Raw genomic sequence first — 41,505 nt, 5'->3', positions numbered from 1 at the left:
TCCGCGCTGTGGCTGGGCCTGCAACCCAGCTTCGTCGCGGTGCGGCCCCACGACCGTGACCCAGGTGTGTGGGTGCCGGCGGCGCAGCACCTGGGTCAGAGCCACCGTACTCTTGACGTTGGTGTTGAACAGCTCCATCCACTCGTTCTCGCTGAGGTCCTGAAAGTTGGAGTGCGCCCGGCGGTCGGCCAGATGCACCACGCCGTGCAGTTCTCCGTAGATGTCCAGAATCCGCCCGAGGGCGCTGATGCAGTCGAGCGGCACCGACACGTCGGCGGCCAGGGGAATGACCTGCCCGCCCTGCTGCTCGATGCCGCTGGCGATGGCGGCGAGGGTTTCGGGCGCGGTCCCCACCAGAACCACGCTGGCTCCCGCGTGGGCGAGTGCGGTGCCGATGGGGCGGCCATAGCCCTGGTCGGCGCTGGTCACGGCGATCACCTGGTTGGCAAGCGGGCCGCGCTGGGGGGGCGGGGAGGCGTCGCCAGCGGAAAACGTCATGGAACCAGCATAGCGGTGCGCCGTCACTGACGGTACTCGCGCCCCTTCCAGGTCACCTGCCGCCGCAGCGCCCGGCGATAGACCGGCAGCATCAGCAGCGGCGTGAGCGGGCCGAGCAGCCCCTCGGCGAGGTCGGCGGGCTGGCGGCGCCCGGCAATCAGGTTGGTGACGAGACGCTCGGCCACGCTCGCCAGCCGCAGCCGCCGCGCCCCCGGCACCGGCCCGAGCCAGGGCACCGTGTAGCTGGCGAGAACGAAGGCGAACGACAGCGCCAGCAGCGCACGGTGGCCGCCGTGCACCGCGAGCAGGTTCTTGCCGAAGCCCTGCACCGAGTCGGGGTAGGAGCGGTACATCCGCACGCTGATGCATTCCTGCCCCAGCGCGAGCGAGAGATTGCCCCCTGCCCGGCGCAGCCGGTGGGCAAAACGAACATCTTCCAGCACCTCGCCGCGCACCGCCGCGTGCCCGCCGAGGTGCCAGTAAGACGCCCGGCGAAAGGCCATCACCTGTCCGTTGGCGGCACTGGCGGCGGGAACGGGAAACCGCAGCAGCGGCAACGGAAACAGGGCGATCAGGGGAAGCTCGGCCAGGGGGGTGAGCAGCCGCTCTCCGGGGGTCACGTTGCGCTGACGCGGCCACACGCTCAGCAGGTCAGCCCCCGAGTGCCGAAGCTGCGCCAGGACTGCGCCCAGGGCACCGGGGTGCCAGGTCACGTCGGCGTCGGTAAAAATCAGAACGTCGCCGCTGGCCGCCTGCGCGAGTTGCTGACAGGCCCATGTCTTGCCCACCCAGCCGGGCGGCAGCGGCTCGCCCGTCAGCACCCGCGCCCCGAGTTGCCGCGCTGTCTCGGCGGTGCCGTCGCGTGAACCGTCGTCCAGCACCAGCACCTCTGCCGCGCCCTGGGCCAGCAGGCCGGGCAGGTTCCGCCGCAGGTTGGCCTCCTCGTCCCGCGCAGGAACGAGCAGCGACACGCGCACGCCGGGCGCTGCGGACTGCGGGCGCAGGCGGGGGAAGGTGGCGGCGTTGATGAGCAGCATCAGGACGCGGTAGGCCAGAAAGCCGCCGGTCAGGGTGTGGTACAGGAAGGCAAAAAGCTTCATCGGTCTCCAGTCAGCCGGGTGAGCAGCCGCGCGGGGAGTCCGGGCCGGTCATGCACGCTCGCCGCCCCGCGCACCCAGCGCAGGTACCCGGCGGGGGGAGCGTCGGGGTCGGCGGCTTGTAGGTCGGCGTCCAGCCGGGCCACCGTCTGGCCCAGGGCACCCGGCAGCTCGGCAGGAGAAGCGGCCACCCCGAACCGCACGAATCCTTCGGGCTTTTGCGCCCCGCGCACCAGCACCCGCAGACCGACGGGAACGAGGGGCACGCCTGCCTGCCGCGCCATCCACGCCGCGCCGGGGTGCAGGGGTCCGGGTGGCCCGGGCGGTTGCAGCGCTCCTTCGGGAAAAACGACGACCCAGCCGCCGCTCCGGGCATGGCGCACGGCGGCGCGGACTTCTCCGGTGCCCATGGCCCCCGCCCGCCGCAGAAAAGGAAAGCGGGCGAGTTGCCGCTCGGTCATCATCACCCGGCAGTCTTGCCCGAGTTGCCAGGCGAGTTCGGCCAGCAGGTAACCGTCCCACCACGACTGGTGGTTGGGGGCCAGCACCGCGCCGCCCGGCGGCAAAGGCCCGGTCACGAACACCCCGGCGAGGTCCGTGCGCAGGCTGCGGCGAATGCTGCCGCGCACCATGTCGCCCGCCCAGTCCTGCCTAACGGCCACGCCGCACCGCCCGCGCCAGCAGCGCCCCCAGCATCATCGCCGCGAGGGTAACCGCCGCTTCCGCCAGCCGCCCGACCAGCACCAGTCCGCCCGGCAGAAAAAAAGCCTCGGTGAAGTAGGCCAGCGAAAATGACGGGGAAAAGCCTTCTTTTCCGTGCTCCTTGCTCGCCGCGAACAGCCCCGGCGCCAGACGCTTCATGCCCCAGGCAATCGCCGTGCCCACCGCCCACCAGCCCAGAAAGTTCTGGAGGGGTGCGCCTGCCCACAGCGGCTGGGGGTCGCTCCAGCGCCAGTAGCGCTGCGCGGTCATCAGCGGCTCTAGCCCCACGTCCCAGAGCATGATGAGCAGCCCCGCCAGCCAGGGCCGCCCGCCCGAGAGCAGCAGCCCCGCCAGCGTGAAAGCGAACCAGCCCAGCGGCACGATGAGCGGCACGGTGAAGATGGTCGGCGGCGGCGACGTGGCGTAGGAATACTGCCCGAAGGGAATCCCGGTTTGACTGCCCAGCACTTCGACGCCCAGCCCGGTCAGGCAGGCGAACACCGCCATAGCCCCCGCCCGCGCCCAGCCCACCCGCCCCGCCGCGAACGTCAGGGCCGAGGCGAACAGGGCCGCCGTGCTGAGGAGGCCCAGCAGCGAAAAGCCCTCCGGCCACAGCGGAACAGGGATTTTGAGGGCCACCGACAGGGCCAGCCACCACAGCCAGGGTGCCGTGTGGGTCAACAGGGCACGCCAGCGCTTCGCCAGAGTGGCGCTAAAATCCCCGCCCAGCGCGTCTCCTGCCAGCGCCATGATGCCGGAGAGCGGCAGCCCCAGCGCAATCAGTCTCCAGCCGAAATCGCCGCCTCTCATCACCAGGAGCGCTCCCAGAAAGGCGAGGCCGAGCGCGGCAAAGGCGAGGCCCCAGCGCAGGAGTTGGGGGGGAATCAACGAAGTGCCCTTAGCGCTGTGAGGTAGCTCTGGGTGACTTCTGACAGGGCGGTGGGGAGATTGTCCAGGGGCCACCACCGCGCTTCGGCTGCGTCGTCCTGGGCCTGGGCTGTGCCTCCTGTATAGGCGGCGGTAAAGACGTGTGTCGTCCAGTCCACCACATTCCCGTCTGGGTAGGTGTGGCGATGTTCCCAGACGCCGAGGGGCCGCAGCCCACCGACACTCAGCCCCGTTTCCTCGCGCAGTTCGCGGCGGGCTGCCTGAGCGGGCGTTTCCAGAAGGTGCTTCCCCCCGCCCGGAACGTCCCATAAGCCGTTGTCGCTGCGGCGTATCAGCAGCACGTCCTCGCCGCGCAGCACCGCGACTCCGGCCCCCGTTCTCCTCACCGCCAGCCTCGCCGCGTCAGGTCTTTGACAATCACCCGCGCCGCGTTGCGCCCGCTCGCGCCCATGATGCCGCCGCCGGGGTGGGTGCTCGCGCCGGTGAGATACAGCCCCCTGATGCCCGGCCAGCGGTACTGGCTCGCCTTCATCCAGGGGCGGAAGGAAAACATCTGGTCGAAGGACATTTCCAGGTGCATCACGTTGCCCCGGTGTAGGCCGAGATGGTCGTGGAGCCACTGCGGAGTCTGCACCAGTTCGCCCACGATGGTGTCGCGGGTGCCGGGGGCATAGTGCTCGAAGGCCCGCAGAATGTTTTCCCGCGCCTCGGCGGTGCGCGTTTCCCATGAGCCGCTGGCGAGTTCGAAGGGGTAATACTGCGCCCACAGCCACAACACGTCGCCCTGCGGGGGAGCGAGAGAGTCGTCCACCGCGCTGAAACTCATGGCGACCAGCGGCGGGTCGGTGGTGGGCTGTCCGGCCAGATATTCGCCGTAGCCCTGCATAATCTGGCGTTCGTTCTTGACCAGCAGGCCGAGGCCCACGCGCGAGTCGGGTTCGGTGTGGTGGCGGTACTTGACCTTTTCACTCAGGGCCAGACGCAAAATCATGCCGAAGCCGTTGCCCACGCGCACATTTTTGGCGGCGGCGGGGACGTATTCGTCGGGCAGCGCGGCAGCCGTGGTCAGGACGTGCGTGCCCGACACGACGGCGCGGGCGGTGTACGTCTCGCCGTTCTCCAGCCGGATACCCTGCGCCTGGCCGTCCCTGACCAAAATTTCTTTGACGGGCGCGTCGGTGAAGACCTCGCCGCCCTCGGCTTCGATGGCCCGGCGCAAGGCTTTGGTCAGCCCACCGCTCCCGCCTTTGGGCCGGGCTACGCCGCCTTCGTGATACAGCGGGTGCCACAGCAAAAAAGGGGCGCTGAGCGGGTCCGAGGGCGGGGGGCCGCTCTGGGCCGCCATCCAGACCAGCGGCGCCCGCACGCGCTCGTCGGTGAAGTATTCGCGCGCCACGTCGCCGTAGGGCCGCAGGATGCGCGGGAGCTGCTCGTTCCAGTCCTTGCCCTGGCCGCTGCGCATCACCATTTTGCCCAGGTCGAGCGGCCCCGGCGCCGAGTTGAACAGGTCGGCCACGGCGCGCGCGAAGGGTGTCCAATCGTCGAGAAAGCGCCCGTAGGCGTCGCCCTGCCCCGGAAACTTTTCTTCCAACTCACGGATGGTTCGGGCGGGGTCGCGGTGAATAAACCAGGGCGTTTCGCCGTCCGAGCAGTGAAACATGGGGTCCACTTCGAGGTAATGCAGCCCGTGCCGCGTGAGTTCGAGCTCGCGCACGATGGGCGTCATCCGAATCAGGATGTGGGCGCTGCCGCCGTAGTCGAAGCGGTAACCGGGCACCAGTTCCTCGGTGCTGACCGCCCCGCCGACGAGGTGCCGCCGCTCGAACACGCCGACTTTCAGGCCCGCCCGGGCGGCGTAGGCAGCAGTCACCAGCGCGTTGTGGCCCGCGCCCATGACGATCAGGTCGTAATCCGGCATCGGGAGTCAGTGTGGCATGGCGGCGGCGGGAGGGAGGGTGGGGGGCGGTACGCTTGCCCCACCTGGCCCGGCGCCTGACCCCTGGAACGTCGGTGGCTAGAACACCGGCAGGTCCCGGCCCCACCATTGACTGAGAAAGCGAGAAATATTACAATAGGACATACCCAGGTGGACTCCGGGCGTTCCGGAGAATCGACAGGAGGTCCTATGAAGCGTTCTGCTGCTCTCGGTCTGGCTGTTCTGTTCGGCGTTCCCGCGTCCGCCCAATCCGCCCAGTCCCTCGTTACCGGCACCTCGACCACGGAACTGGTGGGGATCGCACGCGGGTTCGGGTCGGCTTCGCTCGGAACGTCGTCTGCTACCGGTTCACCCAAGATCACCGGGCGCATCGGCGGCCAGGAATACTCGGTGTACTTTTACGGCTGCGACTCCAACAAGAAAAACTGCACCAGTATCCAGTTCGCGACCTACTGGATCGGCAAACGGCTGACCGCGGCCGAGGTCAACCAGTGGAACGCCGACAAGCGCTTCGGCAAGCTGTTTATCGACAGCGATGGGGATCTCAACCTCCAGATGGATGTCAATCTGGATTTCGGGGTGACTTACAAGAACATGGAAGACACCTTCGATCTTTGGAAACTGGTCCTGGAGGACGTCCTCGACGCGATCTGATCCGGGTCTGAGAGAGAAATAGCGCCTCTGATCTCTTGTTCAGAAGCGGACGGGCAAAGCTGCGACGCACGGCGAGGGAGAGAACATCGGCTTCTCGACGACGTGGAGCCGCCATTCGGGTGCTGTGCCTGGGTGAGTGCGAGAGGGTTCGGAAGCGGATCATACGGATTCCGATTGAATCTGGTAGTTTCAGATTCAATCCGACTTGCAAAGCTGCGCAGCAGAGCGGATGCGAGTAGGAAAAAATACGGATTCCGCGATATGGATGCACAGGCGGCGCTTTCCCGACTGTGCAGGAATTAAGCGGAATCCGTATCATTCCTCCTCCGCCCACAGCGCCCGCATTTCCGCGCTCGTTTCCAGCAACTCGGCAAGCGTCCCTTCCGCCGTCACCCGCCCGCCTTCCATCACCAGAATGCGGTGGGCGCGGGTCAGGGCGGCGCGGCGGTGCGAGACGACCAGACAGGTGGCGTCCAGTTCGGAAAAGAGGCCGTCCCACAGTTCGGCTTCGGTGCGGGCGTCAAGCGCGCTGGACACGTCGTCGAACACCAGCAGGTCGGCCTGTTGCGCCAGCATTCGCGCCACCGCCGTGCGCTGCACCTGTCCGCCCGAGAGCTTGACGCCGCGTGCGCCCACTTGCGTCTGCTCGGCTTCGGGCAACTGCGCGAGGTCGGAGTCCAGCCGCGCCAGCCGCACCGCCAGCGGAAGGCGGGCCGCGTCCGCGCCGCTCAGCACGTTGTCCCGCAGCGAGTCGGAAAAGAGGTTGGGAAGCTGCGCCGTGTACGCACTGCGCGGCGGCACGAAAAAGGAAGCGGGGTCGGCCACTTCCTGCCCGTTCCAGAACACCTGCCCACCGTCACGCGGCAGCAGGCCCAGCACGGCCCGCAGCAGGGTGCTTTTGCCGCTGCCGATGCGCCCGGTGACGACCACGAATTCGCCGCGCCTGAGCGTGAAATTCACGTCGTCCACGCCGCTGCCGTCCGGGTGGTGGGCGCTGAGGTGCTGCACCTGCAATTCGCGCAGAGGTTCCGCACTGGGGCGAGTCGGCAGGGCGGGCAAGTCGCCGCGCAGGTGAATGTCACGGTGCTGCACCGCTTCGTCCTGCGGGGCGTCCACCAGCAGGCGGTGCATGCGCTCGAAACTGACCCCGGTGCGGCGGTGCCTCGCAATCGCGTCGCCGAAAAAGCCCATGCTGCCCGTCAACCTCGGCAGCAGGCCGATAAACAGCACGAAGTCCTGCACGTTCAGCGCCTCGCCGCGCACGCGCCCCGCCCCCAGCAGCAGCACCAGCCCCACCGCGATATTGACCATGTTGGTGTTCACGCCGCGAATCAGTTCGGTGAGCAGCACGTCCCGCAGCGCCGCGTCCTTGCGCGTCTCGCCCAGCGAGCGCAGGTGCGCCACCATCTGCCCCTCGCGCCCGGCGAGTTTGACGGCGCTCACCGCCCCGAACGTCTCCCCGATAAAGTCGGTCACGCGGCCCGTCGCCTCGCGCATCCGGCGGCGGTAGGTGCGGATGGTGGGCGAGAGGCGCTGCACGAAGACAATCATCAGCAGCAGCGGCGCACACACCAGCGCCGTAATCAGCGGGTCCACCCGGGCCATCAGGGTGACGGCGACCAGCGTGTAGACCAGAAAGCCCGCGCCGTCCACCCAGACCTCGGTGTAGCCCGCCACGTCGTCCACGTCGTCGCGGAAGCGGCTCACCGCCTCGGCGGGCGTGTCGGGCAGGCGGCGTGAGCCTGTGGCCGTCAGCAGGTAGCCCAGCAGGTTGCGCCTTATGAGCGCGTCGAGCGTGTACCACAGTTCTATCCAGGCCCGGAACGCCCCGTAGAACAGCCCGAAACGGCTCGCCCGCACGAACGCGAACCAGCCCAGCGCCGCCCACGCCGCCGCGACAGCGTTCGGCACGGCGTTTTCCGCGCCTTCCAGATGCCCGAACAGGCGACTCACCGCGAGCGTCACCAGCGCGGGCGAAGCGTGAACCGCGCCCCACAGCAGCAGATTGACGCCGAAGAGCGCCGGGTTATAGGCGAACAGGCGCTTGGCGAGGGCGAAGGTGGAGGAAGGGGTGGGGGCAGTGGTCATGGGGTGTTCCTTTGCGGGCAGATGGCTGAAGGCGGATGGCAGAAGGCTGATGGCTTGTCGTTAGCTCCTCCCTCCTTGTGAGGGACTCGTATGAGCTGCTTGCAGAGGCTGGGAGGGGGGGCCACCCCGTCCTGTAACAGGAACTTCCTCACGCCAGCACCGCTTCCGCCTCCCGGCCTGCCCGCAAGAGCTGCGCGTACTCGCTGCGCGGGTCGCGGGCGAGGTCGGCGCGTGCGCCTTCTTCCAGCATCTTTCCCGCGCCCAGCACCAGAATCCGGTCGGCGCGGGCCACGGTGTCGAGTCGGTGCGCGATGACGATGGCGGTGCGGCCCGCGAGCAGCCGGGTCATGGCGGCGGTGAGCTGCGCTTCGGTGGCGGGGTCCAGGCGGCTGCTCGGTTCGTCGAGGATGATGACGGCGGGGTCTTGCAGCATCACCCGCGCAAAGGCCAGCAGTTGAGCCTGCCCCGCGCTCAGGCTTCCGGCAGGCAGCGGCGTACGGACGCCCTCGGGCAGGCGCGAAAGCCACTCGCTCAGGCCGACTTCGGCCAGGGCCGCCTCCACCTGCCCGTCGGTCACGCGGTCGTCGAAAAAGCTGAGGTTGTCGCGCACGCTCGCCTGAAACAGCTGCACGTCCTGCGTCACCACCGCCACCCGCGAGCGCAGGCTGGCCAGGGTCACGTCCCGCGTGTCCACGCCGCCCAGCCGCACCGCGCCCGTCGTGGGGTCGTAGAGGCGCGAAATCAGGCGGGTCAGCGTCGTCTTGCCGCTGCCGGTGCGCCCCAGCAGCCCCAGCGTCTGCCCGGCGGGGACGTGGAAACCGATGTCTTGCAGCACGGGCGCAGCCTCCGCGCCGCCGTAGCTGAAGCCCACCCCTTCAAAGCGCAGGTCGAGCGGGCCGGGGGGCAGTTCGCGCTTACCTTCCGGCAGCGCCGTCTGGAGAGAGAGCAGTTCCCCGATGCGCACCAGACTCGCGCCCGCCTTTTGCAGGTCCTGCAACTGGTTGGTGAGCTGGTCAATCGGTTCTTCCACCATCGTCATGTACTGGTAGAGGGCAAACGCCGTGCCCAGCGTAATCAGCCCCGCCGCGTACAGGCCCACCGCCGAGGCGAGCAGCGCCACGTAGCCCACGGCAAAGAGCGCCATGCTGAGTTGCCACACCCGCGCCCGCCGCCGCCACGACAGCACCGACTTGTGGAAAAAGTCGCGCTGCACCGCCAGAAACCCGCGCAGGTGGTACGGCCCCGCGCCCAGCGAGCGCACGTCGTCCAGTCCGGCGAGGCGCTCCTCCACGTACCCGAACAGCCGCGCACTCGCCTCGCGTTCGTGTTGCGTGGGTTCCACGCCGCCCTTGCGGACCCGGTTCATCGCCCACAGGGTCAGCGCCACGAAGACGGTCACGCCCGCCCCCACCCGCCAGTCGGTGCGCCAGAACATCACCACCGCGCCGGTCAGCAGCAGCGCGGCCCCGAACACCCTCACGGCGAACTGCGAGAAGAAGTTGCTCAGGGCCGTCACGTCCCCGTCGATGCGCTCGATCATTTCGCCGGGCGTGCGTTCCTTGTGTTCCTGCATGTCCAGCGACAGCAGGTGCGCCATCAGGTCGGCGCGCAGCCGGTTGGTGGCCTGCCAGCCCACCTGCGCCCCCAGGTAGGTGGCGGCGGCGCTGAGCAATTGCACGCCCACCGCCAGCAGGATGTAACTGACGGCCAGCCGCACCAGCAGTCCCACATCCGCCCCGGCACCAAGTTTGGCGCTGTCCACGAAGCGCGAAAGGAGTTGCGGCAGCAGCAGGTTCAGGCCGGTGCCGACGATGAGCAGCGCGGCGAGGGTCGCCACCGCCCCTTTCAGCGGCCCCAGGTAGGTGCGCAATACGGTCAAGGTGGGAGAAGGGGCGGCCATTCCTTCAGGCTAAGCCTCTTCTCGGCCCCGAGCATCGGCCAAGTGGCGGAGGCTGAGGGCAGATAGCGGAAGGCAAGAGTGGGACGCAGGCGGGTGCTTCCCCACCTACCATCTGCCGGGCGATTCTGGTAAGCTTCCCAATTGCGCTGTCCGGCGAAGGTTCTTTTTGCCGTGAAACCGCGAACAGTCCCTTTTTCAAGGAGGTGAAACATGAACCAGTACGACCTCAACCTGATCCTGAACCCCAACATCAGCGCCGAACAGGTGCAGATCGAGAAGGATTACATCGAGAACGCCGTGCGCGGCGCGGGCGCTGAAATCAGCAACCTCGACGACCTCGGCAACCGCCGCCTGGCCTACCAGGTGGGCAAGGACCGCGAAGGCTACTACCTGATGTACACCATCAAGGCCTCGGGCAACCCCGAAACCGCCATCGCGAGCAGCCTTAGGTTGCGCGACAACGTCCGCCGCGTCCTGGTGGTCAAGGACCGCCCGGAGTGGAAGACCAAGAAGGCCTGAGCCTTTTATGTCATTGACATAATAGTCTCTGCTTGTTACTCTGTGGTGAACCCGCAAGGGCCGTCCGCCAGCAATGTCAAGTTCTAGTTATTTCGCCAGCTACCAAGGAGAATTGTTATGGCCCGAGGCATGAACCACGTTTTTCTGATCGGCGCACTCGCCCGTGATCCCGAACTTCGTTACACCGGCAGCGGAATGGCCGTTTTTGAAGCCACCGTCGCAGGCGAAGACCGGATCGTCGGCAACGATGGCCGTGAACGCAACCTGCCCTGGTATCACCGCGTGTCTATCCTGGGCAAGCCCGCCGAATGGCAGGCCGAGCGCAACCTGAAGGGCGGCGACGCCGTGATGGTTGAAGGCACCCTGGAATTTCGCCAGTGGGAAGCCCCCGAAGGCGGCAAGCGCAGCGCCGTGAACGTCAAGGCCCTCCGTATGGAACAGCTCGGCACCCAGCCCGAACTGGTTCAGGATGCGGGTGGTGGCGTGCGCATGAGCGGCGCGATGAACGAAGTCATGGTGATCGGCAACGTCACCCGTGACCCGGAAATCCGTTACACCCCCGCAGGCGACGCCGTGCTGAGCCTGAGCGTGGCGGTGAACGAGCAGTACCAGGACCGTCAGGGACAGCGTCAGGAAAAGGTCCACTACATCGACGCCACCCTCTGGCGCGACCTCGCCGAGAACATGAAGGAGCTTCGCCGCGGCGATCCCGTCATGATCATGGGCAGGCTGGTCAACGAGGGCTGGACCGACAAGGACGGCAACAAGCGCAACAGCACAAGAGTAGAGGCGACGCGAGTCGAAGCACTTTCCCGAGGCGCGGGCCAGGCCAATGCCTCCGGTTCCGCTGCCACCCCTGCCGCACCTCGCACGCAGACCGCGAGCAGTGCTGCACGCCCGCAAGCTGGCGGCTACGGCAACAGCCAGGGCCAACCCAGCCGCGCGGCGAACACGGGGAGCCGTTCGGGGGGCCTAGATATTGATCAAGGTCTCGACGATTTTCCGCCGGAAGACGACGACCTGCCCTTTTAATACAGGTCTGGGGGCCTAGCGCCCCCGGCTTCCGGCTGCACCAAGGACACCCAACATGACCCAGCAAGGAAACAGCGGCGAACGCAAGCCGCGCGGCAAGGGCCCCAAGCGCCCCCGCAAGCCGAAGGTCGATCCGTTCTCCATCGGGGAACTGGAAATCACCGATTACAAAGACGTGAAGATGCTGCGCCGCTTCGTGAGCGATACCGGCAAGATTCTTCCCCGCCGCCGCACTGGCCTCTCGGCCAAGCACCAGCGCCGCATCGCGCAGACCATCAAGGTCGCGCGTCAGCTCGCGCTGCTGCCCTACACCGAGAAACTGGTCCGGAAATAAGGAGTCCTTGACATGCAAGTGATTCTTCTCGAACCCAGCCGCCTGGGCAAGACCGGCGAAGTGGTCAGCGTCAAGGACGGGTACGCCCGCAACTGGCTGATTCCCCAGGGCCTCGCCGTGTCGGCGACCCGCACCAACATGAAGACCCTCGAAGCGCAGCTGCGCTCCATCGAAAAGCGCCAGGCGCAGGAAAAGGCCGTGGCCGAAGACCTCGCCAGCCGCCTGAACGGTGTGGCCGTGGAACTGAGCGTCCGCGCGGGCGAAGGCAAGATTTACGGCGCCGTCACCCACCAGGACGTGGCCGACAGCCTCGACCAGCTCGGTTTCGACGTGGACCGCCGCAAGATCGACATGCCCAGGACCGTCAAGGAAATCGGCGAGTACGACATTGCCTACCGCGCCCACCCCGAAGTCACCATCCCCATGAAGCTCGTGGTGCACGCGCAGAAGTAAGCCGGGATATAAAAAGCCCCCGCCCGTCGTGGTGGGGGCTTTTTGTGTGTTGTTTGGCAAAAGGTCCAACCGTCTGATACGGATTCCGATTGAATCTGGTAGTTTCAGATTCAATCCGACTTGCAAAGCTGCGCAGCAGAGCGGATGCGAGTAGGAAAAAATACGGGTTACGCGATATGGATGCACAGGCGGCGCTTTCCCGACTGTGCAGGAATTAAGCGGAATCCGTATGACCGCAACGGAGAGCGGTCAACCCTCCCCACCCATTCAACCCCACCTCTTCAACCCCACCTCTTCAACAAAGGCGCCTTGGCTCACCTTTCATCGGCCCCGCTTCGGCGCGGCGCAGGCTGGGGCCATGAGCGACAAGAAGAACATGCTGGAAAACATTGCCGACGCCGCCAAAGCCGGAGTGGACAGCCTCGCTGACCGTGCCCGCGCCGCAGGCCACGACATCGCCGCGCGTGTGGGCGACGAAGCCGACAACGCCAAAGACCGCGCCGAGGCCGAAGCCGCCCGCGCCCGCGCCGCGCAGCACGGGGCCGAGTACCGCCGCGAGATGGACGACGCCAACACCGACCTCGTGGGTGGCCTGGGGCACGCCAAGGCCAAAGCGGAGCAGACCGCCGCCGACGTGAAAGACACCGCCCACGAAGCCGTGCAGGACGTGAAGGCCGACGTGCGCGAAGTCGAGCGCCGCGCCGACGACAAGCTCTGAGCCGCCCTTTCCGTCTTGAGCAGGAGCCGCCCGCCCCGGGCCGGTTCCTGTTTTTTGCGGTCTTGCCGGACACAGGCGTTACCCTGTACCCCATGACGCGGGAGCGGGGCTGATGCCCGGAACGGGCGGCGGAGAAGGAGCGGTCAGGGAAGGCAAACTGACCGAGGTGAGCTATTCGGGCAACCAGGCCAACGCGCTGATTCACCTTTACCGCGCCGAGGTCGGCAAGATGACCGCCTACCGCCAGCGGCTCGACATGACCACCAACTGGTCGGTGGTCACGACGGCGGGCCTGGCCAGTTTTGCCCTCGGGGACGTGAACAACAGCCACGCGACCTTTCTGTTCGCCATGTTCATGAACTATTTTTTCCTGCGGCTGGAAGCCCGGCGCTTTCGCACCTTCGAGATTGCCCACCACCGGGTCAGGATCATGGAGCGCTTCTTTTACCCTGCCATGCTGGGCGACAAGGTGGACGCCGGCTGGCACCAGCTGCTGCTGGCCGAACTTGCCAAGCCGCGTAGCCCCATGACCCGCAACGACGCGCTGGGCTGGCGGCTCAACCGCAACTACCTGTGGATCTACGCCGCCGTGCTGCTCGCGTGGTTCGCCAAACTCGACCTCAGCGTGCCCAAGGGCTTCCTGCTGGAGTTCCCCGAAGCCTTCGCGCTGGCCGACATCGGCAATTTTCCGGGGTGGATGGTGTTTCTGGGGGTGGGGGTCTTTTACCTGTACCTGATCGGGCTGGCGCTGCGGGCGGCGCGGACCTATCCGCTGGAAGAAGGCTGACCCCGGGGGGCTGACTGGGGGCGGGCCGGGCAGAACCCCGGTAGACACAAACATGCGAAGATGGCGGGCCTGCCATGACGACCCTGCCCCCACCCACCGTCTCCACCACCGCCGAACTGCGGGCGCTGCTCAAACTGGCCGGTCCGGTGGTCGCGTCGCAGTTCGCGTCCAACGCCCTGGCCCTGATCGCCACCGCCGTGATCGGGCGGCTGGGGGCACGCGAACTGGCCGCCGCCGCGTATGCCAACGCCAGCTACTACCTGATGTTCATCATGGTGGTGGGGGTGATGCTCTCGGTGGCGCCCAGAGTCGCGCAGGCGCACGGTGCGGGCGACGGGGCCGGGGTGGTGCGGGCGCTGCGCGGCGGACTGAGGTTGGCGGCGCTGCTCACGGCCCTCGTGCTGCCGCTGATGTGGGCGCTGTCCTTCATCCTGCCGAACTTCGCGCCCGCCGGAGTGGACCGCGAACTGGTCGCCACGTATCTGCGGGTGTACTCGCTGGGGATGCTGCCGAACCTCGTGTTTATCGCCCTGCGCGGCACGCTGGAAGGCACCGGCAAGCCCGGCCCGGTGACGCTGGTGGCCCTCGCCGGGGTGGGGTGGGCGGCGCTGGTTGCCCCGGCGCTCGCCTTCGGTTGGGGGCCGCTGCCCCGGCTGGGGCTGGCGGGCGCGGCGGGCGCGAGTGCGTCGGCGGCGTGGGTCATGGCCGCGTTGCTGTGGCCGCTGGCCTGGCGCCGGGTGGGGCCTGCGCGTCAGACAGTCCCAGTTGGGGAAGGGCCAGTTGGGGACGAGGTCCGGGCGCTGTTCCGGCTGGGCTGGCCCATCGGCCTGACGCTGGGGGCCGAGGGCGGCATGTTCAGCGTGACGACCCTGCTGATTGCCCGCTTCGGTCCCGAGGTGCTGGCCGCGCAGAACGTGACCATGCAGGCGATCACCGCGCTGTTCATGGTGCCGCTGGGCATCGCCTCGGCCACCGGGGTGCGGGTGGGCAACGAAGCCGGGGCGGGCCGCGTCGCCCAGGCCCGCCGCGCCGGACTGGTGGGCATGGGCCTGTCCGCTGGCGTCATGCTGGCTTTTGCCGCGCTGGAACTGCTCTCGCCCCGCACCGTGTTCAGCGTGTTCGTCAACGTGAACGACCCGGCCAACGCCAATCTGCTCGCCGTTGCCACTGGATTTCTGGGCATCGCCGCCCTGTTTCAACTGATGGACGGCCTGCAGGTCACCGCCAACGGAGCGCTGCGCGGCCTGCAGGACACCCGCATGCCGCTGCTGGTGTCGCTGGTGGCGTACTGGGTGGTGGGCCTGGGCCTCGGTTCGTGGCTGGCCTTCGGCGCCGGGCTGGGGGCGCGGGGGCTGTGGTTCGGGCTGACGGCGGGGCTGACCTTCGCCGGGCTGGCGCTGGTCGGGCGCTTTCTGTGGCGCACGCGGGCGGGCCGTTCCTGAGCCGCGTCAGTGCTCCAGCTTGATGTGCGGCAGCCGCCGGTCCAGCCAGCCCGGGAGCCACCAGTTCCAGCGCCCGGCCAGTTTGAGAAAGGCCGGGACCAGCACCAGCCGCACCAGGGTGGCGTCCAGCACGACGGCGACGGCGAGACCCAGGCCCACGCTCTTGGTGGCGACCACGCGCCCGAACATGAAGGCGGTAAAGACGATGAACATGATGACGGCGGCGCTGGTGATGATGCGGGCGGTGTGCCCCACGGCGCGGACCACCGCCTCGTCGTTGCTGGCCCCGGCAAGGTGCTCTTCCTGCACGCGGGAAAGCAGAAAAATCTCGTAGTCCATGCTCAGGCCGAACATCACCGCGAACAGCAGCAGCGGCAGCGAGGAGTCCAGCACGCCCGCGCTCGCCGGAATCCCGAGCAGCCCGGCGAAGTGGCCTTCCTGCACCACCCACGTCACCACCCCCGCCGCCGCGCCCACCGTCAGCGCGTTCATCAGGATGCTCTTGAGCGGAATCAGCAGCGAGCGGAAGGCGAGCAGCAGCAGCACGAACGTTCCGGCAAACACCGACAGAATGACCGTCGGGAGCGTGTCCGTAATCGCCTCGCCGAATTCGCGCCCGCCCACCGGAGCGCCGCCGAGCAGGAAGCGGTAACCGCTGCGTTCGAGCGTGGCCCGCAGACGCCCCTCGAACGCCGGAGCGAGGTCGGCCCGCAGCGTGTCGTCCGGCACCACCGTCACCCGCAGGAAGGTGCGGTCACGGCTAAAAGACCGCTGGGTGAGCAGACTCAGCGCCCCCAGCGTGTCGCTGCTGCCTGCGCCCGTCGCCTGAAGGTCGGCGGGGGTCAGAAAGGGACTCAGCACCGCCCGGACCCCAGGCAGCGCCCGCAGGTCGCCCACCACCGCCTGAAACTTGGCGCTCTGGTCGGGACTGTAACGCTGGCCCTGCAGGTCGAGCAGCACCTCGTACTGACTGAGCAGGCCGCCGGCCCCCATATCGCGCACGTCCTGGAGGGCGTCGCGGCTTTCCACGCCCGGCACCAGCCCCCAGGCCCCGGCGTACCCGGTCTTCATGCGGGCGGCGGGCACGGCGAGCAGCAGCAAAAAGGCGGTGCTCAGCAGCACGGCGGCGAGGGGCCGGGCCGTGACCCGGCGGGCGAACGCCGTCCACGCCGCCGACGCCCCCGCCGACTGCGCCCAGGTGGAACGCAGCAGGCGCGGCGCGTTGACCCGTTCGCCCAGCAGCGTCAGCAGGGCGGGCAGCGCGGTCAGGCTCGCCAGCACCGTCAGCACCACCGCCAGCACGCCCCCGATGCCGATGGACCGCACGAACGACAGCGGCGGCAGCAGCAGCCCCGCCATCGCAATCGCCACTGTGGCCCCGCTGAACAGCACGCTGCGCCCCGCCGTTTCCACCGTGCGGGCGGCGGCCTCGGCAGAGCTGCCCCGCCGCCCCAGTTCCTCGCGGAAACGGTTGACCATCAGCAGGGCGTAGTCGATGCCCGCGCCCAGCCCCAGCATCGTCACCACACTCTGCGCGAAGGTGCTCACCTCCATCACGGTGGTCAGGAAGTACAGGCCCGCCATCGCCACGCTGATGCTCAGCACGCCCACCACCAGCGGCAATCCTGTCGCCACCAGCGCCCCGAACACCAGCAGCAGCAGCACGGCAATCAATGGCAGCGCCACGAATTCGCTGCGCTTGGTGTCGGCCTCGGCGAACTCGGTAAAGTCGTCGGCAATCGCCTGCCCGCCGGTCACCCGGATGTCCAGCGCGGGCGAGTCCACCTCGCGCACGTAGGCCCGGATGCGGGCCAGCGTCTCCTTGCCCCCGTCTTGCAGCGGAATCTGCGCGACGGTCAGGGCGCGTGTCCCCGCCGCGTCCCGGCTGGTCAGGCTGCCGCTCTGGGCGGGCAGAACGCGGGTCACGCCCTCGACCTCGCGCAGCCCGTCCACAAAGCGCTGGTAGGTCGCCCGACCCTGCTCGGTGTCCAGGCCCGGCGCGCTGCGGGTCACCAGCAGGGCGGTGTTGGTGTCGGTCTCGCCGAACTTGTCGCGCAGCAGCTCCGACACGCGGGCGCTTTCCGAATTCGTCAGCGTGCCGGGACTGGCGCTCAGCGCGGCGGGGGCGCGGGCGGCGAACGGCAGGCTGAGCAGGGCCAGCAGCGCCCAGACGAGCAGCACGGCCCAGGGACGACGGGAAACGAACAGGGCGAGTCGGCGCACGTTCAGCAGTAGAACACGCGGCCTCGCTGCCGAAAGGTCAGAAAAGGTGGGGCACCTGCGGGCGCACGCCTCGCGGCCCGTGCCCGGAGAGGCCCTCTGAAGGCCACCCCCTCTACAATGCCCTCTATGACTGCTTCTTCTTCTCAAACCGATTCGTCTCAGGCCGGGCGCGGCGACATCGGACGGGACGACCTGGTGCGCTGGCTCGGGGACTACCTCCAGCTTGGGGCGTACCCCGACCCGTCGCTCAACGGCCTTCAGATTCAGGGCGCCGAAAGGGTGCGCCGCATCGCCGCGAGCGTGGACACCAGCCTCCAGACCCTTCAGGCCGCCGCCGAGTCGGGCGCCGACCTGCTGCTGGTGCATCATGGGCTGTTCTGGGGCAAGCCCCTGGCGATTACCGGGCCGCACTACGAGCGGGTGCGCACGGCGATTGGGGCGGGCCTCAACCTCTACGCCGCGCACATTCCGCTCGACGCCCACCCAGAAGTCGGCAACAACGCCATGATCGCCCGCGCCCTGAGCCTGACCGACCTGCAACCCTTCGGGGACTGGCAGGGCCACAAGATCGGCGTGGCGGGGCGGCTGCCGCGTGAGCTGGGCCTGCAGGACTTTGCCGACCGGATTCAGAAGCTGACCGGCGAAATCTGTCTGGTTCACGGTGGCGGCTCGCCCAACGTGCACCGCGTCGGCGTGACTTCCGGCAGCGGGGCAGGCGCGATTGCCGAGGCCGCCGCGCTGGGGCTGGACACCCTGCTGACCGGCGAACCCGAGCACAAGCACTTCCACGATTCGTTCGAGTACGGCGTGAACGTGATTTTCGCCGGGCACTACGAAACCGAGGTCTTCGGCGTGCGGGCGCTGGCGGCCAAAATCGAAGACGAATTCGGCATTCCCTGGCAGTTCCTCAACTTCCCGACTGGCCTGTGAGCCGGGGCTTTTTCGTCACCCTGGAAGGGCCGGAGGGTGCTGGCAAGACGACGCAGCTCGCCCGGCTGGAAGCGCGGCTGCGGGCGGCGGGGCGGGCCGTGACCGTCACCCGCGAGCCGGGAGGCACGCCGCTGGGCACGCGGGTGCGCGAGGTGGTGCTCGACCCGGCGGTGGACATCGAACCGCTGGGCGAATTTCTGCTGTACTCGGCCAGCCGCGCCCAGCTCGTGCGCGAGGTGTTGCGCCCGGCGCTGGAGCGCAGCGAAACCGTGCTGTGTGACCGCTACGCCGACTCCTCGCTCGCCTATCAGGGCGCGGGCCGGGGGCTGAGGCTGCCGCTGCTGCGCCAGATCACCGACGAGGTGACGGGCGGCCTCTCGCCGGACCTGACCGTGCTGCTCGACCTCGACCCGGCTCTGGGGCTGGAACGGGCGGCGCGGCGCGGACAGCCGGACCGTCTGGAACGCGCCGACCTCGACTTTCACCGCCGGGTGCGCCAGGGCTTTCTGGATCTCGCCCGCGCCGAGCCGCAGCGGTTTCTGGTGCTGGACGCGACCCGCAGCGCCGACGACCTGGAAGCGGAAATCTGGGCGGCGGTTTCCGGCAAGCTGGCCGGAGGGTCCTCGCCCGCCGCTCCGTAACTCCGCCGGAAAAACGGCTGCCCTTCAGTTCTTCGTGCCTTCCACCTTCAGGCCCAGTCCCGGCACCTTGACCTCGAACACGGTCGGCCAGCGCTTGCCGGTCAGCAGCAGCGTGCCGCGCTCGGGCACGAAGGCGATGCCGTTGGGCACGTCGTCGAACGACAGCGCCTGGCCCTGCTTGGTCGCCGCCGCGCTGACCTCGCGGGTCAGGGCCGACACGTCGATCCAGTTCAGCACCCGGCCCGTCTGCGGGTGAATCCGGGCGATGCGGTCAGTCAGCCAGACGTTGGCGTAGACCGACCCCTGCACGTATTCCAGTTCGTTGAGGTTGCGCACCGGCTGGCCCTGGTCGGTGACCTGCACGCTGCGCTGCACCTCGAACGTCTTGGGGTCGCGCCAGACCAGGCTCGCGCTGCCGTTGCTCATGATCAGGCTTTTGCCGTCGTGGGTCAGTCCCCAGCCCTCGCCCGAGTAACGGTGGCGCCCCGTTTCCTTGAGGGTGCGGGCGTCGTAGGTGAGTGCCACGCCGTCTTGCCAGGTGAGCTGGTAGACGGTGCCGGCAAGCTGCGCCGCGCCTTCGCCGAACGCCTGCGGCAGCGCGGGCGCAAGCGGCGTGCGCCACAGCACCTTCGCCCCGCGCAACTCGCTGACGCGCACGTCGGACTCGCCCACCTGCCCGGTGCTTTCCAGGTAGTGCCCGCCGCCGAGGTATTGCAGCCCCTGGGTAAAGGCGGTGCGGTCATGGGCGTACCGCGCCGTCACCACGGGCCGCAGCACCGGCGGGCGGGCGCTGGCCGGTCTGCTCACCGGTGCGCGAACCGGCGCCGCCGACCCGGAGGCCAGCGCAGACGGCAGGCCGGAGAACAGGGCGGGCGACAGGGCGAGGGGCAACGCGGCCAGGGCCAGCAGGGGGAGGGAACGGCGCATAGTGCCCCCATGCTAGGTCGGCCAGGTGACCTGCTCCTTGGCAGCTTCATTAGAAAGCCATGTGCCGCCCGGACGGGGCAGGCACGCCGCCGCCCGTTCGCGCAAACCCAGCGATAATCCCAGCGACAATAAAAAACCCGCTCACTCGGAGCGGTCATGACAAAAACTATACCCCGGTATGCAGGCGCTGTCAATTCCTTGCATTCGCGCCGAACTTCCTGTGCTGGAAGATGGTTGTAAGCAGCTGCAGGTGCCCTCACCATCCCTCGATTTGCCGCCCGGCTTCGAAGGCCGCCACCCCCGCCGCCACACTGAGGTTCAGGCTGCGGCCCCCGCCGGGTTGCGGCAATTTCAACCTGGGCAGGGCGTCGCGCAGCCAGGTGGGCAGCCCGCGCGATTCGGGGCCGAACAGCAGGTAGTCGCCGCGCCGAAAGCCTGCGCGGGTGTGGTACTCGGTGGCGTGGGCAGAAAAGGCGAAGACGCGGGCGGTGTCGGGCAGCCGCGCCTGAAAGTCGCTCCAGCCCGCGTACTCGTGCAGCGTGACGCCTGAGAGATAATCCATGACGGCCCGGCGAAACTCGCGGTCGTGCAGGTGAAACCCGAACGGGCGAATCAGATGCAGCTCGGCCCCCAGCACCGAGCAGGTGCGGGCGACGTTGCCGACATTCCCGGCCTTTTCCGGCTCGAAGAGGACGACGTGCAGCAGCGGCCCGGTGCTCTGGGGGTCAGACATCCATGCGCCCCAGCAGCACCGTCACGCGGGTCTGGACGTGCTCCGGTGCCAGTCCCTCGGAGGTCTTGAAGCTCACGCCCACCTCGGTCACGGCCAGCCCCAGCAACTCGGCCACCGACGCGGCGATGTCTGCCCGCAGCGCCCCCAGTTTGGGCCGGTCCAGGGTGACCACCAGCGCGACGTTCAGCGGGCGGTAGCCGCGCCCTGTGACCAGTTCCAGCGCCTTTGCCAGAATCCGGCGCGAGTCCATGCCCTGCCACTCGGCGGCGGTGTCGGGGAAATACTGCCCGATGTCGCCCAGCGCGAGGCCCGAAAGCAGTGCGTCGGCCACGGCATGAAGCGCCGCGTCACCGTCGGAATGGGCCACAGCGCCCAGTTCGGCGTGGGGAATGGGGACGCCGCCCAGGACCAGCGGTCGCCCGGCGGCCAGGCGGTGGGCGTCCTCGCCGTAGCCGATGCGAAAAGGAAGTGCAGCGGATGACATGCGCTCAGGATACGGGGCCGCCCCCATGCGCCCGAGGTTCTCGCGGCGCGTCGGCCTGAGACGGATTCCGATTGAATCTGGTCGTTTCAGATTCAATCCGAGCGGATCAATGGTTCGTGCAGTTTTGAGGTCACAAAGAAAGACCCACCGAAAATGGGGCTGTGAACACACCGCTTCCAATGGGTCTAATGGCCATCCTACAGTACGTTCTCAGCGCGGTCCCGCTGCGCAAGACGCAGCGGAATTTTCTGACCGTGCTGCTTAGCGTATTTCTCGCTGTTCCTGGACGGCTGAACGTCCTGAACCTCTCCCGATATGCGGCCTGCTCGGAGAGTACGATCCGTCGTTGGCTGCACCGAAGTGACCCCGGGGCCATTCCCTGGGGCGCAGTACACCGGGCGACTGTGAGCACGGCGATTGAGAGTGGGCTGATCAGCCCACTGTGCGTTCTGGCCATCGACGCCTCTTTTCACCGCAAATCTGGTCAGCACACCGCACACCTCGGCTCGTTCTGGAATGGCTGTGCTGCACGAACCGAACGTGGGATCGAGCAATCCTGCTGTGCCCTGATTGATGTCCAGCACCGACAGGCGTTCACGGTTGATGTTCGTCAGACCCGGACCGGGTCTGAGGCCCCGAGTCGTCTGGAACAGGCCGCTGACCAGCTGGATGACGTGTTGCTCGATCTCCGGACTGTTCCACGGCTTGATCTGGCCGCTGTGGTTGCGGATGGGAACTATGCGAAAGAATCCATGGTGGAGACCGTGACCGGTCACGGTCTCCCATTCATCTCCAGATTTCCTCGCAACGCCAACCTCAAGTATCTCTATACCGGCGAGCATCCCAGACGACGCGGACGGCCAAAAAAGTTCGACGGCAAGGTGGATTTCAGCGACTTGCAGCGCTTTGACCTCGTTTCTGAAACGTCGACCGAGCGGGTGTGGACTCAGGTGGTCTGGAGCGTGCAGTGGGCGCGAGAAGTGCGTGCAGTCGTCATCCAGCAGGTCGGTAAAAAGGGTCAAGTGACGGGTTACGCGGTGCTGTTCAGCACCGCTGTGACGATGCCCGCTCATGAGATCATGGCGCTGTACCGGAGCCGTTTCGAGATTGAACTGATCTTCCGGGATGCCAAGCAGTTCCTGGGGAGCCAGGATGTGCAACTGCGCTCACAGCAGGGCATTGAAGCGCATTGGAATGTGGTGCTGCTGACCCTGAATCTTTGTCGGCTGGAGGTCCTGCGGGCGGCCGGTGGCGGGCAGGATCTGGTGTTCAGTCTCGAAGACATGAAACGCAGAGCGTATAACGCCCTGCTGGCCCAGGTGATTTTGTCCAACTTGGACCTCTCGGCCCGCTTTGCAGAATTAGAGCATTTGCCGTTCAGTCCGCTAAATTTTGGCCTCAAAGCCGCCTAAAACTGCACGAACCATTGGCGGATGCGAGTAGGAAAAAATACGGATTCCGCGATATGGATGCACAGGCGGCGCTTTCCCGACTGTGCAGGAATTAAGCGGAATCCGTATTACGAACAGGTCGTCAATCCACGCAACATCTTCTGATACAGCTTTGAAAAATAGTTTGGGTATCCAAACTGTTTTTCCGAACGGACTTGCAAAGCTGCGCAGCAGAGTGAGTAAAAGACAGGGCGGAACTGAACGGCGCGGAAGAGATGGCGGCGCTTTTCCGACATCTCTGAAGAATAGTTCAGTTCCGCGTCAGACGGAATGGGGTGCCGTTCGGACAAAGTCCGGCGTCGCCTCCAGGCCCCGAATCCAGGCCACGATGATGTCGATGCAGGCGCGGGCGTCGCGCTCGTCGATCATTTCGCTGGGGCTGTGCATGTAGCGGTTGGGAATGCTGACCACGCCGGTCGGCACGCCCGAGCGCACCAGGGTCAGGGCGTCGGCGTCGGTGCCGGTGTAGCGCCCGCTGGCCGAGAGGGTGTAGGGAATGTTCTCGCGGGCCGCCGCCTCGGTGAGCTGACGCAGCAGCACCGGGTTGCTCATGGGGCCGACGGCGAGGTTGGCACCCGAGCCGAAGGGGGCCACGCCGTACTTCTTCTCGCTCACGCCGGGCTGCCCCGTTTCGTGGGTCACGTCCACCGCGATGCCCGCCACCGGGTCGAGGCGGTAGGCGCTGGTCTGCGCTCCGAACACGCCGATTTCTTCCTGGCTGGTGCCCACCGCCACCACGCGGTGCTTGAGGTCGGTGTTCCCGAGCGCCCGCAGCGCCTCCAGCACGATAAACGCGCCGATGCGGTTGTCCAGGGCGCGGCTGACCACCTTGTTGCCCACCATGATCGGCCCCTGCTCGATGACGCCGTAGGTGCCGACGGGAACGAGGGCCTTGACCTCCTCGGCCTCCAGGCCCACGTCGATCCACAGGTCTTCGAGCTTGCTCGCCTTGGTGCGTTCCTCGGCCTCCATCACGTGAATCGCCTTTTTGCCGATGACCCCGAGCAGGTCGCCGCCGGGCGCCAGCAGGCGAATGCGCTGGCCGACCAGCACCTGCGGGTCCCAGCCGCCCACGCCCAGCACGCTCAGATGCCCCTTGTCGTCGATGTGCGAGACGATCAGGCCGATTTCGTCGAGGTGGCCCATCAGGGCGATGGTGGGGCCGTCCTGGGGGCCGAGTTCGGCGTAGACGTTGCCGTAGTGGTCTTCCGAGACACGGGCAAAGGTGGCCGCTTCCTTTTTCCACACGTCGGCGGCGCGGCGCTCGTATCCGCTGGGGGCCGCTTGCGAGAGCAGCGCGAAGAGAAAGTCGCGGTTGATGGGACTCGGGTTGCCGGAACTCTGGGCGTCGGACATGACGCGCAGTCTAGAGCAGTTCTCCGAATTACGTGATGCGCGGAACGGCACCCCGCATCACTCCATTCTCCGCCCTGCTCAGTGTTTTGCACTCGCTCCGCTCGCCAAAAAGACGTAACGTCTTTTTGTCAAATGCTCTAGACCCGTACCATCGGGGCATGTCCTCTTTTCCCGACATCAGCGTGACCGTGCAGGTGCAGCACGTTCCCTCCCACAGCACGCCGCAGCGCCAACTGTTCGCCTACTTCATCACCATCGACAACCGCAGCGACGAAAGCTGGAAGCTGCTCAGCCGCCACTGGGACATCACCAGCGGCGACGGCCAGCAGTTCACGGTGGAGGGTGAGGGCGTGGTGGGCGAGCAGCCGCTGCTCACGCCGGGCGCCCAGTACACCTACAACTCGTTCGTCACGGTGGACGCCCTGCCGGGCCGCATGGAGGGCCACTACGTGATGCAAAACGCCTGGGGCGAGCAGGCACGGGTGCCGATTGCGCCGTTTCGCCTGGACGTGCTGCCCGAGTCGGGCGAGCGGCTGCTGAACTGAACAGGTGCACTCCCGGCCCCACTTCAAACTGGGTCGGTGGTTTTCGTCCAGGGCCGGCCCGCTCAGGGTCAGGGCAGCCGCAGCACCCGCACGTTGCCGTCTTTGGCACTCAGGGAGCTGACCCGCGTGCCGTCGGGACTCACGTTCCAGTCGCCCTGCTGCACCTGGTCGCCGAAGTCCCCGAGCGTGGTCCAGTTGCCTGTGCCCACGTCGTACTGCCGCAGCAGATGGACGCGGCCCGAGTTCAGCGGAATCAGCAGCAGCCGCCGGGCGTCGCGCCAGCGGTAGGAGCCGAACGCCGACAGTTCCCGTGCCGCCCCGCCGCCGGTCGGCTGGAGCCACAGCCCGTTGCGGTCCTGACGGTCGAAGGAAACGGTGTAGGCGACGTGCTGACCGCCGGGACTGATCTGCACGGCGCGGAAGGCCAGTGCTGCGCGCAGGACCTTTTTCGCGCCAGTGCGGGTGTTCAGGGTGAACAGCTCGCGGTCCCGGTTGCCCGGCGCCGCCTTGCCGCTGAGCAGCAGCGTCTGTTCGTCCAGCCAGCCCACCACCCCACCGCCGTACACCGTCGCCACCTGTCGCGGCGCCCCGAACACGTCGGCCACGAAGATGCGCGTGGCGCGGCGGTCGTAGTTGCCGGTGGTGTCGCTGCGGGCATAGGCGAGCCGCGTTTCCGAGGGCGTCCAGGACACGTCGGCGCGGTCGGTGGGCAGCGAGAAGGTGCGCCCGTCGGCGAGGCGGCGCAGCGTGGTGGTCACGCCGCTTCCGGGGCTGACCTGCCACAGCAGCCGGGGCGAGTAGAAGGCGACGGTGGCGAAGCGCCGCGTGACCGCGCCTCCGCCCGCTGGCACCTGATAGATGGCCGTCTGCGGACGAGCCGGGGGACCGTCGAGAAACAGCAGGGCACGGGAATCGGGCGTCCAGACCGCGCCCGCGCAGCACCCGCCCGTCAGCACCGGCTGCGACGGGAGGGTGGCCGCCCACGCCGCGCCGCTGAGCAGCACACCGAGCACAATTCCCCTCACCGCGCGCCTCCCGGTGCCGGGGGCCAGGGCCGCCGGAACTCGTTGAGCAGCGGGCCACCGCGCAGGGCGCCGGGCTGGGTGTCGGGGGTCTGCCACCGGCGCGGCTGGTCGAGGTCGTATTCATAGCCGCGCCCGAAGCTGCCCGCCAGCGCGAGGCTGTTCCAGTCGGCGGCGATGTAGGGCACCGGGTTCAGAAACCGCTGGTGCGAACGGTCCCGCAGTTCTAGGTGCAGGTGCGGGGCGCTCACGCAGGTGAACTGCGAGTCGCCGCTCTTGCCGATGACCTGGCCCTTTTTCACGCTCTGCCCCACCCGCAGCGGCGAGCGTACCCGCAGATGCCCGTACAGGCTGGAGAGGTTCCCCGCGTGGTCGATGACCACATTGTGCGGCGGGCTGCCGTGCGAGCCGTCCACCTCGGCCACCACCCCGTCACCGATGGCCCGCACCGGAGTGCCGCAGGGCGCGGAAAAGTCCAGCCCGGCGTGAATGCCCTGCAAGGCCCCGTAGGTACTGCGGCGTTGCCGGTAGGCGCCCGTGGTGTTGCCGTAGCCCTGCCCCAGCAGCCAAGTGTCGGGGCCGGGCGCACCCGCAAAAGGCAGGCCGAACTGTCCGGCGGGCCGCGCCAGGGCGCTGTCGGGCAGTGGTGTGCCGGAGCGGGCCAGGGCACTTCCCCCCACCGTACCGGCCACCAGCGCACCGCCCACGAGCGCGCCCCCCGACAGCACCAGAAAGCTCCAGAGGTTTGACATGCGGCATTGTTTCCCGCTCGCCGGGTGTTCCCCGTAGCCGTTGCCACGTTCTCCCGGGGGTGTCCCGCGCAGGTGAACCCTGTCCCGGCGCCCGCCGTTCAGGAAATGTTAAGTTACTGGGGCAGCCACTTGTGCAGGCTGACACCTCTTTTTTCTTCCAGTCGCGTCCCGTGAGACGCCCCAGCCCGCGCCGCCGCAGGGGGGCTGGTAAGCCCGTCCGAGAGACGGCACCGGAGGCCACAAATGACCAGCCCAGCGACAGTCCAGGCGTCGCCCCGTCACGGTTCGGGGGACGCTTTTCCTACTTTGAGGGAGAAGCTATGACCACAGGCGAAATCAGCAGCAGAGGCGAACTGAAGTACGAAGGCAAGGCCAAGCGCGTGTACGCCACCGACAAGCCGGGCGAGTACATCGTGGAGTACAAGGACGACGCCACCGCCTTCAACGCCCAGAAGCGCGGCGAGTGGGCGGGCAAGGGCGCGACGAACAACGCCATCACCGCCCACCTCTACCCGCAACTGGAAGCCGCCGGGATTCCCACCCACTTCATCGAGCAGCTCGACGAACGCCACCAGCGCGTCAAGGCCGTGACCATCGTGCCCGTCGAAGTGATCGTGCGCAACGTGGCCGCCGGGTCGTTCAGCAAGCGCCTTGGCATCGAGGAAGGCACGCCGCTTCCCCGGCCCGTCGTCGAGTACTGCTACAAATCCGACGAACTGGGCGACCCGCTGATTAACACCGACACTGCTATCAGCCTCGGCTGGGCCAGCGAAGACGACCTGAAGCGCATCCGCGAACTGGCGCTCAAGATTCGGGATTTCCTGGTGCCCTACTTCGAAAAACGCGGCGTGCGCCTGATTGACTTCAAGCTGGAATTCGGCAAGCTGCCGAGCGGCGAAATCGTCCTGGCCGACGAAATCAGCCCCGACACCTGCCGTTTCTGGGACGCCGAGACGAACGAAAAGATGGACAAAGACCGCTTCCGGCGCGACCTGGGCGGCGAAGCCGAGGCGTATGCGGAGATGCTGCGGCGCGTGACGCAAGAGGTTGACGGTTAATAGACCTTCGCCCCTTTCTATCAACCATCAACTCTCAACCATCAACGGAGTCCCCATGAATTACCAAGCCAAAATCTACGTCACCCTCAAGCCTTCTATCCTCGACCCCCAGGGCCGCACCGTGGAACGCGCGCTCTCGCACCTGAACCACCAAAACGTGGGCAGCGTCCGCATCGGCAAATACATTGAGCTGAACCTCAGCGGCGAAAAGGCCGAGGTCGAGAGCCAACTCAAAGACATCGTGGAAAACGTGCTGAGCAACCCCATCATGGAAGACGCCCGCTGGGAGCTTGCCGAGGCATGAAAACGGCGGTGATTCAATTCCCCGGTTCCAACTGCGACGCCGACGCCCTGCACGCCGCCAGGCTGCTGATGGACGAGGGCGCGGAGTTCGTGTGGCACACCGAAGGCCAACTCCCCGAAGGCACTGAACTGGTGTTCCTGCCCGGCGGCTTTTCCTACGGCGACCACCTCCGCAGCGGCGCGATTGCCGCCCGCAGCCCCATCATGCAGGCGGTCAAGGCCCATGCCGAGGCCGGGGGCTACGTTCTGGGCGTGTGCAACGGCTTTCAGGTGCTGACCGAGGCGGGGCTGCTGCCCGGCGCGCTGAGCCGCAACAAGGAACTGCATTTCATGTGCAAGCCCGTGCATTTGCGCGTGGAGAACAACCAGACCGCCTTTAGCCGCGCTTACGGCGAGGGGCAGACCATCGAAATTCCCATCGCGCACGGCGAAGGCAACTACTACGCCGACGCCGCCACGATTGCCGAGCTGGAGGAGCAGGGCCGCGTGGTCTTCCGCTACGCCGACAATCCCAACGGCAGCCTCAACGACATTGCGGGCATCGTGAATAAGCGCGGCAACGTGCTGGGCATGATGCCCCACCCCGAGCGGGCCGTGGAGCTTTTGCTGGGCAGTAAGGACGGGCGGGGCGTGTTCGAGTCGCTGAAGGCGAAGTAGTTCATTTATTCGGAGTCTGATAAAGTGGGAGTATGATTCTTCAGCTTAACCTCGGCAAATACCTCAAGGAGCACGACATTTCCGCGTACCGTCTGGTGCAGGAGGTGAGGGGCGAAGTCGCGCCGAACACGGTCTATGACCTTGCCCGCGCTCCGGCCCAGCGGGTAAATCTGCGCGTGGTGGCGAAGATTCTGGAAGCCCTCAGCCGCGTGCGGGGCGAGAAGGTTTCCGTCCTTGAGGTGATTGACGAACTGGAGGAAGTAGCCGCGCCTGCCGCATTGCCGACGTTAGAGCAGTTGCTGGCGCAAGTCCCTAAACAAGACCCTGCATCTTTCAAAAAGTTCAGCTATGACCGGAGCCGCAAACCAATTGCTATTGGCGAAGGTGGCCCCAGCATCGTGGACATCATTTCTGAAGGACGCGAACCCAGATGACCGTGCTGTATCTGGATTCCAACGCGATTGCCAAGATTTACCTCACGGATGAGCAAGACCGCGAAGTCGTTTTTAAGTTGTTGGAGGCATACGAAACGGTTGCCACCTGTGCCATTACCTATGCTGAAGTTGCTGGTCTTCTGGCCCGTGCCTTTCATTCCGGCAGGCTGAGCGAAGAAGAATATGGCGAATCGTTGAGCCACTTCACGCAGGAATGGAACTTGCTTGAAGTCCAACAAGTCGGCCTGGAACTCTCGCAAATTGCTGCCCAGGTCATGAAAGCCCAACGCGGCCTTCGCGCTATGGACGCCCTGCACCTCGCCGCCGCCCTCGCCCTGCGCCAAAGCGTGAGCCTGCGCTTCGTCACCTTCGACGCAAGGCTAGAGGAAGCGGCAGACAAGCTGATGCCGGAGGCCGTAGCGTGAGCCTAGTAATTTTGCCAATTCTGGGCATCGTTATCTCTCTGATTCTAGCTTTCTGGTTTTATGCGAAAAAGTTGCCTCGTAAGGAAGCCAGTGAAGCATTTGCCTTCCATATTCTTTTATGGATGTTCTTCACTGTCATTTCCTTCGTCATTCCGATTATGCCCGCAAATCTTATCTTTGGAATTTTTTATGGAAATCCAGACGGTTTTGTAGATGGCGTGCACCTTGGATTTTCACTTTTGCTCTGGTTGCCAGTCATCAACGCAGCTCTGATGCTTCTTTTTCTGCCGTCCTTAATAAAACTCAAGTTGAGGAGTAAAAAAATCCCATGACCCAAAAATCCCTCCGTGACCAGGCCGCCACTTTCGGCCTCACCACCGAAGAATTCGACCTCGCCGCCGAGCAACTGGGCCGCGAACCCAATCCGCTGGAGGCCGCCATCGTCGGCGCGATGTGGTCGGAGCACTGCGGCTACAAAAACAGCCGCCCCCTGTTCCGCGCCTTCCCGACCACTGGCCCGCAGGTATTGCAAGGCCCCGGCGAAAACGCGGGCGTGGTGGACATCGGTGACGGCTGGGGCGTGGCGTTCAAGATGGAGTCGCACAACCACCCCTCCGCCGTGGAACCCGTGCAGGGCGCGGCGACGGGCGTGGGCGGCATCCTGCGCGACATTTTTGCGATGGGGGCGCGGCCCTTTGCGGTGCTGGACAGCCTGCGCTTCGGCAACCCCGACAGCCCCCGCACCAGATTTCTGGTCAACGGCGTGGTGGAAGGCATCGCGCACTACGGCAACGCGATTGGCGTGCCCACCGTGGGCGGCGAAGTCACCTTTCACCCCAGCTATCAGGAAAACCCGCTGGTGAACGTGATGGCGCTGGGCCTGCTGCGTCACGAGGACCTCGCCAAGGGCACGATGGGCGAAGTCGGCAACAAGATTATTTACGTCGGCTCCAAGACGGGCCGCGACGGGCTGGGCGGCGCGGTGTTCTCGTCCGCCGACCTGAGCAACGCGTCTCAGGCCGACCGCCCCGCCGTGCAGGTGGGCGACCCCTTCATGGAAAAACTGCTGCTGGAAGCGACCCTCGAAGCGATTCAGGTGGGCCTCGTGGCGGGCGTGCAGGACATGGGCGCGGCGGGTCTGGTTTCGTCTACCTGTGAAATGGCCTACCGCGCGAACTTAGGTATCACCATGAATCTGGACGACGTGCCCACCCGCGAGGCAGGCATGGTGCCGATGGAACTGTGCCTGTCCGAATCGCAGGAGCGCATGATTCTGGTGCCTGTGCCCGGCAAGGAGCAGGAACTGTTCGACCTGCTGGCGAAATGGGAACTGGACGTGGTGGACATTGGCGAGGTGGAGGCCCATGACCGCTACCGCCTGACCTGGAAGGGCGAAACCGTGTGCGACCTGCCCGTGGCGATGCTGAACGAAGCGCCCAAGTACACCCGCGAGGGCGTGGAATCCGAGGACATTAAAGCGGCCCGCGAACGCGACCTGAGCGGCGTGCCTGTTCCCGCCGACCTGGGCGCGGTGCTGGTGGATTTGCTGTCCCATCCCACCATCGCCAGCAAGCGCCCCATTTTCGAGCGCTACGACCATCAGGTGATGACGAATACCGTGGTCGTCCCCGGAGCCGCCGACGCCGCCGTGCTGCGCGTGAAGGGCAGCGGCATGGGCGTGGCCGCGACCTCGGACTGCAACCCCCGTTTTGTGCAGCTTGACCCGTACGCGGGCGCTGCCGCCGCCGTGGCCGAAGCCGCCGTCAACCTCGCCTGCGTGGGGGCCACCCCGCTGGCGATTACCGACAACCTCAACTTCGGCAACCCGCACCGCCCCGAGGTCTACTACCAGCTTCAGCAGGCCGTGCAGGGCATTGCCGACGCCTGCCGCGCCCTGAACACCCCCGTCACGGGCGGCAACGTGAGCCTGTACAACCAGTACACCGCCGGAGACGAGCGCGTGGCGATTCACCCCACCCCGACCATCGGCATGGTGGGCGTGCTGCCCGACGTGGAAAAACGCGCCACCCTGAACCTGAAGGCAGCGGGCCAGACCCTGATTCTGCTGGGCGAACACGCAAACGGCATCGGCGCTTCGCAGTACCTCGAAACCGTGCACGGCCTGGAAGCGGGCCGCGTCCCCGAACTTGACCTGGGGCACACCCAGAAGGTGATTGACGGCACGCTGGCCCTGATTCGCGCGGGCCTGACCGACACCGCCCACGACTGCGCCGAAGGTGGTCTGGCCGTCGCGCTGGCGGAAATGGCGATTGCCGGAAACCTGGGCCTGAAGGTGACGCTGGACGCCCCCGAAGAAGTTCGCCCCGACGCCCTGCTCTTTGGCGAAGCGCACAGCCGCGTGATCGTCGCCGTGCAGGACGCTGCCGCCGCTGAGGCCAAGCTGCAAGAGATGGGCGTGCCGTTCGCCGTTCTGGGCGAGACAGTCAGCATGCCAAGCGTCACGATTGCTGCCCCCGCGCAGCACCTACACTTGAGCGTGAACCTGCAAACGCTGAAAACCGCCTGGGAAGAGCCGTTGAAGGACATCCTCGCGTGATCTTCGACCCCGTGACCGATAAGCCGCAGGACGAGTGCGGCGTCTTCGGCATCTATTCCGCGCAGCCGAACGACCTCGCCTGGATGACGTACCTGGGCCTGTTCGCCCTGCAACACAGAGGCCAGGAAGCGGCGGGCATGTGCGTCAGTGACGGCGACAAGTTCCATGTGGAAAAAGACCTCGGCCTGGTCACGCAGGTCTTCGACGAGCGGCGGCTGGACTCGGTGCGGCTGGCGAACGCCCGCGTGAGCATCGGCCACGTGCGCTACTCCACCACCGGCTCCAACCTGCGGTTCAACGCCCAGCCGCTGACCACCCGCACCAACAAGGGCATCCTGGGGCTGGCGCACAACGGGAACTTCGTGAACGCGCTCGAAGTCCGCGCGGGGATGTTGCAGGAAGGTGCCCTGTTCGCCACCACCAACGACTCCGAGGTCATGCTGAACCTGATCGCCCGCGAGTCGCACATGGATCTGGTGGAAGCCACCGCCGCCGCCATGAAGCGTCTGCGCGGGGGCTACGCCTGCGTCCTGATGAGCCGCACCCAGCTCATCGGGTTCCGCGACCCGCATGGCGTCCGGCCCCTCGTCATCGGGCAAAGGGACGACGGCGCGTACGTGCTGGCCTCCGAACCCTGCGCCCTGTACGCGGTGGGTGCGCGGCTCATCCGTGACGTGGAACCCGGCGAACTGGTCAGTATTGACCGCGAAGGGCTGCACAGCCTGATCGTGGAGCAGCGCCCGGCCACGCCCTGTTCCTTCGAGTGGATTTACTTTGCCCGCTCGGACAGCCGCCTGGACGGGGTGGACACCCACGAAAGCCGCATTCGCATGGGCCAGCAGCTCGCGCGTGAAAAGCCTGTCGAGGCCGACATCGTGGTGCCCGTGCCCGACTCCGGCATCGGCGCGGCCATCGGGTACGCCCGCGAGAGCGGCATTCCCTTCGACTACGGCCTGTACAAGAACCCCTACGCGGGCCGCACCTTCATCGCCCCCACGCAGGAAGCCCGCGAACTGAAGGTCAAGATGAAGCTCTCGCCCACCTCCGCCGTGCGGGGCAAACGCGTGATTCTGGTGGACGACTCCATCGTGCGCGGTACCACCAGCCGCCAGATCGTGAATCTGCTGCGTGAAGCCGGAGCCACCGAAGTCCACTTCCGCGTGTCCAGCCCGCCGATTACGCACCCGTGCTTTTACGGCATCGACACCGCCGCCCGCAAGGAACTGGTCGCCAGCACGCACAGCGTGGACGAAATCCGCGACCTGATCGGGGCGGATACCCTGGCCTTCATCAGCGAGGGCGGCCTGCGGGAAGCCATCGGCGGCCCCGGCTTATGCTCGGCGTGCTTTACTGGGGATTACCCGGCTGGGACACCGCTGCTGAACGACGTGGACAAACTGGCGTTGGAAGTGTAAAGAAGGGTTCCATCTGCGATAGTATTGAGTGAAGATGGCCAAATCTATGCCCATACGTTTTACCAGAGAAGTATTTAAAAAGTCGGGATTTCCCCACTTAACTTATGTCGAGCATCCCAAGCAAGTAGAGATTGAGGAGTCGATGCTTACCCCTGGCAGGGGCATAGTAATAGAGGGCTCTTCAGGAGTCGGCAAAACGTCTTGCGTAAAAAGGATTATTGGAACTGAGTTAAGGGACTTTGTCATCCTTTCTGGAAAAAAGCCCGACGATGTTGAGAAGCTAGCAGCAATTTCTCCTGGCAGAAACTTCGGCAAGATTGTCGTAGATGATTTTCACGATTTAAATGATGAAACCAAAAAAGCTATTTCGAATACTATGAAGACTATAGCCGATGATGAGGAAGAGAATAATAGACTCGTGATCATCGGGATTAATAGAGCCGGTATTCCACTTATTGAGTTCACAAAGGATCTCGCTGCGCGCATTGATATGTACAAAATTAACCGTGTCGATGATGAAAAAATTGCAGAATTGATAACACTCGGCGAAGATGCTTTGAATATTTCATTTGAAGCAAAGGAAGATATAATAGCTGATTCTCACGGATGCTATAGTATTGTCCAAAATATATGTAACAAAATATGCATTGAAAGTAAGATTCGACAAACAGTACAAGGGGAACGCTCCCTCATAAAAACCAATCTATATGATATTAAAGAAGATATGATGGAGGCTTTTGATCGAGCCTATAAAGGTATTGCCAGAAAATTTGCAATCGGCCCGAGCTACTCGCCGGAAGGTCGAGCACCGTATCTTCACATCCTATACTGGTTGGCAAAGAGCGATGATTGGACTATTAATTTGCAGGAAAAGGCGGACAGCGACGCAAGGTTACGTCAGTCACTACGCCCATTAATTAATAATAAGCTACAAATCTTTATGGATAAAAATCCAGAATTCGGCGACCTAATATATTTTGACAACAATACCAAGACAGTTTCCGTAGAGAACCCTAGATTTATGTACTTCATTAAAAATATTCCGTGGAATGCGTTCGCTAAAGAGATTGGGTATTCAATGGAATTCGAATCAGCATATGATATAGCCCTGTCTTTTGCTGGAACAGATAGGGAGCTCGCAGAATCTATTTTCAAAACTCTTGATGCGCGTAATCTCTCAATATTTTATGACTTTAATGAACAAAGCCGCATAACTGGAGAGGACGTCGAAAGATATCTGGCACCTATATATAGATCTGAGGCAAAATTTATCGTTCCTATCTTAGGGAGAGACTATCCAAGACGCCTTTGGACCAAATTTGAAACTGAGCAATTTAAGGATAGATTTAAGGATGGTTCAATAATACCCCTTAGAACCCTTGATTCTGACGACTTTATGATTCCTAACTTAGGAAAAGTGGGCGGGTTATTTTATGATCGGACCAAAAACTTTGAAGTGCAGGTCGAGGATATCTGTCAGACTTTAATAACGAGGGTTAGGCAATACAGAAGGGATCACGCAAGAATTTCGAAGTAGGAAGGGCAAGGAAAGATATCATACAAAAGCATGGCTGAATCAGCACAAAAGTTGCAAGGGTGTGGTTGGGAACTTAGAGTTACTGATGCAGTCGCCTCCCTACATGGAAATAGAGGCCATAAAGCAATCCGGTATCGATCTGAACGATAATTTTGACAGGCGAAAAATTCTGTAACCCTGCAGAAGTCTCAACTAATTAAGTTTCGATAATATTTAGCGCAATCAAGTGTCCAGAACTACTTTAATATTGTCAATCTAGCCAGGATAGACATTATTAACATTGAGCCATAATAAATGTAGATTGATGGGGAAACAATCTGTTTATAGAATCTCGTATTACGAGCTGTGATTCTATATAACTCGCCCTCTTCCAATGTTCCCATATGGAGTTTTGCAACAAACTCATTATACTGACTTCTCAAGTCTTTTTCTAATGACAGATAGTAAGTATCCATAGAGGCGAAGGATATTATCGGCAGAATTGCTAATAATATAGCATCCTTCCTAAAATCCTCTGGCGATAGTGTAACTAATAAGGATACTATTGCTACTGCGGCAGTTTTGCAGGCAGCACTACTGTTGGCCATTCTCGAAATTGTGGATTGCATAAGATTAATATGAAACTGAACGCTCTGATCTTTCACTTCTAGTTTTTTACTGCTGGACATGGTCACCACCTACAACACGATGTATGTCGTAATTTCGAGGTTTCAAATACTACTGATACTCTAGCGTTTTTTCAGCGGGATTCTCTCACTTTGATCCGAAAACTCACGTGGGACGCCCAAGCCTTCGCACCAGCACGGCATCAAGGGGCAGCTGACGACGGGCGAGGTGAGGGCAGTTTACTAACCCTCCGCAATCCCCAAACCAAAAAAGACCGGGCCACCCTCCCCGGTCTTCTTCTCTTTCCCCCGCTCAGGCTTTGTGGGACTTGCCCGGCGTGTCGTCGCCGAAGTTCCAGATGTCCAGCTCGTCCACGGCGCTGCTCAGGTTCCTCAGTTGGGCCATGTCCTGCGCGGTGGCCTGACCCTGGACCTGCACCGTTCCGCCCCGGCCCGTGTTCTGGCCCATGGCGTTGGCCATAACGTCGGCAGGCACGGCAGAGAACATCTGCGCGACCTGCTTGGGGGTGGCGTCGAGCAGCGCGTCGGAGAGCACGGCGTCGGGCACGGCGGGGGCGACCTGGGCGCGGGCGCGGGCCAGGGCCTGCGGGTCGATGTCGGGGCGCACGGCGGTGTCTTCGTCCAGGTGCCGGGTGCCGGGCGGCCTGCTGCTCCCCGGGGCCGCGCCACTGCCCCCGCGCAGCACGCGCAGCAGCACCAGCACGCCCACGATGACCAGCACGGCAAGGAGCAGGAGTTTCAACATGGAGGCAAGTCTACTTCACCCCCCGCCGCCTCCGCCCCCCCCGGTGGTGGGGAAAGGCGTCCCCGACGCCAAAACCATAAAGAAGGCCCCCGCCCGGCGCCGGAACGCCGTTGTCAGGGACCTGTCAGAGTGACAGCAGGGAGGGGAGGCTTATTCCTCGCTGTAGGTCTTTGCGATGGGCAGGCCCACGCCGTTGCCCCATTCGGTCCAGCTGCCGTCGTAGTTGCGGACCTTGGGGTAGCCCAGCAGCTCGCGCAGCACGAACCAGCTGTGGCTGGAGCGCTCGGCGATGCGGCAGTAGGCGATCACGTCCTTGTCGGCGGTCACGCCTTCGCCTTCGTAGAGGGCCTTCAGCTCGTCGGCGGACTTGAAGGTGCCGTCCTCGTTGGTGGCCTTCGCCCAGGGAATGTTACGGGCGCCGGGGATGTGGCCGCCGCGCAGCACGCCTTCCTGCGGGTAGTTGGGCATGTGGGTGACCTTGCCGGAGAACTCGTCGGGGCTGCGCACGTCCACCATCGCGCCCTGGCCGTTGTTCACGCTTTCGAGGTGCGCCCGCACTTCATCGCGGTAGGCCCGCAGCGACTCGTCGCGTTGCAGGGCGGGGTAGGTGGTCGCGGTGACGGTGGGGGCGTCGGTGGTCAGCTCGCGCCCTTCGGCGACCCACTTCTGGCGCCCGCCGTTCATGATTTTGAGGTGGCTCACGCCGCTGTAGCTCAGGAACCAGTAGGCGTAGCTCGCCCACCAGTTGCTCTTGTCGCCGTAGAGCACGATGGTGTCGTCGGCCCCGATGCCCAGCTTGCCCAGCAGCTCGCTGACCTGCTGCGGCTCGATAAAGTCGCGCTCCACCGGGTGCCACAGGTCGGCCTGCCAGTCGAGCTTGACGGCGCCGGGCAGGTGGCCGGTCTCGTAGAGGAGGATGTCCTCGTTCACCTCGACAAAGCGCACCCCCGGCGTCTGGAGGTTCTGCGCGGCCCACTCGGTGCTCACCAACACGTCTTTGGCGTAATCCATAGAGCAGAGTGTAGCCCGCGAGCTCAATTGACAAAAGAGGTCAACTGTACAGACCTCACTCTCGCGCTGGGGGGGTGCGGGGTAGATTGGCGGCATGACTGCTCCCGCCGCTCCCCTGCCGGAAAAACTCCAGAACATCGTGGGCATGTTCAAGACCGTGCCCAAGGCCATGCGCCTGCAAGCGCTGCTCGAATACAGCCGCAAGCTGCCCCCCCTGCCCCAGAAGTACGCCGAGCACCCCGAGTTCCTCAAACCCGTGCCCGAGTGCTCCAGTCCCTTTTTTCTGGTGACCGAAAAGGACGACGCCGGGCGGGTCAACCTGCACTTCAAGGTGCCCGAGGACGCCCCCACCGTGCGCGGTTACGCCGGGATTTTGCACGAAGCGCTGAGCGGCGAGACGCCCGAAACCATCCTGAACGTGCCCGACAACTTTTATATGGACATGGGCCTGACCGAACTGATTACCCCGATGCGTCTGCGCGGCATGGGCGCGATTCTGATGCGGCTCAAGAAGGATGTCGATGGTCAATAGAGCAGTTCTGCGAATTACGTGATGCGCGGAACGGCACCCCGCATCACTCCATTCTCCGCCCTGCTCAGTGTTTTGCACTCGCTCCGCTCGCCAAAAAGACGTTGCGTCTTTTTGTCAAATGCTCTAGTTGATGGTTGATGGAAAAAGAAGCGTAGGCCCTGACCTTCCATCAACCATCTACCATCAACTATCAACATGATTTACCTCGACTACGCCGCCACCCACCCCATGACCCCCGCTGCGCTCGCCGCCTACGCCGAGGCCGCCGCGTTGCCGGGCAACCCGGCCAGTGTCCACGCGGCGGGGCAGGCCGCCCGCGAGAAGCTGGAGGAAGGCCGGGCGCGAATGGCCGCCGCGTTCGGCGTGGACCCCCGCACGCTGACGCTGAACAGCGGCGGCACCGAGGGCGACAACCATGTGCTGCTGGGCCTGGCGCAGGCGTGGGAGGAGCGGCGCGGCGGGCCAGGCCACCTCGTCACCACGCCCACCGAACACTCGGCGGTGCTGGCCCCTGCCCGGCAACTGGCGGCGCGGGGCTGGGACGTGACGTGGCTCACGCCCGACCGCTGGGGGCACTACGCGCCGGACCAACTGGCCGAAGCCCTGCGGGGCGACACCGCGCTCGTCAGCATTCACCACGCGAACAACGAACTGGGCACCGTGCAGCCCACTGCCGACCTCGCCGCCGTCGCCGCCGCGCGGGGCGTGCCGTACCACACCGACGCGGTGCAGGCGCCGGGCGTCTTGCCGGTGGACCTGCCGGGCTGGGGCGTGACGTTTGCCACCTTCAGCGCCCACAAGTGGGGCGGGCCGCGTGGGGTGGGCGCATTGTACGTGCGGCGCGGCGCCGAGTTGCCGCCCGTCACCCTCGGCGGCGGGCAGGAAGGCGGCCTGCGCCCCGGCACGCAGAACACGGCGGGCGTCTACGCGGCGGGCGTGGCGCTCACCGGGGCAGAGGCGGCGCGGGAAGCGACGTTCGCCCACCTGCGCGAGATGCAGTCAGCCTTCGTGAACGCGGTGCGGGACGTGCCGGGCCTGAGCTTCAACCACCCGGCAGACGGCAGCCCCAAGGTGGTCAACCTAACGCTGGAGGGAGCCGACGGCGAGGCCTTGCTGATGAATCTGGACATGCTCGGCGTGTCGGTCAGTGCGGGCAGCGCGTGCAGCGCGGGCACCATGCAGGCCAGCCATGTCCTGACCGCTGTCGGCCTGACGGAGGCGCAGGCGCGGGCCTCACTGCGCTTTTCCTTCGGCGCGGCGACCACGCGGGACGAGGTGGAAGCGGCGGCAGCAGCTTTGCGGCAGGCGGCGGAGTGGAGCAGAGTGGGTGCAGAAGGCTGAAGGCAGAAGGCCAGCTTGAGCTTTAGCCAAAGCGCGCCATCAGCCATCCGCCATCCGCATCACTTCCAGCCCCCCTTCCCCTTGTACCCCACCTTGTTTCCCTTCACGGCCTCCCGCGCCTTGACCTTTTCGTCGTCGTAGCGCACCAGCAGGGCGAGGCGGGCGCGGCTGATGATGTGGTGGGGGTTTTTGGGCACGAAGGCGGTCACGATGTCGATGTGGCCGCCCGCGTAATGCTGCACGGCGACATGCAGCGGCAGCCGGATGCCGTGGGCCTCGAAGTAGCCGCACACCAGCCAGCGGCGGTCTTCGGGGTACACCGCCCGGACCCGGCCCGTGAGCAGCACGTGCATGATGTCGCTTTCCATGAACCCCTCGGCGCGGGCGTGCTGCACGGCGTGGGGGCAGACGTGGTAGCGGCTGTCGTACACGGCGTCACGCAACTGGCGCAGGGCGCGCGACAGCAAAAAGTCGTCGGTGTCCACGCCCGCGAGTTCCTGCACGCGCTGGGGTTTGACGGGCTGCTGCGTCTTGGGACGCGTGGGGGCCGGTGTGGGGGCGCGGCGGGCTTCCTTTTCGGCGCGGTGCAGTTGCGCCCGCAGCGTCAGCAGGTCGGCACCGGCGCGGAGTTCGGCGGCCTGACGGTGCTGGAGCGCCTGCGTGCGCGTTGGGTGGCTGGACTTCGTGGTCACGGCAAAACACCTCCCGGAAAATCTCGCCCCGCGTCGGGAGGTGTGGTCAAAGCGGCCTCCCTAAACGAAAAATTCCCCCAAACACGCATGGCAGCGCATTTGTGAGAAGGCAGGCGACGTACCCTGTTCAGGGCATGGCGTGATGCTAGCACGCCCTCCCGGACGCTCAGGGTGAGCAGGGGAACAGACGCGGCGCGGGGGTTCAGCCGGTGCGCCCTCTGTGCTGGTCGGAGGCTAACGGGAGGCGCTCCGCACCACAAACGCCCCTGCCGTGGCGCCCTAGAGCATTTGACAAAAAGACGCAACGTCTTTTTGGCGAGCGGAGCGAGTGCAAAACACTGAGCAGGGCGGAGAATGGAGTGATGCGGGGTGCCGTTCCGCGCATCACGTAATTCGGAGAACTGCTCTAGCATCCGGGCATGGGCAAGAAAGACCGCCGCACCCCCCAGCCCGCTTTCGTCACCCTGCGCGACCTGCCCGGCACGCGGGTGATGTTCTGGGTGGTGGGCGAGTGCCCCTACTGCGGGGAAAGGCACCTGCACCCGGCAGGCAACCTCCGCACCGCCGACCCCGGCGAGCGCCTCGGCGAAGTGCCTGCCCCCTGCGACCCCGGACGCCTCTACGACCTGCAACTGCCGCCCCGCCCACAGCGGAAAAAAGGCAAGGAAGCGCGGAAAAAGGAGCGGCGTCAGGGGAAAGCCGGAAGCGGCTGGGACCTCGACGAGTGAGGGCCGGACGGTAAAAAGCCAGAAAGGAGACCCCCCGCCCGGCAAGGCCCTCTTGCCCTGACCTTCGCCCCCTAAACTTTCCCCATGAGCCTGGACAAATCGCGCCTCCTTGGTCTGGACGCCTTGCTGGAGCTGGGGCGCAGCGTACAGGCCGACGCCGGGCGCTTCCTGACCGACTACGGCCCCGAACTGCTGCTCTCGCTGCTGCTCGTCGCCGTCTACGCGGTGGTGTTCTGGGGCCTGACCCGGCTGCTGCTGTGGCTGCTGGGCCGCTTCGGGCCGCCGGACGCCCATCCGGTGCTGCGCCAGACCCTGCGGCGCGTTCTGCGGCTGACGTTCCTGCTGCTTACGGCCATTTCGGTGGCGGGGCTGTTTCCGGCGCTCACGCCCTCTATTCCGGCCATTTTCCGGGTGTACGTGCTGCTGCTGCTGATTTTCGGCGGCTGGGCGCTCATTCACCATCTGCTGCACCGGCAGGCCAACGCCTGGGGTCTGGACGCCAGCCTCTCGCTGCTGCTGAGCAACGCGGTGCGGGCGGTGTGGGTGCTGACCGGCATCTACCTGATGTTCCGGCAGTTCGGCATCGACCTGCTGCCGATTCTGGGCGGTCTGGGCGTGGCGGGGCTGGCGGTGGGGTTTGCCGCGCAGGACATTCTGGCGAACCTCATCAGCGGGGTGACGCTGCTGCTCGACCGGCCCTTTCGCATCGGCGACTGGATTCGGGTGCGCGACTACGAGGGGCAGGTGCACGGGCTGACGCTGCGCACCACCCGCATCGTGACCCGCGACAACGAGGCGGTCAGCATTCCCAACAAGGAAATCGCCGGGGCCACGGTGGTCAACCTGACGGCGGGCGGGCGGCTGCGCCTGAACGTGCCGCTGCCCCTGGCCTACGCCGAGCGGGTGCCCGAGGCCCGCGCCCTGCTGCTGGACGTGATGGCCGCGCACCCGAAGGTCGAGAAAGACCCCGCCCCGGTGGTGCTGGTGCGGCAGGTCAACGAGAGCCACCTGGAGCTGATTTTGCGGTTCTACGTGACCGACGAGAACGTCAAGGCGTACCCGGTGGTGACCATGCAACTGCGCGAGGCGGCCAAGGAAGCCCTGCAAGACGCCGGACTCGCCGCGCCCTACCCTCGCCGCTGGGTACAGGTCGAGAACGTGGAACACGCCGCCGAACTCCGCCCACCCGGCACAAAGGGCAGCGATGCCTGAGGGTGTGCCCGTCTCGCCCGCTTCGCTCTCCTGCCGCTCACTCTCCCCCCGCCTGCGCGGAGCCCTGCTCGGCCTACTCGTCGCGGGACTGACGCTGCCGCTGCTGGCGCTGTTCGGTGA

At 65.4% G+C, this 41,505-nt stretch carries 45 protein-coding genes (2 of these 45 only partly in view); 26 read left to right on the top strand and 19 right to left on the bottom strand.

Going from position 1 to position 41,505, the window contains the following annotated elements; genetic code table 11:
- The 6 genes in view from G6R31_RS11110 to G6R31_RS11085 are tightly spaced (at most 23 nt apart) and all read right to left on the bottom strand, a layout consistent with a single transcriptional unit that may run on beyond the window.
- Window positions 1-498: the 5' portion of an SDR family NAD(P)-dependent oxidoreductase gene (locus G6R31_RS11110; RefSeq protein ID WP_017871232.1), read on the bottom strand. It extends 213 nt beyond the left edge of the window; only the first 498 of its 711 coding nucleotides appear in the window; its start codon is at window positions 496-498; the stop codon falls past the left edge of the window.
- A gap of 23 nt (window positions 499-521) precedes the next feature.
- Complete coding sequence (locus G6R31_RS11105) at window positions 522-1,598, bottom strand: glycosyltransferase family 2 protein (RefSeq protein WP_017871233.1); 1,077 nt, start codon at window positions 1,596-1,598, stop codon at window positions 522-524.
- A complete protein-coding gene (locus tag G6R31_RS11100; protein WP_017871234.1) occupies window positions 1,595-2,227 on the bottom strand; it encodes a 1-acyl-sn-glycerol-3-phosphate acyltransferase in 633 nt (210 codons plus the stop codon). The genes G6R31_RS11105 and G6R31_RS11100 overlap by 4 nt, the downstream gene beginning before the upstream one ends.
- A 19-nt stretch (window positions 2,228-2,246) precedes the next feature.
- Window positions 2,247-3,185 (bottom strand): carotenoid biosynthesis protein, encoded by a 939-nt coding sequence (locus G6R31_RS11095; RefSeq protein ID WP_017871235.1) that lies wholly within the window; start codon window positions 3,183-3,185, stop codon window positions 2,247-2,249.
- A complete protein-coding gene (locus G6R31_RS11090; RefSeq protein ID WP_081608312.1) occupies window positions 3,182-3,571 on the bottom strand; it encodes an NUDIX domain-containing protein in 390 nt (129 codons plus the stop codon). The genes G6R31_RS11095 and G6R31_RS11090 overlap by 4 nt, the downstream gene beginning before the upstream one ends.
- Window positions 3,568-5,103 (bottom strand): phytoene desaturase family protein, encoded by a 1,536-nt coding sequence (locus tag G6R31_RS11085; RefSeq protein WP_017871237.1) that lies wholly within the window; start codon window positions 5,101-5,103, stop codon window positions 3,568-3,570. Before G6R31_RS11085 ends, G6R31_RS11090 begins: the two co-directional genes overlap by 4 nt.
- Window positions 5,104-5,310: 207 nt before the next feature.
- Between G6R31_RS11085 and G6R31_RS11080 the strand changes: the two genes are divergently transcribed.
- Entirely contained in the window at window positions 5,311-5,775 is a 465-nt protein-coding gene (locus tag G6R31_RS11080; RefSeq protein WP_017871238.1) for a YbjN domain-containing protein, read from the top strand.
- Between the two features lie 315 nt (window positions 5,776-6,090).
- Here the strand turns inward: G6R31_RS11080 and G6R31_RS11075 are convergent, their stop codons facing one another.
- Entirely contained in the window at window positions 6,091-7,863 is a 1,773-nt protein-coding gene (locus G6R31_RS11075; RefSeq protein WP_017871239.1) for an ABC transporter ATP-binding protein, read from the bottom strand.
- A 148-nt stretch (window positions 7,864-8,011) separates the two neighbouring features.
- Window positions 8,012-9,763: an ABC transporter ATP-binding protein gene (locus G6R31_RS11070; protein WP_017871240.1), complete on the bottom strand. Its 1,752-nt coding sequence runs from the start codon at window positions 9,761-9,763 to the stop codon at window positions 8,012-8,014.
- A gap of 210 nt (window positions 9,764-9,973) precedes the next feature.
- Between G6R31_RS11070 and rpsF the strand changes: the two genes are divergently transcribed.
- The 7 genes from rpsF to G6R31_RS11035 all read left to right on the top strand — a co-directional run bounded on the left by rpsF (window position 9,974) and on the right by G6R31_RS11035 (window position 15,048).
- Window positions 9,974-10,282, top strand: coding sequence for a 30S ribosomal protein S6 (rpsF, locus tag G6R31_RS11065; protein ID WP_017871241.1), 309 nt, complete (start codon window positions 9,974-9,976; stop codon window positions 10,280-10,282).
- 117 nt (window positions 10,283-10,399) lie between these two features.
- Window positions 10,400-11,314 (top strand): single-stranded DNA-binding protein, encoded by a 915-nt coding sequence (locus G6R31_RS11060; RefSeq protein WP_025568063.1) that lies wholly within the window; start codon window positions 10,400-10,402, stop codon window positions 11,312-11,314.
- Window positions 11,315-11,369: 55 nt separating this feature from the next.
- Complete coding sequence (gene rpsR, locus G6R31_RS11055) at window positions 11,370-11,648, top strand: 30S ribosomal protein S18 (RefSeq protein WP_010886749.1); 279 nt, start codon at window positions 11,370-11,372, stop codon at window positions 11,646-11,648.
- A gap of 12 nt (window positions 11,649-11,660) precedes the next feature.
- Window positions 11,661-12,101, top strand: coding sequence for a 50S ribosomal protein L9 (rplI, locus tag G6R31_RS11050; RefSeq protein ID WP_017871243.1), 441 nt, complete (start codon window positions 11,661-11,663; stop codon window positions 12,099-12,101).
- A 358-nt stretch (window positions 12,102-12,459) separates the two neighbouring features.
- On the top strand, window positions 12,460-12,819 hold the full coding sequence (locus tag G6R31_RS16785; RefSeq protein WP_017871244.1) for a hypothetical protein: 360 nt from the start codon (window positions 12,460-12,462) through the stop codon (window positions 12,817-12,819).
- A gap of 112 nt (window positions 12,820-12,931) precedes the next feature.
- Window positions 12,932-13,606 (top strand): DUF2270 domain-containing protein, encoded by a 675-nt coding sequence (locus G6R31_RS11040; RefSeq protein ID WP_017871245.1) that lies wholly within the window; start codon window positions 12,932-12,934, stop codon window positions 13,604-13,606.
- A gap of 74 nt (window positions 13,607-13,680) precedes the next feature.
- Window positions 13,681-15,048, top strand: a complete 1,368-nt coding sequence (locus G6R31_RS11035) for an MATE family efflux transporter (RefSeq protein WP_017871246.1) — start codon at window positions 13,681-13,683, stop codon at window positions 15,046-15,048.
- Between the two features lie 6 nt (window positions 15,049-15,054).
- Here the strand turns inward: G6R31_RS11035 and G6R31_RS11030 are convergent, their stop codons facing one another.
- Window positions 15,055-17,271: an MMPL family transporter gene (locus tag G6R31_RS11030; protein ID WP_017871247.1), complete on the bottom strand. Its 2,217-nt coding sequence runs from the start codon at window positions 17,269-17,271 to the stop codon at window positions 15,055-15,057.
- Window positions 17,272-17,397: 126 nt separating this feature from the next.
- Here G6R31_RS11030 and G6R31_RS11025 point away from each other — a divergent pair, with 126 nt between their 5' ends.
- Entirely contained in the window at window positions 17,398-18,201 is an 804-nt protein-coding gene (locus tag G6R31_RS11025; RefSeq protein ID WP_017871248.1) for a Nif3-like dinuclear metal center hexameric protein, read from the top strand.
- Window positions 18,198-18,842, top strand: coding sequence for a dTMP kinase (gene tmk, locus G6R31_RS11020; RefSeq protein WP_017871249.1), 645 nt, complete (start codon window positions 18,198-18,200; stop codon window positions 18,840-18,842). The genes G6R31_RS11025 and tmk overlap by 4 nt, the downstream gene beginning before the upstream one ends.
- A 24-nt stretch (window positions 18,843-18,866) precedes the next feature.
- On the opposite strand, the gene G6R31_RS11015 is transcribed toward tmk, so the two are convergent.
- From G6R31_RS11015 to ispF, 3 genes are all read right to left on the bottom strand, one after another.
- Entirely contained in the window at window positions 18,867-19,769 is a 903-nt protein-coding gene (locus G6R31_RS11015; protein ID WP_017871250.1) for a glutaminyl-peptide cyclotransferase, read from the bottom strand.
- A gap of 256 nt (window positions 19,770-20,025) precedes the next feature.
- Complete coding sequence (locus tag G6R31_RS11010) at window positions 20,026-20,502, bottom strand: tRNA (cytidine(34)-2'-O)-methyltransferase (protein ID WP_017871251.1); 477 nt, start codon at window positions 20,500-20,502, stop codon at window positions 20,026-20,028.
- Window positions 20,495-20,986: a 2-C-methyl-D-erythritol 2,4-cyclodiphosphate synthase gene (gene ispF / locus G6R31_RS11005; protein ID WP_017871252.1), complete on the bottom strand. Its 492-nt coding sequence runs from the start codon at window positions 20,984-20,986 to the stop codon at window positions 20,495-20,497. The genes G6R31_RS11010 and ispF overlap by 8 nt, the downstream gene beginning before the upstream one ends.
- A 179-nt stretch (window positions 20,987-21,165) precedes the next feature.
- Here ispF and G6R31_RS11000 point away from each other — a divergent pair, with 179 nt between their 5' ends.
- Window positions 21,166-22,398, top strand: coding sequence for a transposase (locus tag G6R31_RS11000; RefSeq protein WP_164994013.1), 1,233 nt, complete (start codon window positions 21,166-21,168; stop codon window positions 22,396-22,398).
- 300 nt (window positions 22,399-22,698) lie between these two features.
- Here the strand turns inward: G6R31_RS11000 and G6R31_RS10995 are convergent, their stop codons facing one another.
- Window positions 22,699-23,793: a M42 family metallopeptidase gene (locus G6R31_RS10995; protein WP_017869666.1), complete on the bottom strand. Its 1,095-nt coding sequence runs from the start codon at window positions 23,791-23,793 to the stop codon at window positions 22,699-22,701.
- A gap of 158 nt (window positions 23,794-23,951) precedes the next feature.
- Here G6R31_RS10995 and apaG point away from each other — a divergent pair, with 158 nt between their 5' ends.
- On the top strand, window positions 23,952-24,338 hold the full coding sequence (gene apaG / locus G6R31_RS10990; protein WP_017869667.1) for a Co2+/Mg2+ efflux protein ApaG: 387 nt from the start codon (window positions 23,952-23,954) through the stop codon (window positions 24,336-24,338).
- Between the two features lie 68 nt (window positions 24,339-24,406).
- Here the strand turns inward: apaG and G6R31_RS10985 are convergent, their stop codons facing one another.
- Together G6R31_RS10985 and G6R31_RS10980 are read right to left on the bottom strand one after the other, a co-directional pair.
- Complete coding sequence (locus tag G6R31_RS10985) at window positions 24,407-25,363, bottom strand: TolB-like translocation protein (protein ID WP_229659266.1); 957 nt, start codon at window positions 25,361-25,363, stop codon at window positions 24,407-24,409.
- Entirely contained in the window at window positions 25,360-26,112 is a 753-nt protein-coding gene (locus G6R31_RS10980; protein ID WP_017869669.1) for a M23 family metallopeptidase, read from the bottom strand. The genes G6R31_RS10985 and G6R31_RS10980 overlap by 4 nt, the downstream gene beginning before the upstream one ends.
- 320 nt (window positions 26,113-26,432) lie before the next feature.
- Between G6R31_RS10980 and purC the strand changes: the two genes are divergently transcribed.
- The 9 genes from purC to G6R31_RS10935 are packed head-to-tail and all read left to right on the top strand — an operon-like array spanning window position 26,433 to window position 34,498.
- The gene (gene purC / locus G6R31_RS10975) at window positions 26,433-27,170 is read left to right on the top strand and encodes a phosphoribosylaminoimidazolesuccinocarboxamide synthase (protein WP_017869670.1); all 738 of its coding nucleotides are present in this window, start codon (window positions 26,433-26,435) and stop codon (window positions 27,168-27,170) included.
- Between the two features lie 55 nt (window positions 27,171-27,225).
- Window positions 27,226-27,474 (top strand): phosphoribosylformylglycinamidine synthase subunit PurS, encoded by a 249-nt coding sequence (gene purS, locus G6R31_RS10970; RefSeq protein ID WP_017869671.1) that lies wholly within the window; start codon window positions 27,226-27,228, stop codon window positions 27,472-27,474.
- Entirely contained in the window at window positions 27,471-28,130 is a 660-nt protein-coding gene (gene purQ, locus G6R31_RS10965; protein WP_017869672.1) for a phosphoribosylformylglycinamidine synthase subunit PurQ, read from the top strand. Before purS ends, purQ begins: the two co-directional genes overlap by 4 nt.
- 32 nt (window positions 28,131-28,162) lie before the next feature.
- Window positions 28,163-28,564, top strand: coding sequence for a helix-turn-helix domain-containing protein (locus G6R31_RS10960; RefSeq protein WP_017869673.1), 402 nt, complete (start codon window positions 28,163-28,165; stop codon window positions 28,562-28,564).
- Complete coding sequence (locus tag G6R31_RS10955; RefSeq protein WP_017869674.1) at window positions 28,561-28,989, top strand: type II toxin-antitoxin system VapC family toxin; 429 nt, start codon at window positions 28,561-28,563, stop codon at window positions 28,987-28,989. The genes G6R31_RS10960 and G6R31_RS10955 overlap by 4 nt, the downstream gene beginning before the upstream one ends.
- Window positions 28,986-29,321 carry a hypothetical protein gene (locus G6R31_RS10950; RefSeq protein ID WP_017869675.1) on the top strand — a complete coding sequence of 112 codons (336 nt, stop codon included), beginning with the start codon at window positions 28,986-28,988 and terminating at the stop codon, window positions 29,319-29,321. Before G6R31_RS10955 ends, G6R31_RS10950 begins: the two co-directional genes overlap by 4 nt.
- Complete coding sequence (gene purL / locus G6R31_RS10945) at window positions 29,318-31,546, top strand: phosphoribosylformylglycinamidine synthase subunit PurL (RefSeq protein WP_017869676.1); 2,229 nt, start codon at window positions 29,318-29,320, stop codon at window positions 31,544-31,546. The genes G6R31_RS10950 and purL overlap by 4 nt, the downstream gene beginning before the upstream one ends.
- On the top strand, window positions 31,543-32,961 hold the full coding sequence (gene purF, locus G6R31_RS10940; RefSeq protein WP_017869677.1) for an amidophosphoribosyltransferase: 1,419 nt from the start codon (window positions 31,543-31,545) through the stop codon (window positions 32,959-32,961). The genes purL and purF overlap by 4 nt, the downstream gene beginning before the upstream one ends.
- Before the next feature lie 34 nt (window positions 32,962-32,995).
- Window positions 32,996-34,498, top strand: a complete 1,503-nt coding sequence (locus G6R31_RS10935) for a TIR domain-containing protein (protein ID WP_081608203.1) — start codon at window positions 32,996-32,998, stop codon at window positions 34,496-34,498.
- A 236-nt stretch (window positions 34,499-34,734) separates the two neighbouring features.
- Here the strand turns inward: G6R31_RS10935 and G6R31_RS10930 are convergent, their stop codons facing one another.
- The 3 genes from G6R31_RS10930 to G6R31_RS10920 form a co-directional block, all read right to left on the bottom strand.
- Complete coding sequence (locus G6R31_RS10930) at window positions 34,735-35,166, bottom strand: hypothetical protein (protein WP_152423509.1); 432 nt, start codon at window positions 35,164-35,166, stop codon at window positions 34,735-34,737.
- A gap of 250 nt (window positions 35,167-35,416) precedes the next feature.
- Window positions 35,417-35,869 carry a hypothetical protein gene (locus G6R31_RS10925; RefSeq protein ID WP_017869678.1) on the bottom strand — a complete coding sequence of 151 codons (453 nt, stop codon included), beginning with the start codon at window positions 35,867-35,869 and terminating at the stop codon, window positions 35,417-35,419.
- 150 nt (window positions 35,870-36,019) lie between these two features.
- On the bottom strand, window positions 36,020-36,880 hold the full coding sequence (locus G6R31_RS10920; protein ID WP_017869679.1) for a sulfurtransferase: 861 nt from the start codon (window positions 36,878-36,880) through the stop codon (window positions 36,020-36,022).
- Window positions 36,881-36,974: 94 nt separating this feature from the next.
- Here G6R31_RS10920 and G6R31_RS10915 point away from each other — a divergent pair, with 94 nt between their 5' ends.
- Both G6R31_RS10915 and G6R31_RS10910 read left to right on the top strand, forming a co-directional pair.
- Window positions 36,975-37,412 (top strand): SufE family protein, encoded by a 438-nt coding sequence (locus G6R31_RS10915; RefSeq protein WP_017869680.1) that lies wholly within the window; start codon window positions 36,975-36,977, stop codon window positions 37,410-37,412.
- 195 nt (window positions 37,413-37,607) lie between these two features.
- A complete protein-coding gene (locus G6R31_RS10910; protein ID WP_017869681.1) occupies window positions 37,608-38,753 on the top strand; it encodes a cysteine desulfurase family protein in 1,146 nt (381 codons plus the stop codon).
- A gap of 59 nt (window positions 38,754-38,812) precedes the next feature.
- On the opposite strand, the gene G6R31_RS10905 is transcribed toward G6R31_RS10910, so the two are convergent.
- Window positions 38,813-39,445 carry a DUF4258 domain-containing protein gene (locus G6R31_RS10905; protein ID WP_017869682.1) on the bottom strand — a complete coding sequence of 211 codons (633 nt, stop codon included), beginning with the start codon at window positions 39,443-39,445 and terminating at the stop codon, window positions 38,813-38,815.
- Between the two features lie 419 nt (window positions 39,446-39,864).
- On the opposite strand from G6R31_RS10905, the gene G6R31_RS10900 reads away from it, so the two are divergent.
- From G6R31_RS10900 to G6R31_RS10890, 3 genes are all read left to right on the top strand, one after another.
- Complete coding sequence (locus G6R31_RS10900) at window positions 39,865-40,173, top strand: RING finger protein (RefSeq protein WP_017869683.1); 309 nt, start codon at window positions 39,865-39,867, stop codon at window positions 40,171-40,173.
- Between the two features lie 84 nt (window positions 40,174-40,257).
- The gene (locus G6R31_RS10895; RefSeq protein ID WP_017869684.1) at window positions 40,258-41,385 is read left to right on the top strand and encodes a mechanosensitive ion channel family protein; all 1,128 of its coding nucleotides are present in this window, start codon (window positions 40,258-40,260) and stop codon (window positions 41,383-41,385) included.
- A gap of 4 nt (window positions 41,386-41,389) precedes the next feature.
- Window positions 41,390-41,505, top strand: the 5' portion of a protein-coding gene (locus tag G6R31_RS10890) for a YdcF family protein (RefSeq protein ID WP_017869685.1). 712 nt of this gene lie beyond the right edge of the window; the window shows 116 of its 828 coding nt (coding positions 1-116); it begins with the start codon at window positions 41,390-41,392; its stop codon lies off the right edge, out of view.

This window comes from Deinococcus wulumuqiensis R12 (genome assembly GCF_011067105.1).
GTDB classification, from domain to species: domain Bacteria; phylum Deinococcota; class Deinococci; order Deinococcales; family Deinococcaceae; genus Deinococcus; species Deinococcus wulumuqiensis.
The sequence above is the reverse complement of the archived record's forward strand: the minus strand, read 5'-3'. Positions and strand labels throughout refer to the sequence as shown.

What these genes read in the sequence shown, in the direction of transcription:
- G6R31_RS11105 (WP_017871233.1), bottom strand. Translation starts at nt 1,598, where the DNA reads ATGAAGCTTTTTGCCTTCCTGTACCACACCCTGACCGGCGGCTTTCTG.
- G6R31_RS11100 (WP_017871234.1), bottom strand. Translation starts at nt 2,227, where the DNA reads ATGGTGCGCGGCAGCATTCGCCGCAGCCTGCGCACGGACCTCGCCGGG.
- G6R31_RS11085 (WP_017871237.1), bottom strand. Translation starts at nt 5,103, where the DNA reads ATGCCGGATTACGACCTGATCGTCATGGGCGCGGGCCACAACGCGCTG.
- G6R31_RS11080 (WP_017871238.1), top strand. Translation starts at nt 5,311, where the DNA reads ATGAAGCGTTCTGCTGCTCTCGGTCTGGCTGTTCTGTTCGGCGTTCCC.
- G6R31_RS11075 (WP_017871239.1), bottom strand. Translation starts at nt 7,863, where the DNA reads ATGACCACTGCCCCCACCCCTTCCTCCACCTTCGCCCTCGCCAAGCGC.
- G6R31_RS11070 (WP_017871240.1), bottom strand. Translation starts at nt 9,763, where the DNA reads ATGGCCGCCCCTTCTCCCACCTTGACCGTATTGCGCACCTACCTGGGG.
- rpsF (WP_017871241.1), top strand. Translation starts at nt 9,974, where the DNA reads ATGAACCAGTACGACCTCAACCTGATCCTGAACCCCAACATCAGCGCC.
- G6R31_RS11060 (WP_025568063.1), top strand. Translation starts at nt 10,400, where the DNA reads ATGGCCCGAGGCATGAACCACGTTTTTCTGATCGGCGCACTCGCCCGT.
- rpsR (WP_010886749.1), top strand. Translation starts at nt 11,370, where the DNA reads ATGACCCAGCAAGGAAACAGCGGCGAACGCAAGCCGCGCGGCAAGGGC.
- rplI (WP_017871243.1), top strand. Translation starts at nt 11,661, where the DNA reads ATGCAAGTGATTCTTCTCGAACCCAGCCGCCTGGGCAAGACCGGCGAA.
- G6R31_RS16785 (WP_017871244.1), top strand. Translation starts at nt 12,460, where the DNA reads ATGAGCGACAAGAAGAACATGCTGGAAAACATTGCCGACGCCGCCAAA.
- G6R31_RS11040 (WP_017871245.1), top strand. Translation starts at nt 12,932, where the DNA reads ATGCCCGGAACGGGCGGCGGAGAAGGAGCGGTCAGGGAAGGCAAACTG.
- G6R31_RS11035 (WP_017871246.1), top strand. Translation starts at nt 13,681, where the DNA reads ATGACGACCCTGCCCCCACCCACCGTCTCCACCACCGCCGAACTGCGG.
- G6R31_RS11025 (WP_017871248.1), top strand. Translation starts at nt 17,398, where the DNA reads ATGACTGCTTCTTCTTCTCAAACCGATTCGTCTCAGGCCGGGCGCGGC.
- G6R31_RS11015 (WP_017871250.1), bottom strand. Translation starts at nt 19,769, where the DNA reads ATGCGCCGTTCCCTCCCCCTGCTGGCCCTGGCCGCGTTGCCCCTCGCC.
- G6R31_RS11010 (WP_017871251.1), bottom strand. Translation starts at nt 20,502, where the DNA reads ATGTCTGACCCCCAGAGCACCGGGCCGCTGCTGCACGTCGTCCTCTTC.
- ispF (WP_017871252.1), bottom strand. Translation starts at nt 20,986, where the DNA reads ATGTCATCCGCTGCACTTCCTTTTCGCATCGGCTACGGCGAGGACGCC.
- G6R31_RS11000 (WP_164994013.1), top strand. Translation starts at nt 21,166, where the DNA reads ATGGGTCTAATGGCCATCCTACAGTACGTTCTCAGCGCGGTCCCGCTG.
- G6R31_RS10995 (WP_017869666.1), bottom strand. Translation starts at nt 23,793, where the DNA reads ATGTCCGACGCCCAGAGTTCCGGCAACCCGAGTCCCATCAACCGCGAC.
- apaG (WP_017869667.1), top strand. Translation starts at nt 23,952, where the DNA reads ATGTCCTCTTTTCCCGACATCAGCGTGACCGTGCAGGTGCAGCACGTT.
- G6R31_RS10980 (WP_017869669.1), bottom strand. Translation starts at nt 26,112, where the DNA reads ATGTCAAACCTCTGGAGCTTTCTGGTGCTGTCGGGGGGCGCGCTCGTG.
- purC (WP_017869670.1), top strand. Translation starts at nt 26,433, where the DNA reads ATGACCACAGGCGAAATCAGCAGCAGAGGCGAACTGAAGTACGAAGGC.
- purS (WP_017869671.1), top strand. Translation starts at nt 27,226, where the DNA reads ATGAATTACCAAGCCAAAATCTACGTCACCCTCAAGCCTTCTATCCTC.
- purQ (WP_017869672.1), top strand. Translation starts at nt 27,471, where the DNA reads ATGAAAACGGCGGTGATTCAATTCCCCGGTTCCAACTGCGACGCCGAC.
- G6R31_RS10960 (WP_017869673.1), top strand. Translation starts at nt 28,163, where the DNA reads ATGATTCTTCAGCTTAACCTCGGCAAATACCTCAAGGAGCACGACATT.
- G6R31_RS10955 (WP_017869674.1), top strand. Translation starts at nt 28,561, where the DNA reads ATGACCGTGCTGTATCTGGATTCCAACGCGATTGCCAAGATTTACCTC.
- purL (WP_017869676.1), top strand. Translation starts at nt 29,318, where the DNA reads ATGACCCAAAAATCCCTCCGTGACCAGGCCGCCACTTTCGGCCTCACC.
- G6R31_RS10935 (WP_081608203.1), top strand. Translation starts at nt 32,996, where the DNA reads ATGGCCAAATCTATGCCCATACGTTTTACCAGAGAAGTATTTAAAAAG.
- G6R31_RS10930 (WP_152423509.1), bottom strand. Translation starts at nt 35,166, where the DNA reads ATGTCCAGCAGTAAAAAACTAGAAGTGAAAGATCAGAGCGTTCAGTTT.
- G6R31_RS10925 (WP_017869678.1), bottom strand. Translation starts at nt 35,869, where the DNA reads ATGTTGAAACTCCTGCTCCTTGCCGTGCTGGTCATCGTGGGCGTGCTG.
- G6R31_RS10920 (WP_017869679.1), bottom strand. Translation starts at nt 36,880, where the DNA reads ATGGATTACGCCAAAGACGTGTTGGTGAGCACCGAGTGGGCCGCGCAG.
- G6R31_RS10915 (WP_017869680.1), top strand. Translation starts at nt 36,975, where the DNA reads ATGACTGCTCCCGCCGCTCCCCTGCCGGAAAAACTCCAGAACATCGTG.
- G6R31_RS10910 (WP_017869681.1), top strand. Translation starts at nt 37,608, where the DNA reads ATGATTTACCTCGACTACGCCGCCACCCACCCCATGACCCCCGCTGCG.
- G6R31_RS10900 (WP_017869683.1), top strand. Translation starts at nt 39,865, where the DNA reads ATGGGCAAGAAAGACCGCCGCACCCCCCAGCCCGCTTTCGTCACCCTG.
- G6R31_RS10895 (WP_017869684.1), top strand. Translation starts at nt 40,258, where the DNA reads ATGAGCCTGGACAAATCGCGCCTCCTTGGTCTGGACGCCTTGCTGGAG.